Origin of the sequence: Micrococcus lylae NBRC 15355 (assembly GCF_001570885.1) — a bacterium.
Lineage (GTDB): Bacteria > Actinomycetota > Actinomycetes > Actinomycetales > Micrococcaceae > Micrococcus > Micrococcus lylae.
Genome location: NZ_BCSN01000013.1, coordinates 1 through 56,388 on the forward strand (window position 1 = coordinate 1; position 56,388 = coordinate 56,388).

Genomic DNA, 56,388 nt, shown 5'->3' on the forward strand with positions numbered 1-56,388 from the left:
CTCGTGGCGCTGGCACTGCTGGCCCAGTTCGCCCCGGAGCACTTGGACGCCGAGCGCCTGCCGGACGTGCTGCGCCGGGTGGCCCCGCCGGTCCTCGGCCGGGGCGAGCCCGTGGGCGCTGTGCAGCTGGCCACGCCGGTCCTGGACCTGCTCGACTGAGGCGGGCGGCCGGCGTCGGCAATCCCGTCCCGACGACGGCCTCTCGCCTTCCCCTGCCCGTCCGACTCGTCAGGAGCCCGCCATGAGCACCGGCTCGGTCCCCCGCCGCCGCATCCCCGTCCCCGAGGGGCATGCCGCCCTGCTCACCTGGGCGCGCACCGCCGCCGAGGATCCGGAGGCGGCCGCAGCCCTGCCGCGCTCCACCCGTGCCATGGCCGTGCGCTTCTCCCTCGAGGAGTTGGCCACCCGCGTGCCGGGCAACTCGGTGGAGGTGCGCGTGCCGCCCTTCGGGGTCTGCCAGTGCGTCCCCGGCCCCCGGCACACCCGCGGCACCCCACCGAATGTGCTGGAGACGGACGCCTCCACCTGGCTCGCCCTGGCCACCGGGCTGACGGACTGGGAGCAGGCGCGGGCCGCCGGGAAGGTGTCCGTCTCCGGCGTGCGGGCGGACGTCTCGGCCCACCTGCCGCTGGTACGGCCGTGAGCCGGAGCCTGCGTCTGCCCTCCGCTCCAGCGAACACTCGACCCCGTCCAGCCGAGACGCAATCGTGACCCGCAGGCCGTTGACCGCCTCCGCGGCGACACCTGATCATTCACCTATGGGTCTCACGTACCCGTCAGGCTGGGGGGGCCTGCGAGCACCAGCACCCCCGCTGGCGCGTCCTCGTAGGACGCCTCCGCAGAAAGCGCACCCATGAAGCGAGTGAGTTCCGCCGTCGCCGCCGGGTCCACGGCTGTCGTCCTGGCGGTCACTCTGTCGGGGTGCGGCGTGGGCACCGGTCAACCCGACCCGACCGCGACAGCACGACTCGACCGGGACAGCGGCCAGATCATCCTGCCGCTCGACGAGTACCTGAGCAGCGAGTCCACGGAAACCACCATGACACGTGCCCGTCTGGCGATCCTGCGGTCCTGCCTCGAGCCCAAGGGCCACAACGGCGTGAAGCCACCTTCCAGAGACGACCGCACAGAACTGGAGGACAGGCGCTACGGGCTGTGGCTTCCGGAGCGGGCCCGCACCCACGGCTTCGGTCTGCCCGGCACGCCGTCCCCCGCCGTGGAGATGCCGACCCCGCCCGGAGGCTGGAGCGATGAAGACGATCCGGCATTCAACGCCGCCTACGACGAGTGCGTCCCCGAGGTCATGGACCAGATGGAGGCCGTCTCCTCTCCGATGACGACAATGGGCAGCAGCTCGGCGGTTCCGCTCATGCTCCAGGCTTCTGTCAAGGCGAAGGAGTCCCCGGAGTGGGCAACGGCCCGAGACGACTGGTCGCGTTGCCTCACCGACGCGGGCCTCACCCCGGTCGGCGAGGACGACGGTTGGACCAGCCGGGAGGCCCTGGCCCTTCCTGCGCCGGAGTCCCCCAAGGGACGCACCGACACCGCCAAGCGCGAGGAGATCCGCATCGCCGTCATCGAGGCCGAATGCAATGAACAGACCAACCTCACCCAACGTCTCGGCGACATCGAGGCCGGCTACCAGGCTGCGCTGATCAAGGGCAATGAGGCCGCCCTCGCAGAGGAGAAACGCATCACCGCGGAACGCCTCGACGCTGCCCGGGCCTACCTCGCAGAGCATCAGTGAACGCAGCGTCCGCGGGCCACGCCCGCGGACGCTGGCGCTGGGGGGTGGCCGCGGGCATCGTCAGCGCCCTGTACCCGGCGTGGGTGGCCAGCCGTCAGCGCCCGGCCGACGCCCTGCGCAGCTGAGCCCCACCGCCCCTCCTCCCGGTCCCGACGGCGGCCGCTCACGTCGGCCTGGCGGCCGCCCGATCCTCGTTAGACTTGCCTGCATGACCTCCACTGACGGCCACACCCCCGCCCGGTCGACCTATGCCATGCGGCGCGCCCCGCGCCTGGGCGTCTTCCTGGCCCTCGGTGTGCTGGTGGGTGCGATCGTCGGCGGCGTGGTGGCTGCCGTCGTGCACAGCGGGGACACCCCGCCGACCGACCCGTTCACCGGGGTGCCGCTGGAGTTCGGCTCCACCATGGGCATCGGCGTGATCGTGTTCGGTCTGGTCGGAGCACTGCTCGCATCCCTCGTCTGGCTCCTGATGGACCGCCGTTCCCGCAAGACGACCGCCACGTACGTGCTCGAGTCCACCGACGACCCCGCTGCCGCCGACGTGCGCCTGCACCGCGGAGAGGTCCAGGAGTACAACGAGCGGTGGGGCATCTCCTCCGCCACCGCCGACACCGAGTCCACCGCCCCCGAGGACGGCCTGCAGGCCGCGGCCCCGGACACCCGAAAGGACACCGTGCAGTGAGCATGACCTCCCTGCCCATCCCCCGTCCCCGCCGCGGAGACGGCCTGCTGACCGCCGCCCTCGACCCCCAGGACCAAGGCCCCCAGGACCACTGCGGCGTCTTCGGCGTGTGGGCTCCGGGCGAAGAGGTGGCCAAGCTGGCCTACTACGGCCTGTACGCGTTGCAGCACCGGGGCCAGGAGTCCGCGGGCATCGCGGTCTCCAACGGCCAGCGCCTGGCCGTCTACAAGGACATCGGCCTGGTCTCCCAGGTGTTCGACGAGTCCACCCTGAACTCCCTGACCGGCCACATGGCCGTGGGTCACTGCCGCTACTCCACCACCGGCGCCAACAAGTGGGCCAACGCGCAGCCCACCCTCGGCTCCACCGCGGATGGCGCCACGGTGGCCCTGGCCCACAACGGCAACCTCGTGAACTCCGCCGAGCTCTACCGCCGCGTGCAGCAGATGCCCGAACGCCTGCGCTCCGGCGAGCTGAAGCAGGGCAACACCACGGACACCGCCCTGGTGACCTCCCTGCTGCACGGCGAGGAGGGCCGCAGCGTCGAGGACACCGCCCTGGACCTGCTGCCCACCATCCGCGGCGCCTTCTGCTTCGTGTTCATGGACGAGCACACCCTCTACGCCGCCCGCGATCCGCAGGGGGTGCGCCCGCTCGTGCTCGGCCGTCTGCAGCGCGGCTGGGTGGTCGCCTCCGAGCAGTCCGCACTGGCGACCGTGGGCGCCTCCTTCATCCGCGAGGTCGAGCCCGGCGAGTTCATCGCCATCGACGAGGACGGCGTCCGCTCCCGCCGCTTCGCCGAGGCCCGGCCGGCCGGCTGCGTGTTCGAATACGTCTACCTCGCCCGCCCGGACGCCGCCATCAACGGCCGGTCCGTCTACGAGTCCCGTGTGGAGATGGGCCGCCAGCTCGCCAAGGAGCAGCCGGTGGAGGCGGACATCGTCATCCCCGTCCCCGAGTCCGGCACGCCCGCGGCCGTCGGCTACGCCGAAGGCTCCGGCATCCCCTTCGGCCAGGGCTTCGTGAAGAACGCCTACGTGGGCCGCACCTTCATCCAGCCCTCGGACACCCTCCGCCAGCTGGGCCTGCGCCTGAAGCTCAACGTGCAGCAGCACGTGGTGGCCGGCAAGCGCGTGGTCGTGGTGGACGACTCGATCGTCCGCGGCAACACCCAGCGCGCCATCGTCCGCATGCTCAAGGAGGCCGGCGCCGCCGAGGTGCATGTGAAGATCTCCTCCCCGCCCGTGAAGTGGCCGTGCTTCTACGGCATCGACTTCGCCACCCGCGCCGAGCTCATCGCCAACGGTGCCGTGGAGGAGGAGATCGCCGCCTCCATCGGTGCGGACTCGCTGGCCTACATCAGCGAGGACGGCATGATCGCCGCCACCGGGCAGCAGCGTGAGCGACTCTGCACCGCGTGCTTCACCGGGCAGTACCCCATCGAGCTTCCGGACGAGTCCGAGCGCGGCAAGTCCCTGTTGGAGGGCGGGAGCACGACCCCGGCGAGCGAGCCGACCGACGCGAGTGCCGTCGTCGGGAAGACCGGGTGCGAGCCCGGGCCGGACGCCGAGATGGAAGCCATGACCACCGAGACGGACAGGACCGCGCTGTGACCGAGCAGAACACCCCGCACACCGACGCCCCCATCACCTACGCCACCGCCGGCGTGGACGTGGAGGCCGGGGACCGCGCCGTGGAGCTGATGAAGGACGCCGTGAAGGCCACCCACACCCCCGAGGTCCTCGGCGGCATCGGCGGGTTCGCCGGCATGTGGGACGCTTCCGCGCTGCTGCAGTACCGCAAGCCGCTGCTGACCACCTCCACGGACGGCGTGGGCACCAAGGTGGCGATCGCGCAGACCCTGGACAAGCACGACACCATCGGCCAGGACCTGGTCGGCATGGTCGTGGACGACATCGTGGTGGTCGGCGCCAAGCCCCTGTTCATGACCGACTACATCGCCTGCGGCAAGGTGGTCCCGGAGCGCATCGCGGACATCGTGCGCGGTGTGGCCGAGGGCTGCCGCATGGCCGGCACCGCCCTGATCGGCGGAGAGACCGCCGAGCACCCGGGCCTGCTGGGCGTGGACGAGTACGACGTGGCCGGGGCGGCGACGGGGGTGGTCGAGGCGGACATGGTCCTCGGCGCCGAACGCGTGCGGCCCGGGGACGTGGTGATCGGCATGTCCTCCTCCGGCATCCACTCCAACGGCTACTCCCTGGTCCGCCGCGTGGTGAACGCCGCCGGCTGGAACCTGGACCGCCACGTGGACGAGCTCGGCCGCACCCTCGGCGAGGAGCTGCTCGAGCCCACCCGCATCTACACCGGCGCCTGCCTGGAGCTGGTGGAGTCCCTGAACGGGAAGGCCGGCGGCGAGGACCTGCCGGTCCGCGGCTTCTCCCACGTGACCGGCGGCGGCCTGGCCGCGAACCTGGCCCGTGTGCTGCCGCAGGGCCTGATGGCCACCGTGGACCGCGACACCTGGTCCCTGCCCGCGATCTTCCGGCTGGTCGGGGACCTGGGCCGCGTGCCGCAGGCCGACCTGGAGCGCACCCTGAACCTCGGCGTCGGCATGGTGGCCGTGGTGGCCCCGGAGGCCGCGGAGACGGCGATCACCCAGCTCTCCGGTGCCGGCATGGACGCCTGGGCCATGGGCAGCGTCGGCGAGGTCACCGACGCCGCCGCCGGCGCCGGCGAGGACTTCGTCCAGGGCGCCAAGGGCGTGGACGGCGGGGCGGTGCTGCTGACCGGCGACTACGCCGACTGAGTCCCCGGATCACTTTCGTTCGGGAAACCGTCGAGTCCCGGGGCACTTTCGTTCGGGAAACCGTCGAGTCCCGGGACGCTTTCGTTCGGGAAACGGTCGGGTCCCGGGACTCGTCGTGTCTGCGGCCGGAGCTGGGCCCGGCCGCGGGCCCGGGCACGTGGGGCCCGGGCGCATGGACCCGGGCACGTGGGGCCCGGGCACGTGGGGCGGCCCCAGGCCGCCGACAGGCCGCCGTCCGCCCCCTGGAGGAGCCTCACTCCACGGCGAACTCACGCCCGCGCAAGCCGTCCCGATGCGCCCTGATCTCGGCGACGACCCGCTGGTAGTCGTCCCGGCCGTCGTCGAGACCCGCCCAGATCTGAGCCCAGCCCGCACGGGCCCACCCCTCATTGCGCCACTGGTCCCGCTGCCGCTGGGCGGGGTCATCATGGTGGCCGCCGTCGTAGTGCAGCACCAGCCGCCAGCGCCGGTATCCCATGTCCGCGTCCGGGCTGACAGGCAGGCGCGGATCCAGGACCAGCTGCAACTCCGGCTCCGGCAGACCTGCGTGGACGATCGCCAGCCGCATCTGCGTCTCCGGCGGCGAATCCGCACCGACGCGGATCAGCTCCAGTGCCTCACGCGCCGCCCGCACACCCTTGAACCGTCCCGCCCGACGAAGGGCGTCCCGCAGCCGCGCCACCGTGGTCCGCGGCTCCGTCCTCCCCCCGGGCGACCACGGCCGCCTCACCGCCGCGTCCCCTGCCACCACCAGAGGATCGACCATCCCGGTCGGCAACAGCGACGCCAAGTCCGCCCACGTCCGCTCCAGGGACGTCACGGGGACGCCGTGGACCAGCACGACGTCCTCGGGCGGCACCGTGCGTGCGTGGGAGACGACCCCGCGCCGCACCGCCGCACCCTTCCGATGGGGTCGGGACACGTGGAGCCGCCCGTCGTCCCGCAACCACGGCGGCACCGGCAGCCCGTGGAGTCGGAGTGCGCTCAGGTGCGAGGCCACCGCCCGCGCCCGCTTCACGACGACGGCCGCCTCCTCCGGCGGGTAGGGCACCGGCGGCTCTGGGTAGCCCAGGGCGGACCATGCGGTGACGGGATCATGACGGCTCCGGTGGGCGCCGTGGGTGACGCTGCGCAGGTCTGATCGGCGCAGGCGCTGGTCGGAGAGGCCGTGGTCGCGCAGGTCCTGGGGAGTCAGAATGCGCCCCTGCAGCAGCGGCGGCAGCGGAGCGGGGTTCGGTCCGGGGCGGAGCAGCGAGTCCATGCATCGAGCCTGGGGTGTCCGCGGTGTTCACGGGGCGGATCCTCGTGAATGTGGGGGAAGGGACAGGCTGTGAAGGAGAGGACGGCAGCGGTCGGAGACCTCGGACGGAGAGGGCGGACCGAGGACGCTGAGCGCGAGAAGAGACGGGATCGAGAGCCGGCCTGACTCGACCGTTTCCCGAACGAAAGCGTCCCGGGACCCGACGGTTTCCCGAACGAAAGCGTCAGGGGGTCAGAGGCGTTCGTCCAGCCACGTCAGCGCCTCGGCCACGGGAGCGCGCCAGCGCCACTGCGCCTTGGGGTCGGCGCGGGTGGGGCCGAGGTTCACCAGCCCCACGGGCAGACCGCGGCGCTCGGCCATCAGCACGAACTTGAAGCCGCTCATCACCGCCAGAGAGGAGCCGACCGCCAACACGGAGCCGGCGTCCTCGAGCAGCGCCTCTGCCGCTTCGCGGCGCTCACGCGGGATGTTCTCGCCGAAGTAGACGACGTCCGGCTTCAACTTGTCCGAGCCGCAGGACAGGCAGCCGACCATGCGGAACCGCTCCACCCAGTGGTCGTCCAGGGTGACGTCGCCGTCCGGGTTCACGGCGTCAGGGTCGATGGCCACGGCCTCGAGGTAGCCGGGGTTGGCGGCCTCGAGCCGTGCATCCATGGCGCGGCGGTCCTCCAGGGCGCCGCAGCGCAGGCACACCACGCGCGCCAGGTCTCCGTGCAGCGTGATCAGCCGCTCCGGCGGCAGGCCGACCTCGGCCCCGGCGGCGGCATGGAGCCCATCCACGTTCTGGGTGACGATCCCGGCGGTGAGCCCGCGGGCAGTCCACTCCCCCAGGATCCGATGCGCCGGGTTCGGCTTCGCGCCGTCCATCTCGCGCCACCCCACATAGGAACGCGCCCAGTAGCGGTGACGGGCCACAGGATCGCCGGAGAACTCCTGGAAGGTCATCGGCCGATGCCGGCGCAGGGAGCCTGCAGGACCGCGGTAGTCCGGGATGCCGGAGTCCGTGGAGACGCCGGCACCGGTGATGATCAGCGGCCGGCGCTCCCGCAGCAACGCCAGAAGACCCCGGGAGGCTTCCCCAGGGTCTTGCAGCGGTGCGGTCTCATCGACCACGCGGGCGATCGAGCGCAGTGCGGCCCGGTGCCCGTCGAGTCCGGGATGCGCGGAGGACATCAGCGAGCGTCGTCGCCGTCCTCGTCATCCTCGTCGTCGTACAGGTCCGCGTACGGATCCTCGTACTCCATCTCATCCGTGTCAGCGTGATGACGCTTGCCGGTAAGCTCTCGCTCCAGTGCGGAGAGGTCTGTCCCAGGCGAGAAGTACTTCATCTCTCGCGCCTGCTTCGTGGCCTTTGCCTTCTGACGGCCGCGCCCCATGAGCGTGACCCCCTTCGCATCTCTCTGCCCTCGGGACTGATGGCACAACAGGGGCCCGCCGAGGTTCTCACTGGTCAAAATGGTTCGTGCGGACCAGGGTACCAGGAACAGCCCTGGCCTGCGGCCTGTCAGCCACGGGCGGACGGGCCGGACCGCCCGCCACGACGGGATGTCGAACATCGTCCGACCGTCCGCCGCCTCCCGCCGCCTTCCACTCTCCGCGCCCGGCTCCGCGCCCCGCCTTCCACGCCCCGGCTCCGCGCCCGGGCGCCGCCTCCCGCCCTCACGCCCCGGCTCCGCGCACCGAGCGTGAGGCACCCGTCCGGCGGGCCCTCCCGACCCGGACGGCGAGCGGACCCGCATCTTCCCTCGGAAGATGCGGGGCCGTCGTCGTGGTCCAGTGGCGCCGAGCCAGAGATTTCGGCCCTTTCAGATCACCCTGAAGGGGCCGAAATCTCTGGCTCGGCGCAGCGTCGGCTGCCGCACTTCAGATCCAGCCCTCCTCCCAGGCGCGCTGCGAGGCCTCCTGGCGGGTGCGGACGCCGAGCTTGGCCATGGCGTTGGAGAGGTGGTTGCGCACCGTCCCGGGAGCCAGGTGCAACGCCTGTGCGATCTCCTCCACCCGGTGGGCGGTCCGGCCGACGCGCAGCACGTCCAGCTCCCGCTCGGTCAGGGGCGACTGCTCACCGGTCAGGGCCGACGCTGCGATCTCCGGATCCACGTAGCGCCTTCCGGAGGCCACCTGCCGCAGCACGTCCGCGAGCTCCTCGGCGGGCGTGGACTTCGGCACGAACCCGGAGACCTTCTCCGCCAGCGCTCGGCGCAGAACACCGGGGCGGGCGTGCCGGGTGAAGATCACGACCTTCGTGGGGACAGACCGCAGGATCTGCTGGGCCGCCTCCACACCGTCCAGGCCGGGCATCTCCAGGTCCAGCAGGCAGACGTCTGGACGGTGCTCCTGCGCAGCGGCCACGGCCGCGGTGCCGTCGGAGACGCCCGGGAGCACCTCCACGTCCTCCTCCAGGGCCAGCAGCGCCTCGACGGCACCGCGGATGAGCACCTCGTCGTCGGCGACGAGCACACGGATCGGAGCGGTCGGGCCGGTCATGCGGTCTCCTCTTCGGCAGAGCGGGGAACGGTGAGTGTGAGGGTGAACATCTCACCCTCGTGGACGGCGGACAGGGTGCCGCCGGCGGCCTCGGCACGCTCGGCCAGGCCCGCCAGCCCGGTGCCCCACCCGCGGCGTCCGTCGGCCGCGGCGGACGACGACGGCCGCTCACCCGGCCGGGGCGACGTCGCCGGATCGACGGGGTCGGCGGCCCCGACGGCAGGAGCGCCGTCGTTGGTCACGACCAGGCGGAGGCGGAAGGCGTCCGTGGGGACGGCCGTGAGCTCGAGGCGGGCGTGCTCGGCGTGGGCGTGACGCAGGATGTTCGTGGTGGCTTCACGGGCGGCCAGGCCGACCAGGCGCCCGGCGGCCGGACCGAGCGGCCCGAGGGACGGGTCCACGTGGACGTCGGCGTGGGTGCCGGCGGCGGTGAGCACGTCCCGGGCGTTGGCGAGCTCGCGTTCGGCGGAGACCTCGCGCAGGTCACGGACGAGGGCACGGGTCTCGGCCAGGGCTTCACGGGCCTGTTCGCGGACCTCGTGCAGCTGGGCGCCCGCGTCCTCCGTGCGCCCCTTGGCCAGCAGCCGCTCGGCGAGCTCGGCCTTGAGGGCGATGACCTGCAGGTGGTGGCCCTGCACGTCGTGGAGGTCGGAGGCGAAGCGCAGCCGCTCCCGGGTGACGGCGAGGTCCGCTGCCTGCAGGCGGGCATGCTCGAGGCGCTGCATGACGCGCCAGAACCAGACCGCGGGAACGATCATCACGCCGGTGAACACAGCCCAGAGCAGGAAGCCGCCGGCCGTGTCGATCGGTCCCGCGGGGTCCTGGAGGACCGCCGCAGCGCCGAGGATGAGGGACACCGTCAGTCCGGCGGCGGCGACAGGGCGACGCCGGCGCGGGTGCACCAGCAGGGACAGCAGCAGGCAGGACAGCCACAGAGGCAGCGCCCACCACGTGCCCAATTCCGTGAGCCCGAGCGCGGGCAGGACCGCGCCGGCGAGCGCGAGCGGGACGGTGGGGCCGAACAGCCAGGCAAGATCCCGCTGACCGACCACCGGCCCCTCCGCGTCCCCGGGCGGCGGGGCCTGGAAGAGCCGGGCCACATGCAGCTGGCCGACCACCCCGAGGACGTGGAGCAGCAACAGGACCGCCAGCACGACCGCCTGCCCTGTGCGCCCGGCATCCATGTGCCCCTGCAGGCGGGTCAGCGGTCCGAACGCGGAATAGCCCGCGATCACCAGGACTCCGAACAGCAGGCCCGTCCAGGTGTACCACCACGCACCGGCGAGGTCCCCCGTGAGGGGGCCGAAGCCCGAGGCCCCGGGGCCCGCGGCGGACGCCGTGGGCACGGCGCCGGTGGGGCGGCGCCCCGGTGCGGCGGCAGGCGGGGCCGAGCGGCCGTCGTCGTGGTTCCCCTCGATCCTCATGGACCTCACCCTACGGGCGTGACAACTGTCATGACCCGCCGTGCGGAAGTGCCCGGCAGGAGGTGACCGCACGGCACTTCTGGGTTCCGACGGGGGCCGGAAGGCTGGAGTAAGAGCTCGGGAACCCGACCGGATCCCGAACGAAGACGCCGGGGAACTCGACGGTTTCCCGAACGAAAGCACTGGAGAGGAACGTGGTCACGATGGATCTGATGGGCACCGCACGCGAGTTCGTGATGGGACTGCCGGAGGCGCTGCAGGGTGTGGGGGTCTTCCTCGTCTCCTTCATCCCGTTCGTGGAGGGCGAGGGCGCGGCGATCATCGGCGTGCTCGCCGGAATCAGCCCGTGGCTCGCCGTCCCGGTGGGCATCGTCGGGAACTTCTTGGTGGTGGCGCTGCTCGTCTATGCGGCCCACGGAGCCCGCGGCGCGCTGATGGGCCGCCGTGCCGCCCGACGCGGCGACCGGGCCCCCGCCACGGCCGACGGCGGCTGGACGCCGGAGTCGGCCGGCCGCGACCGGGCCCCCGAGTCGGCCAGCCGCGCCCTGCTGCGTGAGCGTTTCGAGCGCTGGGGCGTGCCGGGGCTGTCCCTGATCGGCCCGTGGGTGTTCGTCCCCGGTCACGTCGCGGCTCCGGCCATGGTGTCCTTCGGCGCCAGCCGCGACTACGTGATGGTCTGGCAGACCGTGGCGATCGTGCTCTACACCGCGGTCGGCGGCCTGCTCACCCACGGGATCCTGGCACGCATGGGCGTGGTGGGCTGACCCGGGCCATCACCGAGCCGGACCATCGACGAACCAGAAGAATCGGCCCCTTCAGACCACCCTGAAGGGGCCGAAGTCTCTGGTTCGGCGCACAGCACCGGCCCGGCGTCAGCCCTTCCGGGCCACCGTCAGGCCGTCCTCGCCGTCCACACGGTCCACGGACACGGTGTCTCCGTCCGCGATCTCACCGGCGAGGATGCCGCGGGCCAGGCGGTCGCCGATCTCACGATGCACCAGGCGGCGCAGCGGGCGGGCGCCGTAGGCCGGGTCGAACCCGGTCTCGGCGAGCCACGCCTTGGCGGCATCGGACACCTCGAGGGTGAGGCGGCGCTCGGCCAGCCGGGACTGCATCTCCGCCACCTGCAGGTCCACGATTCTCGTCAGCTCGTCCAGCGTCAGGGCCTCGAACTGGACCACCTCGTCCAGGCGGTTCAGGAACTCGGGCTTGAACGCCGCCCGCACCACGGACATCACGGACTCGTGCTTGGCGGCCTCGTCCAGGGTCGGGTCCACCAGGAACTGGCTGCCCAGGTTCGAGGTGAGGATGAGGATGACGTTGCGGAAGTCCACGGTGCGTCCCTGGCCGTCGGTGAGGCGGCCGTCGTCGAGCACCTGCAGCAGGATGTCGAAGACCTCCGGGTGGGCCTTCTCCACCTCGTCCAGCAGCACCACCGAGTACGGACGGCGTCGCACGGCCTCGGTCAGCTGGCCGCCCTCGTCGTAGCCGACATAGCCCGGAGGGGCGCCGACCAGACGGGAGACGGAGTGCTTCTCCGCGTACTCGGACATGTCGATGCGGACCATGGCGCGGTCGTCGTCGAACAGGAAGTCCGCCAAGGACTTCGCCAGCTCGGTCTTGCCCACGCCCGTGGGGCCGAGGAACAGGAAGGAGCCGGTGGGCCGGTTCGGGTCGGACACCCCGGCACGGGCGCGGCGCACCGCGTCCGAGACGGCGGTGACCGCCGCAGACTGTCCGATCAGCCGCTCGCCGAGGTGGTCCTCCATGGTGAGCAGCTTCTCGGACTCGGAGGCCATCATGCGCCCGGCGGGGATGCCGGTCCAGGCGGAGATGACCTCGGCGATGTCGTCCGCGGTGACGTTCTCGGAGACCATCAGGTGCTCCTCGTCCACGGCCTTCTCTGCCTCGTCCGCGGCGGCCAGCTCCTTCTCCAGGGCCGGGATCTCGCCGTAGAGCAGGCGGGAGGCCTCGGCGAGGTCGCCCTCGCGCTGGGCCTTCTCGGCCTGCGAGCGCAGCTCGTCGAGCTTCACGCGCAGGTCACCGGCCTCGTTCAGCGAGGCCTTCTCCTGCTCCCACCGCGCGGTGAGGGCGCGGAGCTCCTCCTCCTTGTCCGCCTTCTCGGCCCGCAGGCCGGCCAGGCGCTCCACCGAGGCGGGGTCCGTCTCGCCCTCGAGGGCCAGCTCCTCCATGGTGATGCGGTCCACCTGGCGGCGCAGCACGTCGATCTCCTCCGGGGCGGAGTCGATCTCCATGCGCAGCCGCGAGGCGGCCTCGTCCACGAGGTCGATGGCCTTGTCCGGCAGCTGACGGCCGGTGATGTACCGGTCGGACAGCGCGGCGGCCGCCACCAGCGCCGAGTCCGCGATCTCCACCTTGTGGTGCGCCTCGTAGCGCTCCTTCAGGCCGCGGAGGATCGCAATGGTGTCGTCCACGGAGGGCTCGCCCACGTAGACCTGCTGGAAGCGGCGCTCCAGGGCCGGGTCCTTCTCGATGTTCTCGCGGTACTCGTCCAGGGTGGTCGCACCGATCAGGCGCAGCTCGCCGCGGGCCAGCATGGGCTTGAGCATGTTGCCTGCGTCCATGGCGCCCTCGGAGGCGCCGGCGCCGACCACGGTGTGGATCTCGTCGATGAACGTGACGATCTGCCCGTCGGCCGCCTTGATCTCCTCGAGCACGGCCTTCAGGCGCTCCTCGAACTCCCCGCGGTACTTCGCGCCGGCGATCATCGCCCCCAAATCCAGGCTGATCAGGGTCTTGCCGCGCAGGGACTCCGGGACGTCCCCGGCCACCATGCGCTGGGCCAGGCCCTCCACCACGGCGGTCTTGCCGACGCCCGGCTCGCCGATGAGCACCGGGTTGTTCTTGGTGCGGCGGGACAGCACCTGGACCACGCGGCGGATCTCCGCATCGCGGCCGATGACCGGGTCCAGCTTGCCGGAGCGCGCCACGGCGGTCAGATCGGTGCCGAACTTCTCCAGGGACTGGAAGGTGGCCTCCGGGTCCGGGGTGGTCACCTTCGAGTCCCCGCGCACCTGGGTGAAGGCGGCGCGCAGGGCCTCCACGGTGGCGCCGGCGTTGCGCAGCGCGGCGCCGGCCTCGCCGGTGTCCGCAGCCAGGCCGAGGAGCAGGTGCTCGGTGGAGACGTAGGTGTCCCCGAAGCCGGAGGCCTGCTGCTGGGCGGCACGCACGACGTTGCCGGCGGCCGGGGACAGCTTCGCCTCGGCGACGGCCGCACCGGACACCTTGGGCAGCGCGTAGATGGCCGAGGACGCGGCGGAGGACACCACGTCCGGGTCCACGCCGGCAGCCTTCAGCACGCCGACCGCCACGGAGTCGCGCTGGTCCATCAGGGCCTTGAGCAGGTGGGCCGGCTCGATGGTCGGGTTGTTCGCGGTGGACGCGTTCATGGCCGCGGCCGAGAGCGCCTCCTGGCTCTTGGTGGTGAACTGCGGGGTCTGGTTCATGGGTGGCCTCCTCTGCCGACCGGGAAACTTGAGTCTGTTCAGCTCAACTCTGCGGGGTGCGGTTCTATTCCGGGTCCAGGGCTTGACGACGACGGCCGCTCGCCTCCGCCTCTCGGCGTCCCTGGCGCCGTGCTCGTGGGGGCTCGGCGGTCCCGAGCGAGGTCCGGCCGGGGCGGCCTCAGGCGGCGAGGGCACCGTGGCAGGCGGCGCTCATCGGCGCCTGCATGCGACCAGCCTGCCACCGCAGGGCCGTGGTGGCACTACCGTGGAGACCGTGACCGGATCCCAGCGCCGCAGCCGTCGTGTGCGCCCGCGCCGCACCTACCAGCGGCCGCGGGTGAGCCTGCTGTACGTGCTGCGCCGGACCGGCTACAAGCTGCTGGAGATCCAGGTGTGGGACGTGGCCGCCGCGATGACGTTCTTCGCGGCGCTCGCCCTGCTCCCCACCATGGTGGCCCTGGTGTCCACCGTGTCCCTGCTCGGCCTGCAGGACGAGACCATCGCCACCGCCGCCGGGCTCATCACCGAGATCTGGCCCGCCCTGTCCGTCGGCGCCGTGGAGTCCACGATCCTCGCCCTCGGGGGCCAGGCCACGGGCACCACCGCCGTCGTGCTCGGCACGCTCGGCGCCCTGTTCTCCGCCTCGGGTGCGGTGGGCGCGTTCCACCGGGCGATGCACCGTATCCACGACACCCGCGAGGGACGCAGGTTCCCCGCCTTCCGCCTGGCCGTCTTCGTGGAGACCCTCGCGCTCACGGCCGGGACCGTCGTCGTGCTCCTGCTGGTGGTGCTGGGCGGCGACCTGTCCGCACGGATCGGGCGCAAGGTCGGCCTGACGCAGGAGGCCGTGGACCTGTGGAACCTGGCCAAGTGGCCGGTGATCCTGGCGATCATCATGGTCGTGGTGTCCGCGGCCTACCAGCTCGGCCCCAACGTGCGGCAGCCGCGCTACCGGGCCTTCTCGCACGGTGCCGTGGCCTCCGTGCTGCTGCTGTTCGGAGCCACGGCGCTGCTCGGCTGGGTGACGGCCAACCTGTCCCAGACGCAGCTGGTCGGATGGATCACCTCTGCCATCGGCATCCTCATGCTCGCCTGGGTCACGGTGATCGTCCTGCTCGCCGGCGCCGCCTTCGACGCGGAGATGCTGCGCGCCCGCCAACTCGCCGTGGGGTTGGATGCGGCGGACGAGATCCAGCTGGCCAGCCGCCACACCGCGGTCCTGAAGGACCTCGAGCAGATGGAGCAGCGTCAGCAGCGCGTCGGCCGGATCGTCTCCAAGTCCGCCCGCACCGGGGAGCCCGCCGTGGTGCCCCGCACCCGGCTGCTCACCGAGTCCGGTTCCCTCTTCGCCGTGGAGCCGCGGGCCGGCAGGACGGCCGCCGACCTGTCCACCGGCCGCCCCTTCCACGCTCAGCTCGATCCGGACGACGTCCCGGATCCGGAGACCCCGTCCTCCGACCCGGCCGGCACCCCGTCCTCCGACTCGGCCGGCGGCCCACGCCGGCCCTGACCCGGTGCACGAGGGCCCCGACACCGTCGTGGTGTCGGGGCCCTCGTTCTGAGACGGCACCGGGGATCAGTCGTCCAGGAGGTCCTTCGGCTTGACCTCGGCGTGACGCAGGGCGGCCTCGAGGGCGGGCAGGGCCTGTGCCTCGGCCTCGGCCTGGACCTGCCCGAGGCGACCGGCCAGCCAGCCGTAGGTGTACGAGGACTCCCCCGCCGCGACGGCGGCGTCACGGACGTGACGGAGGGCGGGCAGCACGACCTCGAGGTCCTGGACCGCCCCCAGGGCCTCGGTGACCTGCTCCCAGTCGGCGGCACGGGCGGCTGCGGTCTCACCGAACGCCGGAGCCGTCGCCTCGAACGCGTAGCGGACCGCCTTGGCCCGCTTGCGGGTCTCATGGAGCAGCGTCAGGCGCTCCTGCGCGGTCTCCGCGTCCCGCGCCTGCTGCGCGGTCTCGGCCGTCAGCGCGACGGCGTCGGCCACCATCTGCGGCAGGACCTTCTTGCCCTTGCGTCCGTGCTCGCCGACCAGCGGCGGGGCGGCCACGAACTCGGTGAGGGTGTCCATCAGGCGGGCGTAGCGCGGCGAGGCCTGCGCCTTCACCAGCTGGGCGTGCGCCTGAGCGTGGCGGCGGCCGAGCTCCTCGGCGGCCCGGGTCTTCACCGGGCCGTCGTAGTCGGCGCGGGGGACGGTGTCCAAGTCGGCCAGGATGCGGGCCGAGACCACCTCCGCGTCGCGCGGATCGCCCAGGCGGCGGGCGTACCAGCCGAGCTCCTTGCGCAGGGCCTCGGCCTGCTCGCCGTCGAAGAGGGCACCGAAGGTGCGCAGGGTGCTGCGCAGGCGGCGGATGGCCACACGGGACTTGTGCACGGCCTCCGGGGCGTCGGCGGCCACGCCGGCCTCGCGGGCGCGGATCACGGCGGCCTGCTCGGCCACATAGGCCATCACCAGGGTGCCTGCCGGGTCCTTCTTCTTCGGGCCCTTGCCCTTGGCCTGTCGCTTGAGCGACTTCTCCAGGGCACGGCCGAGCTTGGACGGCGAGCCCGCCGGCTCCACGCCCTGCGCGGCCAGGTGCATGACGGTCAGGTCCAGCAGCTCCGGGGCGGCGCCCGGCATCAGCTCCACCTCGAGCTCCCGCCAGGCACGGCCGGACGGGGACGCCTCCACGCGGTCGTCGCAGAGGGTCGCGACGACGGCGCCCGAGGCGTCCAGCAGGTCCACCTCAGTGCGCTGCGTGGACAGCACGGCCACCGGCATGAGACCCCGCTCGGCCTCCGGCACGGACTCCCAGTCGGCACCGAGATGTTCGGCGAGCGCCTGCAGGTGCGTCTCCGGGACGGCCCAGCGGCCAGCGCCGGAACCGAGGCCGGTGCGGACCTCGAGACGGTCGGCGTCAGCCGGCAGTTTCAGGTGCCAGCCGTCGTCCGTGCCGCCCTCGCGGCGGCGCAGGGTGACCTGGTTGCGCAGCAGCAGCAGGTCGGCGGTGTCCAGGTAGACGGCGCGCAGGGCCTGCTCGCGGACCTCGCCCTGGTCGAACACGGCGGACAGGTCCGGCAGCTGCGCATCCGCATCGAGCACGAAGGTCACCTCGGCCTCGAGCGCCACGGCGGCGTCCTCACCGCCGTCCTGACCGGCGGCGATCACGTCGCCGTCGTGGAACGAGGTCGCGGCCTCGTCCACCGGGCCGGTCGCGGCCGGGTCGGCCGGCCGGGTGCCCACATCCTCGACGACCTCGCCCTCGGGCTTCTTCTCGACGGCCTCGCCCTCGGGCTTCTTCACGTGCTTCCGGGGCTTCTTCGCGTCCGACGTCGTGGAGGTCTTCTTCTTCGTCATACCGGCTCGTCTCCGCCTTCCTCAACGGGGTCGGTGGTCGTGGATCCAGCCTAGTTCCGCCCCACGGCGGCCGGACAGTGCGCAGGAGCGAACCCACGGCACCCCGCTCGGCTCACTCGGCCGCGCGGAACGCCTCCACCTGGGCTCGCAGCATCTGCGCGGCGGCCTCGGGCTCCACCTGCACGAACGTCGCGGACAGGTGCCGGTGGCCGGCCGAGGCACCGCCCAGGGTGACGACCGATTCGCCGCGGGGCCCGGAGGACCGGACGAGCACGGCGCCGGGTACGCCGTCCACGGCGGAGAACTCCACCTCAGTGCCATCGGAGCCGGTGAGGGTGCCGCAGGTCTGGGGCAGGGCTCCGTACGTTCCCACCAGATCCGTGGTGGAGGGCGTGTAGACGAGGAACGACGCCACGGAGGCCTCGGGCCCGAGCACCCCGGCCGCTCCCGGGTCCACCTCGTAGCCGGTGTGCAGCAGGACCGTGTGCGGCACGGTGGCCTCGTCGATGCGTCGGACGAGGTCCCGGCACTCGCCGGTCGGCTCCACACCCTCCAGCGGCAGCGGCTGGCTGAAGGGCACGTCCGGCATCTCCTGGATGCGCTCGGCGGTCACCAGCCCGCCCGGCAGGTCGGCGGCGGGCACCACGGCGGCACGCATGCCCGGCAGCACGCGCTCGGCCTCGCCAGGTGCCAGCGTGGTGGAGTCCGTGCCGCGGTAGTTGCCCGGCACCGTGGCCACGATGTCGTCCGGGGCCTGAGGCGTCTGCTGCTCCTCCGCAGTGCTGGCGTCTGCGCTGGCCTCCTTCTGCACCGGCGAGGGGCCCGCCCCCTCGGTGGCGTCCTCGGCGCCGCAGGCCGTCACCCCGAGCAGCACGGCGACCGCCAGGGCCGTCAGGGAGGACCGGGCGCGGAGACCTGCCGTGGCAGGTCCAGCGCTGCGGCCAGCTGCGGTGCGCGGTCCGGCGGTGATCATGGCAGGTCCTCCTCAGCGATACGGATGCGAGGCCAGACGGGACGGCGGCCTGCGGGGCGTCGTCACCGCTTCCGCTCCTCGAAGGCGGCGACCTGCTCGCGCAGCATCTGCTCGGCGAGCTCCGTCTCGATGTTCACATATCCGGTGTAGACGTGCTCGTCCCCGTCCGAGGCCCCGCCCATGAGCAGCTCGATGCGCTCACCACCGGACTCCATGACCAGCCGGCTGGCCCCGGGCAGGCCCTCGATCGGCTCGAACACCGCCGTGGCGTTCGGCCCGGTCAGCTCGCCGCAGACCTCCGGCAGCTGCCCGAACATGCCCATGACGTCCTCCTCGTCCGGGGTGATCACGGCCGCGGCGAACGCCTCCGGCTCCCCGATCGCCCCTTCGGCGTCCGGGTTCACCTCGTACTGGGAGAACCCGACCGCAGAGCCCGGCCGGGAGAACGTGTCGATCCGGGTGATCAGCCGCCGGCACTCACCCTGGGCCTCCACGCCGCGCACGGTCATGTTCAACTCGAACTGCGAGTCCACGGAGGCCCGGCGCTGCTCGCCCACGAGCACGTCCCCGGGAAGGTCCTCGGCCAGCAGGACGCTCGGGGCCATCTCCTCCAGGCGGGACTGCTGTTCGCGCCCCGCGGCGCTCAGCGTCGACGAGGACGACGGGGAGGAGGGCGTCCCGTCGAGGCCGGGACCGGCTTCCAGTGAGGGCCCGTCGTGACCGCCCGAAGGACTCGGCTCGTCCTCCTCGTCCGACGGCGAGGTCGCCGAAGCGTCCGTCCCTTCCGGCGAACGATCCGCGGAGGTTTCCCCGCCCGACCCGGCCGACGTCGACGTCTCGGGCGACTCCGCTGCAGACTCGGACGTCGTCGTCCCCTCGGGGTCCCCCGTGCCTCCGCCGGCCTTCTCGTCCGGGTCGGGCATCCCTGAGGAGCAGGCGGCCAGGGTCACGGCGGCGGCCGCCAGGAGGCCGGCCAGGTGCACTGAGGTCTTCATGGTTCCTCTCCAGGACGTCTTCCCGTGTCCTGGCCCACTATCCTCGGCTCAAGGGCGCGAGTCCAGGGCATCGGGGCTCTGCCTCGAGGGCGAGACCTGCGCCGGCCGAGCCTGCCCGCGACCTCTACGTCCCCCTACGCGACATGTGACATGCGCAACATCTATGATGTGGCGATCAAGGGGCGTCGCCCTCCCTGCGGGGAGCCCGCGGCGCCCGGCACACCACGACCCGACGGACTCCGGTCCCGTCGCAATGAAGGCAGTCCCATGTCACGCACGCACCACCGTGTCGTCGCCGCCGCCTCCCTGTGCACCGGCGCGCTCGCTCTCTCGGGCTGCGCCGTCATCGGAGGCACGTCCTCCTCCAAGGCGGTCGGCTCCGATGAGCACCTGTCCTCCTCCTACCAGCTGGTGGAGCCCGGCACCCTCACCGTGTGCTCGGACATCCCCTACCCGCCGTTCGAGTTCGAACAGGACGGCAAGATCACCGGCTACGACATCGAGCTCGTGCACGCCGTCGCCGAGAAACTCGAGCTGGACGTCGACGTCATCGACTCGTCCTTCGAGGCGATCGAGTCCGGCGCCTCGCTCACCGGCTGCGACCTCAACGCCTCCTCGATCTCCATCACCGAGGCCCGTCAGCGCGTCATGGCCTTCACCAGCCCCTACCTCGACGACGACCTCGTGCTCATCGCCCGCAAGGACAGGGGCTTCACGTCCGTCGAGGGCCTGGAGGACGCACGCGTCGGCGTGCAGACCGCCACCACCGGCGCCGAGTACGCCACGGAGCAGGGGCTGAACGTCGTGCAGTACGAGGACGGCGGCATGCAGGTGCAGGCCCTGAAGGCCGGCAACGTGGACGCCACCCTCGGGAACCAGACCGTGCTCCTGTACGAGCTGAAGGACGACGACCGCTTCGAGATCGTCGAGGAGTTGCCCACCGGCGAACAGCTCGGGATGGCGGTCGGCGCCGAGAAGGCCCAGCTGCTCTCCGCCGTGGACCGCGCACTGCAGGAGCTGCGCACCGAGGGCAAGGTCGCTGAGCTGCAGGACAAGTGGTTCGGACACGTGCAGGAGGCCTACAGGTGAGCACCGCAGAGCAGACCCCCACGCCCCAACGCGCCCAGGAGCCGACGCCGAAGCCGGGCGCGGCCCGCCGTCGCAAGACCATCTCGCTGGCGGTCCAGGCCGGCGTGTTCGTCCTGGCGATCGTGCTCCTTGCCGTCCTGGTCGACTGGACGGCCCTCGGGGAGAACGTCTTCAACTTCGGCGCCGTGGGCGCGATGTTCCCGGACATCATCCTCGTCGGCCTCGGCAACACGCTCTTCTACACGGTCACGTCGTTCGTCCTGGGTCTTCTCGGCGGCATGGTCCTCGCGCTGATGCGCATGAGCGCCTTCCCCCCGTACCGCTGGATCGCCACCGCCTACGTGGAGTTCTTCCGCGGCGTCCCGGCGCTGCTCGTGTTCCTGGCCCTCGGCTATGGCGTGCCCTTCGCCTTCGGCGTGAGCTGGCCCATCCCGCTGGTCGTCTGCCTCGCCCTGGGCCTGGTGGCGTCGGCCTACATCGCCGAGACCCTCCGTGCGGGCCTGCAGGCGGTGCCGAAGGGCCAGACGGAAGCCGCCCGCTCCCTCGGCATGCCTGCCTGGCGCGCCATGGTGACCATCGTGATCCCACAGGCGTTCCGCATCGTGCTGCCGCCACTGACCAACGAGGTCATCCTGCTGACCAAGGACTCGTCTCTGGTCTACGTGCTCGGCCTCGCGGTCTTCCAGTACGACCTCACGAAGTTCGGCCGCGACGGCATCTCCTCGCTCGGCGCAGGCATGACCCCGATCGTGGTCGCCGGTGTGCTGTACCTGGTGATCACCGTGCCGCTGTCCCTGCTGGCCCGCCGCTTCGAGTCCACGTCCGCCCGGAAGAAGGTCTGAGATGTCCGAGAACACCGCACACACCCCGGGCACGGACCCGCACCCGCCCACCACCGGCTCCCTGCGTCAGGTCCAGGCCGCCCGCGTGACCATCAAGGACCTGAACAAGTCCTACGGATCGAACCACGTGCTCAAGGGCATCGACCTGGACGTCGCCCCCGGCGAGGTCGTCTGCCTCATCGGCCCTTCCGGCTCGGGCAAGTCCACGCTGCTGCGCTGCGTGAACCTGCTGGAGACCCCGAACAGCGGCACGGTGGAGGTCGGCGAGTTCACCGTGACCGACCCGGACGTGGACATCGACACCATGCGCCGCCACGTCGGCATGGTGTTCCAGCAGTTCAACCTGTTCCCTCATCTGACCGTGATGGAGAACTGCACGGTCGCCCAGATCAAGGTCCTCAAACGGGGGAAGGCCGAAGCACAGAAGGTGGCCCGGCGTCAGCTGCGGCGTGTGGGCCTCGGCGAGCTCGCGGACCGCTATCCGGACCAGCTCTCCGGCGGACAGCAGCAGCGTGTGGCGATCGCCCGCGCCCTGTCCATGGCCCCGCAGCTCATGCTCTTCGATGAGCCCACCTCCGCCCTCGACCCGGAGACGGTCGGCGAAGTGCTCGCCATCATGCGCCAGCTGGCCAGGGACGGCATGACCATGCTCGTGGTGACCCATGAAATGGGCTTCGCCCGCGAGGTGGCGGACCGCGTGGTCTTCATGGACGGCGGCATCGTGGTGGAGGAAGGCCGTGCCGCGGACGTCATCACCGACCCGCAGCAGCCGCGTACACAGGACTTCCTGCGCCGCGTCCTCAACCCCACCGAGGTGGACATCTGACCGGCCGGGACGGCATGACGGCTGACGCAACGGGGCCCGCACCGGATGATCCGGTGCGGGCCCCGTCGGGCAGTGGCGTCAGGCTCAGGCGGCCTTGCGCAGCTTCTTCAGCTCCTCGCGGGCCTCGCGCAGGGCAGCGGTCTGCTCGTCGCGGGCGGCGTGGATGGCGTCCACCTTGTCGGCCTTGGCGGCGGCGATGGCCTCCACCTTGGCGTCACGGGCAGCGTCGATGCGGGCGGCGCGCTTCTTGGCGGCCTTGCGGCGCTTGCCCGGGCGGTTGGCCACGGAGTCGGCCATGATGCCCACGCCCGCGCCGACGAGGAACAGGTCCTTGGCCACCGCGGTGCCCTCCTGGGACGGGCGCACGCCGTCGGCCTGGGTCATCTCCGGGGTGTTCAGGTACATGGACATCAGGCCGCCGGAGAAGGCGGTCAGAGCGGCGCCGGCGAGCCATCCCGGGACCACCGGGAGCAGCAGGGCCGCGCCGGTGCCGACCTCAGAGGCGACGAGGAAGTTCTTGAACTGGGCCGGGGTCAGCTTCGACAGCTGCGGCACGCCCTTGACGGCCATCTGCTGGAGGCCGGCGGCCTGCTCGTCGGACAGCTTCCGCTTGTTGAGGCCCGAGTTGAGGATGAACGCGCCGGAGGTGAGGCGCAGGGGAATCTGGACGATGCTCATGGATCGCTTCCTTCCAGTCATTCCCGCGGCACACTCTGGTGCGCGAGAGGACGTCTGTAGTCGTCAGGGTCTACAGCAGGCCACACTACCGAAGTCCGCGCCCCGATGCGTCCTGGGCACCCCGGAAGTCGTCCCCTGACCGGCGTGGCCCCGACCCCGCCCGGGCCGAGGTGAGCAATCCCTCACGTCATGCCCTCTCTCCTCGCGTGCGCGCGTGCGCAAGAATGTCAGGCATGCACCTCACCCCTGGCGCCCTCTCCACGCTCGCGGCCGCCGAGTCCGCTGACTACGGCTGGCTCGGCAATGCGGTCGTCGCGATCATGGAGGCCGTCGGCCCCGTCGGCGTCGCCCTCGCCGTCTTCGCCGAGAACCTCTTCCCGCCGATCCCCTCCGAGCTGATCCTGCCGCTGGCCGGCTTCACCGCCGCGAACGGCGCCTTCTCCCCTCTCGCTGCCACCGCGTGGGCCACGGTCGGCTCCGTGGTCGGCGCACTCGCCCTGTACGGGGTCGGTGCAGCCCTCGGCCGTCGCCGCATGTACCGGATCGCGGACCGGCTCCCCCTGGTGGACATCGACGACGTCGAGGCCACCGAGCGCTGGTTCGCTCGCTACGGCACGTGGAGCGTGCTGCTGGGCCGCCTGATCCCGGTGTTCCGGTCCCTCATCTCCATCCCGGCAGGCATCGAGCGCATGCACCTGGGCCTGTTCGTCCTCTACTCCACGATCGGCTCGGCCGTGTGGAACACCGTCCTCGTCTACGGCGGCTACCTGCTGGGCGCGAACTTCCATCTCGTGTCGGACTATGCTGACCTGTTCTCCAACGTGGTCGTGGTCCTCGTCATCACGGTCCTGGCCGTCTGGGTGGTCCTGCGCGTGCTGCGGAACCGCCGACGCCGCCGAGACCCCGACTTCCGCCCCCGCACCGCGGACGAGGCGGCCGCCAAGATCGACGCCCTGCTCACCTCCCACGACCCGCGAAAGTGAACCCATGCCCTCCCCCGCTTCCCGACGTCGCTCCCGCGCTCTCCTCTCCGTCGTCGCCGTCGCGGTGTTCGCACTGACGGCCTGTGGTCCGAAGGACGACGCGGCCGATGATTCCTCCCCGTCGCCGTCGTCCTCCGCCACCGAGGCGACGACGCTGCCCCCGATGGACCTGGCCCCGTTCACCATGGACGTGCCGACGCACGACCTGGACATGCTGCCGGGAGCGACCCTGCGCGCGATCAAGGGCACCGACCCGGACTACGACGGCGCCTGGTTCGCCGTCCCGCACGCGGACACCTGGACGAAGGCCATGGAGGAGGCCGTACTGGCCCGCGTGGACGCCTTCTCCCGTGACGCGACGGACCAGGATGTGCACCTGGACGTGCAGCCGCTGCTCGCCGTGGTGGGTCCGACGGTCGCCGCGGCCCGCATCGTCTCCACCCAGAAGCGCGAGGACACCGCCGTCGCCGCATCGCGCGTGCTCTGGTACGACGCACAGCAGGGCAGGGTCCTCGACCCCGAGGACCTGTTCAGCGAGAGCGGCTGGAGCGCCCTGCGCCGCGAGATCGCCTCCCGCCTGCAGGAGGACCCGGACGTGAACGAAGACCGCCTCGACGCCGCCGTCCGCGAGCCGGACGCCGCGGAGAACCGACGGGTCTGGGACGGCATCGTGTTCCTGGAGGACGGCAGCCTGCTGCTCGAGGTGGACCAGGGCTCCCTGGCCCCGGAGGGCGCCGGCGTGCTCACCGCCCGGGTCTCCGCGGACATGCTCGGCCCCTGGCTCTCGGATGCCGGCCGTCGTGGACAGCAGGCGGCGCGCAACCCGCAGCCGTTGGTGCTGCAGCCGCCGCAGACCGCGGCACCGCGGACCTCCCAGGCCCCCACCTCCGCTCCGCAGACGTCCCAGGCCCCCACCTCCGCTCCGCAGACGTCCCAGGCGCCGACCTCGAGCGGCGCCCCGTCCTCGTCCTCCCGTCCCACCGGCTCGGAGTCGGCGGAGCCGAGTGCGTCGGAGTCGTCCGCGACGCCGTCGCGCTCGACGTCCCCGACGACCGGCCCCTCGCCGACCGAGTCCGCATCGCCGGAGTCCCCGAGCCCGTCGCGGACAGAGACCGAGTCGCCGACGCCATCCCCGAGCCCCTCGCCGACCGAATCCGAGTCGCCGACCGAGTCCGAGTCGCCGACCCCGTCCGCGAGCGCATCGACGTCCCCGAACCCCTCGCCGACCGAATCCGAATCGCCAGAGTCCCCGAGCCCGTCGCGGACCGAGACCGAGTCGCCGACGCCGTCCCCGAGCCCCTCGCGGACCGAGTCCGAATCACCGAAGTCCCCGAGCCCCTCGCCGACCGAGACCGAATCACCGAAGTCCCCGAGCCCCTCGCCGACCGAGACCGAGTCTCCGACCCCGTCCGCGAGCGCATCGACGTCTCCGGCTTCCTCGAGGTCCCCGAGCCCTTCCTCCACTGAGGGGACGCAGTCCGCGGAGCCCTCGCCCAGCGGGACCGTCGAGGCCTCCGCCACGGACGCCGAGGCCACTGCGCCGCGGCTCGGGTGAGCCCCCCCGGGTGACCGCTGTCGGATGACCGGGCCAGGCGGGTCGGCATTCGGTCACGATGTGGCATCTTTCCGGCATCGATCCGGCCGGAGCCACGTCATCCGGCCGGTGAGGATCTCCGGCGAACGTACGCTGTGGTCCTTGGATGCCGCGCCTGTCCCCTGTCTATGGATCCATTCCGGACCCAGGACTGAGCGTGGCTCCCTCCCGTCCTGCGTGCCCCGTCAGGGGCCTGTCGTCGCGTGCTCCTGGAAGAGGTCCTCGTGTCCGCCCGTCCCCGCCCGCTCCGCCGTCTCACCGTCTCCGCCCTCCTGGCCGGCCTCGTGCTGACCGGCTGCAGGGCAGACCCCTCGGAGTCGGCGGTGCCCACCGGCGCCCGGGAGGCCTCCCGGACCTCCTCCCCTTCGGAGTCGTCCTCCTCTCCCTCCTCCACCGAAAGCGCGACGACGGCCCCCTCCTCCACTGCCTCGTCGTCCTCCTCCGCCCCGGCCACGGCGGCACCGAGCACGTCCGCGTCCGCCCCGGCGTCGCCGACGCGTTCCCCCTCGAGCACGTCCGCGTCCACCACTGACGCCCCGACTCCGACGCCCACGTGGTCCCCGTCGGCCCCACCGGTGCCTTCGACCACCGCCGCGCCGACCCCCACGGCCACGCCGACGACCACCGCCGCGCCGACCCCCACTCCCACGCCGACCACCTCCTCTCCGGCTCCGACACCGTCGCCGACCTCCTCCGCACCGACGACCCCGCGCCCCACGCCGACCTCCGCCGCGCCGACCCCCACCCCCACACCCACGCCCACACCCACTCCGACGCCGACCCCGACCTCGGGCCCGGTGGACTGCTCGGCCGTGCCCTGCGTGGCCCTGACCTTCGACGACGGCCCGGGCGCCCACACCTCGCGTCTGCTGGACATCCTGGCCGACCACGACGTGAAGGCGACCTTCTACACGGTCGGCCGTCAGATCGAGCAGCGTCCCGGCGTCATCCGGAAGATGGCGGCCGCCGGCCACCAGATCGGCAACCACAGCTATGACCACCCGCAGCTGACTGCCGTCTCCGCGGACGCGGCGCGCCGGCAGATCGCCACCACAGACGCGCTGCTGCGCGCCCAGGGCGTCACCCCGTCCACGGTGCGGCCGCCGTACGGCTCCTACAACACCTCCGTCCTGCAGGTGCTGGGCTCGCTGGGCCACGGCGCCGTGAACTGGAACGTGGACCCCCGCGACTGGCAGGACAAGGACACCCCGACCGTCGTCCAGCGCGTGACCTCCGCGGCCCGGCCGGGCGCGATCCTGCTGATGCACGACGTGCACTCCACCTCCGTGGACGCCGTGCCGCAGATCATCACGACTCTGAAGGCGCGCGGCTACCACTTCGTCACGGTGGACCAGATCACCGGGGGCGTCGCCCCGGGCTCCGCGGTGCACAGCGGCATGCACCCCTGAGGGGACTCCGGTTGGCGGCACCGTGCCCGCACCGGGGAGAATCGGCCCATGACCGAGCAGAACCCCGTGCCCGCCGAGGACCGCGCCCACGTCCATGACCACAACCGGGACAAGGACCCGGAGCTGTTCCGCCGCGAGCCGGTGTCCTTCGTGCGCCGTGGCTCCCGCCTGAACCGCTCTCGGCAGGCGGTGTGGGAGCGCATGGCGGACGAGGTCCTCGTGGAGGTCCCCCGATTCCGCGCGGTCACCTCCGTGGCGCGGGACGCTCAGGTGGACTGGGATGCACAGTTCGGCCGCAGCGCCCCGCTGCTCGTGGACATCGGCTCCGGCCAGGGCGAGTCCACCGCGCAGGGGGCGAAGGACCGACCGGACTGGAACGTGCTGGCCGTGGAGGTGTACATTCCGGGCCTCGCCGGGCTGATGGGGCTCGTGGAGCGCGAGGGCCTGACCAATGTGCGCGCGGTGGAGGCCAACGCCCCGGAGCTGCTGGACCACACCATGGAGCCCGGTTCCGTGGACGAGGTCTGGATCTTCTTCCCGGACCCGTGGCACAAGGCCCGCCACCACAAGCGACGACTGGTCTCCACCGCCCTGGCCGAGCGTCTGGCGCGGGTGCTGCGCCCGGGCGGGGTGCTGCGCCTGGCCACGGACTGGTCCGGCTACGCCGTGCACATGCGGGCGGTCATGGACGCCGCCGCCGACTTCGAGAACCCCCATGCCGGCGAGCGCGCGGGCGAGGACTCGCCGCTCACACGCGTCCGGCGCGAGGGCCGTGAGCTCGAGGTGGGAGCGCAGCCCCTGCCCGCCGGCTGGGACGACGCCGAGGCCGGGCAGCGTCCGGCCCGCGCGGGCCTGGGCGAGGCCGTGGTCGCCTCCGAGGCGCAGGACCCGGTGGACCACGTCGGCGGCTGGGCGCCGCGCTTCGAGGGCCGCCCCCTCACGCAGTTCGAGAACAAGGCCCTCAAGGCCGGCCGCCTCGTCTTCGACCTCACCTACGTGCGCCGCTGAGCCCTTCCCTACGCCGGCCGCCCGCCTCAGGCGCGCGGCAGCGGCAGGCCGGTGGTGACGCGGGCCGTGGCCGCAAGGGTGATGGTTCCCGGGTCGCGGTAGCCGCGCGGGGCGTCCTCCCCGGCCTGCGGGCTCCATCGGGAGGTGTCGTGCCCTCGCACGGCGACTCCGTCCAGGGTGCTGCCGTCGGCGGTCCGCTCCACGGCACCGCGGGCTCGGCCCTGCGCACCGGCCGCCGGAGGCTCCACGGGCAGGGTGTGCACGCCGGACCAGGGAAGGCGTCGGCCGCTGAACCGGCCGATCTGCGCCAGCCGGTCCTGCGGTGCCGACGCCTCGTAGACACGGAGCGGGTCCATCCCCATGAGCGCCGGTTCCCGGGCGAGCCGACGCGGCAGGCCGATGGCCCCGGCGAGCACCAGCACGTCCACCGAGGGCACGGCGTCCCCGGCCTGGCGGCGCTGCTGTAGCAGCTCGAGCGCATACGCGGCCACGACCGTGCCGTAGGAGTGTGCCTCCAGCCCGAGGTGCACCTGCGGCACAGCTCCGGGCTGGGCACGGCGCAGCTGGCCCTGGCAGCGCATCAGGTGATCGGCCAGCGCGCGGGCTCCCGTGCGGGCCGGCGAGTCGAACAGGGTGGCCAGGGCGTTCGGGGACCGGTAGCCCAACCAGGCGATCGTCGCCGGACGCGGCGCCCCGGCGGCCCGCTGGGCGGCCCAGAGGTTCCCGGCCTCGTTGACGGCACCCCACATGGCGGTCTCGGGGCGGATGCCCATGCCGGAGACCATCCAGGTCACGTGCGTGGCGGTGAAGGGGTCGCCCACGGCCACCACCGCCACGGGGCCGGTCTTCGGGTCCAGGCTGTACTCGAGCAGCACCCGGTCCGGCAGACAGCGGTCCAGCCCGTCCGGCTTCAGGGCGTGCACCACGCCGTCCAGGGCTCGCCGGGCACGGCGGCCCAGCTCGGGCCGGCGGCGCATGTCGGCGCGCAGCCGTTCGCGGAGGGCCGCGAGCCGCTCCGGGGAGAACGGGCCCTGCTCCGGCGAGGCCGAGGCGGAGACGACGGCCGCGCCGGTGGTGCCGGCGCCGTCGTCGGGAAGGGACAGGGGCCCGGCCACGGTCAGTCCTGCGGCGGGGTCCAGGTGAGCACCCGGCGGGTGCGGGAGTAGCCGGTGGGCAGGGCGCGGACCACCGCACCGCGCTGGCGCGGGGTGCCCGTGGTGGGCGCGGGGACGGCGGTGCGGCCGGTGCGGCGCTCTCGGGTGCGCGTCTCGGAGTCGCCGTAGCGGGTGGAGACGTCGCCGCCGGCGCCCACGGTGAAGACGCGGGCCAGACGGGAGGCCTGGTGCAGGCGGTCCACCTGCCCGGCCAGGTCTGCGACGGTGTCCTGGAGCTGCTCCACCTCCCGCTGCAGGTCCACGATCCGGCGGATCCCCTCGAGGGACACGCCTTCGCGGGACAGCGCCTGCACGGTGCGCAGCCGGTCCACATCGGCACGGGAGTAGCGGCGCTGGCGGCCGCCCTGGCGCTGCGGGACCACCAGGCCGAGGCGGTCGTACTGGCGCAGGGTCTGCGGGTGCATGTCCGTCATCTCCGCGGCGGCGGAGATCACGAACACCGGTGCGGTCCAGTCCGCGCCGCGGTGCGCCGCCGCCCGGGCCGCACTCGCGGTGCGGTCCCGGGCGTCGTCACGGTCGGCTGCGCTCACCAGGAGGCCCTCGTCGCCAGGTCGGCGCGCACGTCGGTGCCCTCGGTGGCCCGGGCGAAGGCCTCCACGGCCTCACGCGCCTCGTCCGAGAGGTCGGTGGGCACCGCCACCTGCAGCTCCACGAACAGGTCGCCGGTCTTCTTCTTCGCCGGCACGCCGCGGCCCTTCAGACGCAGCACCTTGCCGGAGCCGGAACCGGCGGGGACCTTCACACGGACCTCGCCGTCCAGGGTGGGCACGGCCACGGTCGCCCCCAGGGCCGCCTCCGCGAAGGTGACGGGCACGGTGATGCGCAGGTCGTCGCCGTCGCGGTGGAAGAACGGGTGCTCGCGCACCTGCACGGTGACCATCAGGTCGCCGCGGCCGGCGGCGCCGGGTGAGCCCTTGCCGCGGACACGGACCTTCTGGCCGTCCCGGATGCCGGCCGGGATGCGCACGTCCACGACCTCCCCGTCCGCGGCGCGCAGGGACACGGTGGTGCCCTTCATGGCGCCGCGGAAGGAGATGGTGGTGGTGGCGGTGCGGTCCGCGCCCTTGGACGGGGACGGCTGGCCGAAGCCGCCGAACCCGCCGCCCGGGGAGCCGCCGAAGCCGCCCGCGCCGCCGCCGGTGAAGGCGCCGAACAGGTCGGACAGGTCCGGGCCGCCCCCGCCTCCGGTGGAGAAGCGGGTGCCGCCGCGGCCGCCGTTGAACAGGTCCCCGAACACGTCCTCGAAGCCGCCGGTCCCGCCGCCGCCCGGGGCGGTGAAGCGGGCGCCGCCGCCCATGGCGCGCAGGGCGTCGTACTCCTGGCGCTGCTGGGGGTCGGAGAGCACCGTGTTCGCCTCGGTGATCTCCTTGAACTTGCGCTCGGCCTCCGCATCTCCGGGGTTCTGGTCCGGGTGGTGCTTGCGGGCGAGCTTGCGGTAGGCCTTCTTGATGTCCGACTCGGAGGCGTCCTTGGACACCCCGAGGATCGCGTAGAAGTCCTTGTCGATCCAGTCCTGCGAGGCCATCGCCGCCTCCTCTCTGTCAGGTGTGGTGGTTCATCTGCGCCACGCCCGCCGCCGGGCGTCGCCGGTGCCGTGGGCGTCACGGCCGGTGCTGCCGGCCGCGACGCCCACGGCGCAGGTCACTCCGCGCCGGCGGAGACCATGACCTGGGCGGCGCGCAGCACGCGGCCGTTGCGCACATAGCCGTTGCGGAAGACCTGGACGATGTGCTCGGCCGGGACCTCGTCGTTCGGCTGGCGCAGCACGGCCTCGTGCACGGCCGGGTCGAACTCGGTGCCGGCCAGGGACTCCTGGTCGTGACGCTCGAGGCCGAGGCCGTTCAGCACGGTGTCCAGCTTCGCGGCGATCGCGGCCATCGGGCCGTCGGTGAGCTCGCCGGCGGCACGGGCGGCGTCCAGATCGTCCAGGACCGGAAGGAGGGACGTCACGGCCTTCAGGACGCCCTGGTCCTTGGCGACGTCGCGGTCGCGGTCCACGCGGCGCTTGTAGTTCACGTATTCGGCCTGCACGCGGCGCAGGTCCTCCTCCAGCTCGGCCTCGCGGTCCGAGCCGGCGGGCGCGGCCCCGGCACCGTCGGCGTCCGCGCCGGCTTCCCGGAGGATCTGCTCGGCCTGGGACAGGGCGTCGCCGTCGGTCTGCTCGCCGTCCACCTCCTGCGCTGCGGCGGCCTCCTGCTCGGCGGTCTGCTCTGCGGCGCGGTCGGCGGCCTCGGCGGCCTGTCCGTCCTGCCGGACGTCCTCGGGCTGGGTGTTCTCGTCGGGCTGCTTGTCCTGGCTCATGCCGGGCTCCTCTCATGCGGCCGCGTCCGGTGCGGCCGGAAGTCTGCGTGCCCCTGGTGGGGCGGGGACGACGACGGCGGGTCGGCTCCGCAGCGTCGGGCTGCGGTCTGCCGGCCCGCCGTCGTCGGATGAAGGTCACCGGTCCCGGCCGGCCGTCGGCATCAGGTGCCGCCGGCCGGCCCGCGCCGGATCAGTCCTTCTTCTCGTCGTCCTCGTCGACCACCTCGGCGTCGACGACGTCCTCGTCGGCGCCGTCGGCCTGGTCCGCGCCCGGCTGCTCGCCGGCGGCGGCGCCGTCGGCCTGCTGCTGGGCGTAGAGGGCCTCGCCGATCTTGACCTGGGACGCCTGGAGCTTCTCGAACGCGGCCTTGACCTCGTCGTCGTTGTCCTGCTTCTCCAGAGCGGCCTTGAGGGCGTCGACGTCGGCCTGGACCTCGGTCTTCACCTCATCCGAGAGCTTCTCGCCGTTCTCCTTGAGGAGCTTGTCCACGGCGTAGGCCGACTGCTCGGCCTGGTTGCGCTGCTCGGCGGCCTCGCGGCGCTTCTTGTCCTCCTCCGCGTGGGCCTCGGCGTCCTTGACCATGCGGTCGATGTCCTCCTGGGAGAGCGAGGAGCCGCCGGTGATGGTCATGGACTGCTCGGTGCCGGTGCCCTTGTCCTTGGCGGACACGTGGACGATGCCGTTGGCGTCGATGTCGAAGGTGACCTCGATCTGCGGCATGCCGCGCGGGGCCGGCGCGATGCCGGTCAGCTCGAACGTGCCGAGGTTCTTGTTGTCCCGGGTGAACTCGCGCTCGCCCTGGAACACCTGGATGGACACGGACGGCTGGTTGTCCTCGGCGGTGGTGAAGGTCTCCGAGCGCTTGGTCGGGATGGCGGTGTTGCGCTCGATGAGCTTGGCCATCACGCCGCCCTTGGTCTCGATGCCCAGCGACAGCGGGGTCACGTCGATCAGCAGGACGTCCTTGCGCTCACCGGCAAGCACGCCGGCCTGCAGGGAGGCGCCGATGGCGACGACCTCGTCCGGGTTCACGCCCTTGTTCGGCTCCTTGCCGCCGGTGAGCTCCTTGACGAGCTCGGTCACGGCCGGCATGCGGGTGGAGCCGCCCACCAGGACCACGTGGTCGATGTCGCCGACCTTCACGCCGGCCTCGGCGATCACGTCGTCGAACGGCTTGCGGGTGCGCTCCAGCAGGTCCGCGGTGAGGTCCTGGAACTTCGCACGGGAGAGGTGCTCGTCCAGGTGCACCGGGCCCTCCGGGGTCACGGAGAGGTACTGCAGGGAGATGTTGGTGCTGGTCGCGGAGGACAGCTCCTTCTTCGCCTGCTCGGCGGCCTCCTTGAGGCGCTGAAGGGCGATCTTGTCCTTGGACAGGTCGGCGCCCTTGGCCTTGGCCTGCTGCAGCAGCCAGTCCACCACCCGCTGGTCCCAGTCGTCGCCGCCGAGGCGGTTGTCGCCGGAGGTCGCGCGGACCTGGATGGTGGAGAAGTCGTCCTCGTCCTTGCCCACCTCGAGGAGGGACACGTCGAAGGTGCCGCCGCCGAGGTCGAAGACGAGGATGAGCTCGTCCTCCTTGCCCTTCTCGAGGCCGTAGGCCAGGGCGGCCGCGGTCGGCTCGTTGATGATGCGGGACACGTTCAGGCCCGCGATCTCGCCGGCCTCCTTGGTGGCCTGGCGCTCGGCGTCGTTGAAGTAGGCCGGGACGGTGATCACCGCGTCGGTGACCTTCTCGCCCAGGTACTCCTCGGCGTCGTGCTTCAGCTTCATCAGGGTGCGCGCGGAGATCTCCTGCGCCGTGTACTTCTTGCCGTCCACCTCGGTGGTCCAGTCGGTGCCCATGTGGCGCTTGACCGAGGCCAGGGTGCGGTCCGGGTTGTTGACGGCCTGGCGCTTGGCGACCTCGCCGACCAGCACCTCGCCGGACTTGGAGAAGGCGACCACCGACGGGGTGGTGCGTGCGCCCTCGGCGTTCGCGATGACGACCGGGTCGCCACCCTCGAGGACGGCGACCACGGAGTTGGTGGTGCCCAGGTCGATACCCACTGCTCGCGACATCATGTGTCCTTTCGTCGACTGCTGCTCGAGGTGACCGCGGCCGACCGGTGCCGGCCGCCCTTGAGCGTTCTGGACTCAACCTGCCACCGGAGCGGAAGGCCTGTCAAGAAACCTGAGTCACCTCGACTCATGTTCTGGTGTCGTGCAGTACAACCCCACCCCCGGGGACTTCATTCCCGGCGCCTGGTGATCCTCGTCACATCCCTGCCGGACCCGCTCTCGGGCATCTCGCGGGCGCCCTCCCGGGCTTCCCTCGGAAGCGCTCGCGGCGCCCGCGCGGAGCCCTGCCGAGCCCATCGCAGTGTCGGCGCACAGGTGCTGACTAGACTTCTGAAGATCGGACCCGCAACCCAGGAGTGACACGTGTTCATCCTCTCGAGTCGCATGCGACCCACAGAGCAGTTCGAGGGATACGCCTTCGTCGGCACGGACTACGTGCACGGGCCCGCGGGCATGGCCGCGTATCGCGCGCGCACCGGCCGCACCGTCGGCCCCGGCGAGGACGGCTGCTACGTGGTCGCACGCCGGGCGGGCAGGCTCTTCGGCCGCCGCTTCGAGGTGGGCACGGACGCCAGCGGTCTGGGCCGTCTCTTCCTCTACCGCAGCGGCGACGAATGGGCGCTCGGCTCCTCCTACAGCGGGCTGGTGGAGCACCTGCGCGCCGAGGGCATGACGCTCACGCCCCGGCTCGGCAGGCTCCGTCCGTTCGCCCTCCGCCAGACGCTGACCATGCAGCTGTCCACCTTCCAGACGCCGTTCGACGAGATCCGACTCCTGCCGGTCGGCACCGTCGCGGTGATCCGCGGGGGCGTCCTCGTGCTCGAGCGCGCCCCCGAGCTCGAGCCGCTCGAGTACGAGGCGGCGCTCCAGCAGTACCTCGACGTCTGGCGCGGGCGCACCCGCACCCTGCTCGCGGACCCGCGGGTCACCTTCACCGCGGACCTCAGCGGCGGCGTGGACTCCCGCACGGTGTTCGCGTTCCTCCTCGAGTCCGGCCTGTTCCGCACGGACTCGGACCGGTTCTGGCTGCACTCGGGCGTCAACCAGAAGGAGGACCTGGCCGTCGCGAAGGGGATCGCCGAGGCCCACGGCCTGACGGTGAACGGCCCCAAGCCGCCCTCCCGCACCCTGATCTCCGGGTCCCGCGCCTACCGCCACTGGCGGGAGAACAGCCTCGGCGTGTACACCCCGGTCTACATGTCCTCGACGTTCCAGAACCCGTTCGAGGTGCATGCACACGGCGGCGGTGGCGGCACCATCAAGCAGTACTACCGGCATGCCGAGCCGCTGCGCCTGCTGGAGCCGCTCGAGGGGAAGATGCCCGCCGCCGACTTCGCCCTCTGGCAGGAGGAGATGGCCACCACGCAGGAGCAGCTGAAGCAGATCGCCCCGGGCGTCGTGCCGAGCATCCAGCACTACCTCGAGTTCCGGAACCGCTTCCACTTCGGCCACATCCCGAAGGCCCGCCCGCTGTTCATGCCGCTCAACTCGAAGTACGCCATCCGGGCGCTGACCGCCCTCCCCCAGGACGTGCGCCGCCGCTTCTACTTCGACGTCATGGAGTCCCTCGTCCCCGGACTCAAGGACGTGGACTACGACAGCGCCCGCAAGGCACCCACCGCGCAGGAGCTCGAGAGCCTGCTCGTCCTGCCCGCCTCGGACCGGCTCGCCGCCGGCACGGCCTACGGCGACGACACGGTCGAGGCAGCCGACCCGGACGATCCCCTGTCCGCCGGCTTCCAGCGCTGGCTGCAGGACATCGACCGGGCCGCCGCCCGCCCGGAGGTGCGTCGCTTCATCATGGGCCGTGCCATGGCGCGCACGGACCGCACCGTGGGGGCCCTGCGCGCGCTGGGCAAGCCCTTCCATTCCCACTCCGGTCACTCCGTGGCGCTGTCCCACCTGCTGATGGTGGACTTCACCCTCGGCGACTGACCGACGCCCCACGCCCGCCGTGGCGGGACGACGACGGCCCGCACCCTCTCCGCGGTGGGCGCGGGCCGTCGTCGGGAAGGGCCCGGCAGGACCCGGGTCAGGCGGCCTCGGCGGGCCACCAGACCTTCGGGCCGATGTCACGCACGAGCGCGGGGATCAGCAGGGTGCGGACCACGAGGGTGTCCAGCAGCACGCCGAAGGCCACGATGAACCCGAGCTGCACCATGAACATCAGCGGGATCACGGCCAGCGCCGCGAACGTCGCGGCGAGCACCACGCCGGCGGAGGTGATGACGCCACCGGTGACCGTGAGCGCCTTGAGGACTCCGGCCCGGGTGCCGACCACGCCCGCCTCCTCGCGCGTGCGAGTCATGAGGAAGATCGTGTAGTCCACGCCGAGCGCCACGAGGAACACGAAGCCGTACAGCGGCACGGTCGGGTCCGCCCCCGGATACTCGAAGACGTGGTTGAACACGAGCGCCGAGACTCCCATCGCGGTGCCGAAGCTGATGACGGTGGCCGCCACCAGCAGGACGGCTGCCAGCACGGAGCGGAGCAGCACCATCAGGATGAGCAGCACCACCACCAGTACCAGCGGGATGATGACCACGAGGTCGCGCTGGGCGGTGTCGTTGGTGTCCAGCGCCTCGGCCGCGGTGCCGCCCACGAGGGTGTCGCCCGGGATGCCCTGCAGCTCGGTGCGGATCGTCTCGATGGTCTGCTGCGCTTCGAGGGACTCGGCCGGGTCGGCCAGGGTCACGGAGAACAGCACGTGGCCGTCCACCTCGAGCGGCGGCAGGTCCCTCGGCGGGGTCTCCGCCGGGGCGCCGCCCTCAGCCTCGAGCTGGACCTCGGCGACGCCGTCGGTGCCCTCGAGGATCTCCTGTGCGCGGTAGCGCTCGTCCACCGGCACCACGATGTTCGCCGGGGAGCCGGAGCCGGCGGCGAAGTGCTCCGAGAGCACGGCCTGGCCGGCCTTCGCGTCGGACTCGCCCAGGATCACGTCGGTCTGGGAGACGCCCGAGGCGTTGAGCTGGGTGATGCCGGCGGCCACGGCGAGCAGCACGGCGGCGGTGACGATCCAGACCGCGCGGGCGTGGCGGGCCACGAAGGCGGCCGAGCGCGTCCAGATCCCATGGTCGTTCTCGAGGCCGGCGATCGGATGGCCCTCGGCGTCCTCCGGCTGGCGGTAGGACCTGCCCTCGGCGGCCAGCCTCTCCCTGCGGGCGCGGGCGTTCGCCGGTGACGGGATGTTCGGCCAGAAGGCGACACGGCCGAGCAGCTGGAGGATCCCCGGAAGCATGGTGAGCGCGGCGAGCCAGGCGAAGAGGATGCCGGAGGCGGCGATCGGGCCGAGCGAGCGGTTCGAGTTCAGGTCGGAGAACAGCAGGCAGAGCAGGGCGATCGCCACGGTGGACGCCGAGGCGGTGATGGCGCCGAAGCTGCCGCGGACCGCCGCCACGAGGGCGTCGAACACGTGCTCGCGGACCAGCAGCTCCTCGCGGTGGCGGGCCACCAGGAGCAGGCAGTAGTCCGTGGAGGCGCCGATCACGAGGATCGAGAGGATGCCCTGGGACTGGCCGTTGAGCTGGATCCAGTCCCAGCGGGCCATCCAGTACACGGCCACGATCGCGGCGCACAACGCACCCATGGCGGTCAGCAGCACGACGATAGGCAGCAGCACCGAGCGGTACACGACCACGAGGATCACGAACACCACCGTCAGTGCGACGGCGAGCAGGATGCCGTCGATGCCGGCGAACGCGCCGCCCAGGTCCGAGGCCAGGCCGGCCGGGCCGGTCACGTGCCACTGCGTGTCCGCCAGCGAGGAGTCCTGCACGGCGGGGTCGTCCGCGGTGGTCTGGGCCAGCACGGTGCGCAGCTGATCCACCACGGAGTCGAGCTCGGGGGCCCCGTCCGAGGTGTCCACGAGGGCGATGAGCTGGAGCGCCCCGCCGTCCTCGCTCGGGAACGGGCCCACGACCTCCTGCACACCCTCGACGTCCTTCAGGGCGCCGGTGAGCGCTTCGACGGCGGGGGCGTCCACTTGGGGATCGACGTCCGCCTCGCCCGCGACGACTGCCGGCACGGCTTCGCCCTGACGGAACTTCGCAGCCTCCTCGGAGGCGAGCGTGGACTCGGCTCCCGCCGGCAGGAAGGTCGCCTGGTCGTTGGAGGAGACCTCGGAGATCGCGCCGAACGTCGGGCCGCCGAAGCCCATCGCCGCGAACCACAGGACGGACAGGATCACGGCCAGGCCGGTGCGCAGGCCTGCTGACGGGCGCTTCGCACCTGCCAGCGGGGCGGGCGCGCCGGACTCGGCGCCCGCGCGCCGGCCGTCCGCGGCCGGGTCGTCTGCGGGGGCGGTCCCCCGGCGTCCGGCACGGGCCGGCGGAGAACGGTACTCGTCGAGAGGTGAGACAGCGGAGGCGTCCGCACCGGGCGCGCGTGAAGGCATGGGACAACCCTACGGTGGTTCGACCGTCAAACCAACTGGATGTGGGCGAGTAGACTCCAGGACTGTGAACTCCGCGCCCGACCCTCACGACTCCCTGCATGCGGTGACGACCGCCCTGCGGGACTTCGGGGAGAGCGCGGACCGGATGGTGGACCTGGCCGGACGCGCCGTCGGCCTCTACCGCACAGACCTGCGCGCCCTGAGCATCCTCATGCGCCGCGCCTCTGCCGGTCTGGAGACCAGCGCCTCGGACCTCGGCGGCCACCTGCGCCTCACCAAGCCCGCGACGACCGCTGTGGTGGACCGGCTCGTCGAGTCCGGCCACGCCACCCGCGCACGTTCCCAGCAGGACCGCCGCCGCGTGCTGGTCCACCACACCGACTCCGCCGTCCGCGACGGCATGGCGGCCTTCGCCCCCATGGGCGGCGCGCTGCGCGCCGCCCTCGCGGACTTCACCGACGAGGAGCTGCGGACGGCCCTGCAGGTCATCCGCACCGCGACCGCCTCGCTCACCGAGCTCGAGTCGACCCTCCCCGCACAGGACTCCGCCGCGGAGCCCCGGGAAGACGCCCGAGAGGCTTCGTGAACGTGAGCAGGTCGCCTGCCTCGGACGGCCGCGCCGCCCCGTCCCACGGCCCCGTCCTGGTCGGCGTGGACGGCCGCTCCGGCTCCGGGAAGACCACCCTCGCGGCCGCACTCGTCGACCGGCTCTCGCCGTTCGCCGAGGTCCGCCTGCTCGCCCTCGAGCAGATGTACCCCGGCTGGGACGGCCTGGCGGCCGTCACCGACGACGACGGGCCCTACGTGGCTGCGCTGCGTCGCCTGGCGGCGGGGGCGCCTGCCGACGTGCCCACCTGGGACTGGCACGAGGGCCGACCCGGCCCACGGCGGACCGTGGCGCCCGCCGACGTGGTGGTCTGCGAGGGGGTCGGCGCGCTCTGCCGCGGCGCCCGCAGCCTGCTGACCCTCGGCGTCTGGGTGGATGCCGACGACGCCGACCGGCGCACCCTCGCCCTCGCCCGCGACGGCGAGGTCTATGCCCCGCACTGGAACCGCTGGGCGGCGCAGGAGGAGCGTTACCTGACGGACCACTCCCCCGCGCACGCCGCCGGCCTGCGGGTGCGCCTGCACTGAGCCGAGACCAGCCCTGGACGGGATCTGATCTGGGACGATGTGGGCGAAGTCACCTGATGCGCCACCTCATTAGCGGAGCACAGCGCTCCGCTTACGAATATAGTGGGAGCGGCGACCTGTCCGCCGCCTCGCGCCTGACACACGTCTCGTCACGGAAGGCCTCCCCTCCTCATGGCAAAGCTCCTGTACCGCCTCGGCATCGCCTCGGCGCGGCGCCCGTTCGTCGCGATCGTCGCCTGGCTCGTGGCCCTCGCCCTCGCCGTCGGCTCCTTCCTCGCCTTCGGCGGCACCCTGTCCTCCGCCGTGGACATCCCGAACACGCGCACAGCGCAGCTGACGGACCGCCTCGAGCGCGAGTTCCCGGACGCGGCGAAGGGCTCGGGCAGCGTCGTCTTCGCCACCGAGGACGGCTCTGCGTTCACCCGGTCCCAGCGCCAGGAGATCGCCAAGCTGATGAAGGAGGTCGAGGGCGTCGACGTCGTGGACGAGACGCAGAACCCGTTCGCCCTCCAGAAGGAGCTGGACGACGCGAAGACCCAGGTCACCGACGGCAGGCAGGAGCTGGAGAAGGGCGAGAAGCGGGTCTCCGACGGCAAGGAGCAGATCGCCGACGGCAAGACCCAGCTGGCCGAGGGCGAGAAGCAGATCGAGGACAACCAGGCCCAGCTCGACGACGCGAAGACCCAGCTCGACGAGGCCGAGCCGCAGATCACCTCCGGCAAGGCCGAGCTGGACGCCGCCAAGGATCAGCTGGACGCCGGCAAGGCCGAGCTCGACGCCGCCAAGGAGCAGCTGGACGCCGGCCGTGCCGAGCTCGACTCCTCCAAGCAGCAGCTCGACGCCGGCCAGGCCGAGCTGGACTCCAAGGCGCAGGAGCTCGAGCAGGGCGAACAGCAGCTGGAGGCCGGGCAGGCCGAGCTCGATGCCGGGCAGGCCGAGCTCGAGAAGTCCACGCCGCAGCTGGACGCTGCGAAGGCCGAGCTCGACTCCTCGAAGCAGCAGCTCGACGCCGGCCAGGCCCAGCTGGACGCCGCCAAGGAACAGGCGATCGCCCAGGGCATGACCGAGAAGCAGGCCGAGCAGCAGTTCGCTGACCAGCAGGCCGAGCTGGACGCCGGCCGGCAGCAGTACGAGCAGGGCCTCGCCCGGTGGGAGGCCGGCCAGGCCGAGTACGAGCAGGGTGCCCGGCGCATCGAGGCCGGCCGCGCCGAGCTCGAGCAGTCCCGCACCCAGCTCGAGCAGGGCAGCGCCCAGCTGGAGCAGGGCCGTGCCGAGCTCGAGGCCGGCCGCCAGCAGTACGAGCAGGGCGAGGCCGAGTGGCAGGCCGGCAAGGCCGAGTACGACCGTGGTCTGGCCGAGTGGCAGGCCGGCAAGGCCGAGTACGACCGCGGTCTGGCCGAGTGGCAGGCCGGCAAGGCCGAGTACGACTCCGGCCGCGCCCAGTGGCAGCAGGGGCAGGAGCAGCTCGACGCCGGCAAGGCCGAGCTCAAGTCCAAGAAGGAGCAGCTCGCCCAGGCCGAGCAGGACCTCGCCGAGGGCGAGCGCCGGATCGAACAGAACCGCCCGCAGCTCGAGCGCGGCGAACGCACCCTCGCCCTCACCGAGGACTTCCGTGCGGTCTCCGAGAAGGGCGACGTGGCCATGGGCCGCGTGGTCTTCGGCATGCCGACCATGGACCTGGAGACCGAGCAGAAGGAGGAGGTCACCTCCCTGCTGACCGACGCGGACATCGAGGGCGTGGACATCTACCCGGACCAGCAGCTCAACGCGTCCGTTCCGCAGGTGATGGGCCCGGCCGAGGTGGTCGGCCTGATCGTCGCCGCCATCGTGCTGGTGATCATGCTCGGCACGCTGGCCGCGGCCGGCCTGCCCCTGCTCAACGCCCTGATCGGCGTGGGTGTGGGCGTCGCCGGCGCCCTGGCCTTCTCCGGCGTCGTGGAGATGATGTCCGTGACCCCGGTGCTGGGCATCATGCTCGGTCTTGCCGTGGGCATCGACTACGCGCTGTTCATCGTCAACCGCCACCGGCAGCAGCTGAAGGCCGGCATGCCCGTGCACGAGTCCATCGGCCTGGCCAACGGCACCTCCGGCAACGCGGTGGTGTTCGCGGGCCTGACCGTGATCATCGCCCTGGCCGCGCTGAACGTCACCGGCATCCCGTTCCTGGGCCTGATGGGCACGGTGGCTGCGGCCTGCGTGGCGATCGCCGTGCTGGTCGCCGTGACCCTGACCCCGGCTCTGCTGGCCCTGATCGGGCCGAAGGCGCTGAACAAGAAGGAGCGCGCCCGTGTGGAGGCCGGGGAGCTGCAGCCGCTGCACGGTGACAAGCCGACCCGCGGCGGGGCCGAGCGCACCCGGATGTCCACCGGATCCGCGGTCGTGACCTCGCTCGCGGCGATCGTGGCCCTGGTGGTGATCGCCCTTCCGTTCGGCTCCATGCGCCTGGGCCTGCCCGACGGCGGCTCCGAGCCGCTCGGTTCCAGCTCCGAGCGCGCCTACACGCTCACCGGCGAGGCCTTCGGCGACGGCTACAACGGCCCGCTCGTGGTGACCGCGGACCTGCCGAAGGGGCTGTCCGGGGACGAGGCAACAGACCTGCAGCTCACGGTCGCCGAGCAGGTGGCGCAGATGGACCACGTGAAGGCGGCGGTGCCCGCGGCCCTGAACGGGGACCGCTCGCTGGCCATGATCCAGGTCATCCCGGAGGAGGGTCCGAACGCGATCTCCACCGAGGAGCTCGTGCAGACCCTGCGCTCCACCGAGGCGGCGGGCGAGGCCACCGGCCTCGACGTGGCCGGCGTGACCAGCGGATTCATCGACGTCTCTGCGAAGCTCTCCGAGGCCCTGCCGCTGTACCTCACCCTGGTGGTGGGCCTGTCCCTGGTCATCATGGTGCTGGTGTTCCGGTCCCTGCTGGTCCCGCTGATCGCCACCGGCGGCTTCATCCTCTCGGTGTTCGCCGCGATGGGCGCGGTCGTGGCCATCTACCAGTGGGGCTGGCTCAGCTCGATCTTCGGCGTGCACTCCCCGGGCCCGGTGCTCAGCTTCCTGCCGACCATCATGATCGGCGTGCTGTTCGGCCTGGCCATGGACTACCAGCTGTTCATCGCCTCCGGCATGCGCGAGGCCTACGCCCACGGCAAGCCCGCCCGCGAGGCCGTGCTCTCCGGTCTGCGCGCCGGCCGCTCCGTGGTGATCGCCGCCGCGATCATCATGGTCTCGGTGTTCGGCGGCTTCATCTTCGCCCACGACGCGATGATCCGCCCGATCGGCTTCGGCCTCACCGTGGGCGTGCTCTTCGACGCCTTCGTGGTGCGCCTGCTGCTGATGCCGGCGGTCATGCACCTGCTGGGACCGGCGGCCTGGTGGCTGCCGGGCTGGCTGGACCGCATCCTGCCGGACGTGGACGTCGAGGGCGCCAAGCTCGAGGGCGACCACGAGGCCCCGGCCGGGGACCGCACGGTCACCGGTGAGATCCCGCAGGTCCAGACCCCGCCCACGCACTGATCCTCCCGCCGCCGCCCGGCCCCGCAACAGGCCGCCGGGCACGCGGCACCGACCGACGCCGTCGGACACGTCGCCGCCTGGCCCGGGCACTACCCTGGGGGCCATGAGCACCGTGTCCGGCGGCGTCGCCGCCTCCCGTGAAGTCCTCGTCCTGCTGCGTCCCTCCGGGGTCGCCGGGCTCGTCCCCGAGCTCGCGGACCCCTCGGCCCCGCACCTCACCGTGAAGGACCAGGGCGTGTCCCGCGGCGACGGCCTGTTCGAGACCGCCCTCGCGGTCCCGGGCGATCACGGTGCGCTGACTGTCCGCAAGCTCGGCGCGCACCTGGGCCGCCTGGGAGGCTCCGCGGAGATCCTCGACCTGCCGGTGCCCTCCCCCGCCCAGTGGCGCCAGGCGATCGACATGGGCCTCGCGGAGTTCGCCCGCTCCTGCCCCGGCACCGCCGCCACCGTGAAGCTCACCGTGACCCGCGGCCCGGAGACGGCCGCAGGCCTCGCCCCGCAGCCCACCGCCTGGGTGCTGCTCACCGCCACGGCCCTGCCGGACCCGTCAGTGCGTCCGGCCGGCCTGCGCGTGCTCCTGCTGAACCGCGGCCTGGACTCCCGGGTGGCCGACAAGGCCCCGTGGCTGCTTGCCGGCGCCAAGACGCTGTCCTACGCGGTGAACATGGCCGCCCTGCGTCACGCCAAGGCCAACGGCGCGGACGACGTCCTGTTCGTGTCCTCGGACGGCCAGCTCCTCGAGGGGCCGACGTCCACAGCGCTGCTCGTCCGCCGCAACGCCGAGGGCCGCCGCGAGCTCGTCACCCCGCTGCGTCAGCAGGGCATCCTCGCCGGCACCTCCCAGGCCGTGGTGTTCGCCGCCGCCGAGAGGGAGGGCTGGCCGCTGGGCTACGGACCGCTGACTCCGGCCGACCTGGAGGGCATCGAGGGCCTGTGGCTGGCCTCCTCCGTGCGCGGGGTGGCCCCGGTGCTCAGCGTGGACGGTGAGCCGCTCCCTGTGGACGACGAGCTGACCGACCGGCTGAACGCGTGGCTCCGCGAGGACCGGGACCCGGGCGCGCACGCCGTCACCGTGGACTGAGCGGCGTCCGCCGGAGCCCTGCGGCCCGCCGCCGCCGACGGGGCGCGTCGCGTGCCGTGCCTGCGCGTGGGCCCCGCCGGTAGGCTGGGGCGCAGACATCCGCCGAACCGACCGTTCCGGCCCCTCGCCCCGAAGGAGAACCCCCTCCATGAACACCGTCCTGCAGAAGCTCCTCGCCACCGGCATCACCATCGCCGGAGGCATGGTCGGCTCGCAGCTGGTCACGACCGGCTGGCGCCTCGCCACCGGCCACGAAGCCCCGCGCGACGCCACCGACGACGAGCTGCCCCTGGTGGAGGCCCTGTCCTTCGCCTTCATCTCGGCCGGCATCTCGGCCCTGATCAAGGTCGCCGGCCAGCGCGGCGCCGGCACCGCCATGCGCCGCTTCGAGGCGAAGACCGCCAAGAGCATCGACAACGAGGTCTGACCCTCACCGAGCCGCTCCTCGGCTCCCGCAGGGAGCCGGAGTGCTCCCACCCGCTGCACGATGACGGCGCGGCACCCGGTCAGGGTGCCGCGCCGTCGTCGTGGTGTCAGGAGGCGGCGGAGGACGTCAGCGGGTCCCGCCGTCCTTCCGGCTCACCGGGGTGTCGACAGGCTTCGGGGCGGAGCCGTCCGGGGAGACCACCGGCTGGGGCGCGGTGTCCGCGGGATGCTCGCTGTGCCGTCCCCGACGGACGACGTCGGCGAGCTCGTCCCGGTCCAGCAGGTCGCGCTTGACGTGACGGGTGCGGTAGCCGGCACGTGCCACCAGATGGGCGGCCACGGGCGCGGTGATCATCTGCAGCAGCCACGCGAAGAACAGGATGGGCAGCCAGACCCACGACCGCCACACGACGGCCAGGCCGGCGAGCATGAGCAGCAGGCCGAGGACCTGGGGCTTGGCGGCGGCGTGGATGCGGGTGAGCAGGTCCGGGAGCACCGTCAGGCCCACGCCGGCCACGAGCGAGAGGGACGCACCGAGGATCAGCAGCACGGCGGCGACCGTGTCCCAGAGCAGTGCAGTGTCAGCCACGGGACTCCTCCTTCACAGCCGAGGGCGTGCGCGGCGCGTGGTCCGCGGTGGAGGGGTCCGGGCGCATCTGCGCGCCGGCCTCCTGGGTGTGGTCCGGACGGTTGTCCTCCACGAAGCGGGCCAGGGTCACCGAGCCCACGAATCCGACCATCGAGGCGAGCACGACCAGCACGATGGTGTTGGTGTGCCGGTTGACGGCCATCTCCAGGACCAGGGCGCCGGAGAGGACCACGAGCAGCACGTCGGACCCGATGGCCCGGTCCAGCAGGGAGGGGCCACGGACGATGCGGAAGATCGCGCCGACCGCGCCGACCGCCAGCAGCAGGCCGGCCACGACGGCGGCGACGAACAGGGGCGTGCTCATCGGCGCTCTGCCTCCTCGGCGTCGGCGAAGGGACGGTGGATGTGCGGCGGATGACGGCGGTACTCGTCCATGTCCTCGTACGGCGGGGCACTGTCCGGGTACCGGCGCACCAGCTCGAGGTCCGCGGCGGAGCCGACGGCCCGGATGATGCGGGCCTCCACGCGCAGGGCGTTGCGCCGGATGCGGTCGACACGTTCCTCGCCGGCGGCGTCCAGGCAGTGCAGGTACAGGGTGGCGGTGGCGCGGTCCACGTCCGGGACGATCGAGCCGGGCACGAGGGCCAGAGCGTGGCTGGTCAGGGTGACGATCAGGTCGTCGTGGCTGCGCAGGCGGACCTCCACGACGGAGTGCCGGGAGCTGCGGGGCCGGAGGAGGACCACCATGGAGACGGCGATGGACGCCGCCACCACGTCCTTGAGGAAGGTCAGCGTGAACACCAGGATCCCCCAGGGATGGAAGCGCCCGGGGAACTGCACCGGCGGCAGCGGCAGCAGCCGCTTCAGCAGCAGGGCGAACAGCAGGCCCACGAGCATGACCCCCGGGGTGAAGTCCTGCCACAGGGCGCACCAGAGCAGGACCATGACGACCACCACCGGCCACTGCGTGAGCTGGGCGCGCAGACCGGTGGGGCGGGTCCGTGCGGTCGTGTCAGCGTCCGTCATGGCCCTCCTCCGTCGGGTCGTCCGCCAGGTCCTCCGCGGCCTCCTCGGCGGCGGCCTCCCCCAGCACGGCGGTGATGTACGGGGTGCGGTCCATCATGTCCTGGGCCGCCTGGTCCGAAAGGTCGTAGAGCGGGCCGGCGAAGACGGTGAACGCCACGCTCAGCGCGACCAGGCCGGCGGTCGGCAGGACCAGGCCCATGCTCAGCGGCTTGGGTCGGCGGCCAGAGGCCTTGGCCCGTTGGTAGGCGGAGACCAGCTGCGCCGGCGGGTGCTCGACGTCGTCGATGCGGCGCCAGAAGGCACGCGCCCAGGCGCGGACCACCACGAGCAGCGTCAAGAGGGACACGATCACGGAGACCGCGACGAGCACCCAGGCCAGCGGGGTGGCCTGCTCGACGCCGCCCGCCAGCAGGCCGATCTTGCCGAAGAAGCCGGAGAACGGCGGGATGCCGGCGAGGTTCATGGCGGGGATGAAGAACAGGACCGCCACCAGGGGCGAGACGAAGGCCAGCGAGCCGAGCCGGTCGATGTTCGCCGTGCCCGCCCGGTTCTCGATGAGGCCGGTGACCAGGAACATGCCGGTCTGCACGGTGATGTGGTGGGCCACGTAGAACACCGTGGCCGCCAGGCCGAGCTCGGAGGCCAGGCCCAGGCCGAAGATCATGTAGCCGATGTGCGAGACGAGCGTGAAGGACAGGATTCGCTTCAGGTCCGACTGGGCGAGGGCGCCCAGGATGCCCACCACCATGGTCAGCGCCGCCACGACCATCAGGAGTGTGTTGACGTGCTCTCCCGGGAACAGCAGCGTCTCGGTCCGGATCAGCGCGTAGACGCCGACCTTCGTCAGCAGGCCCGCGAAGACCGCGGTGACGGGGGCGGGGGCGGTCGGGTAGGAGTCAGGCAGCCAGAAGGACAGCGGGAACACCGCCGCCTTGATCGCGAAGCCCACGAGCAGCATCACGTGCAGGACCATCTGGACGTCCGTGGGCAGGTCGCCGAGCTTGCCTGCCAGGTCCGCCATGTTCACGGTGCCGGTGGCCGCGTAGATCATGGCGATCGCCACGAGGAACACCATGGAGGAGATCACGGACACCACCACATAGGTGATGCCGGCGCGGATGCGCTGGCCGGTGCCGCCCAGGGTGAGCAGCACATAGGAGGCGGTCAGCAGGATCTCGAAGCCCACGTAGAGGTTGAAGAGGTCACCGGCGAGGAAGGCGTTGGACACGCCCGCCACGAGGATCAGGTAGGTGGGGTGGAAGATCGAGACGGGCCCGCCCTCGTCTTCGTCCACCACGCCCTGCGCAGTGGCGTAGAGCAGCACCGCAAGGGTGATGAACGAGGAGATCACGAGCATCAGCGCGGACAGGCGGTCCACGACAAGGGAGATGCCGATCGGGGGGAGCCAGCCGCCGATGTTCACCGCGGCGGCACCCGTCTCCCAGACGACGGCCAGCAGGCCGACGTTGAGCACGAGCGTCAGAGCGAGGGTCAGGATCGTGAGGGTGATCTGCGCGCGCGGACGGCGCACGAGCGTGAAGGTCAGAGCCGCGCCGAGCACGGGCAGCAGGACGGCCAGCGGGGCCAGGTCCGTCAGCGGAGTCGAGCCGAGCATGATCACGGGCGCTCACGCTCCTCACGGGCGGTGCCGGCCGGGCGGGACCCGCCGGTGACTGTGTGGTCCGCGGACGTGTCCCGGGACCTGCCTGCGGGGTGGCCGCGGCGGGCGGACACCTCGCGGACGGCCTTGCGCTCCTCGGAGGTGTGCTCGTAGTCCGCGTTGGGATCGCAGGAGTCGTCCAGGAACTCTGAGGTCTCCTCCTCGAGCTCGGAGTCCTCCTCCGCGTCGAAGGCCTCCTGGGAGGCCACCTTGACGTCCTCGGGGTCCACGGCCACGACGTCCTCGCGGCTGAGCAGCCAGGAGCGGTAGATCATGGCGACCAGGAACGCGGTGACGGCGAAGCCGATGACGATGGCGGTCAGCATGAGCGCCTGCGGCAGCGGGTCGGAGTAGGTCGTGGGGTCCTTGCCCTCGATGCGGATCGGGGCGTCGCCGGACCGGCCCCCGGTGATCAGCAGCAGCATGATCGTGGCGTTGGTGATCAGCATGATCCCGAACAGGATGCGGGTCAGGGTGCGCTCGAGCAGCATGTAGATGCCACCGGCGTACATCACGCCCATGGCGACCAGCAGGGCGAGGTCGATGCTCATCATCGTCCGGCCTCCTCGGCGGTCGTCGGGGCGGTGGTCGGGGTGCCGTTGCCGGCGGGGCCCTGCACAGGGGGGCGGCTGCGACCGGCCACGGCACCGGAGGCGCCGGCGCGGTGGTGGCGGCGCCGCCGGTGCATCCGGGCCTTCTCGCGAGCCATGCGGGCCTCGTCGCCGCGACGGTCGATCTCGGAGCCCAGGGAGCGGAGCACGTCCAGGACGAGGCCGATCACCACGAGGTACACGCCGATGTCGAACACGGTGGCGGTGACGAGCTTGACGTCCCCGAGCAGGAACAGGTCGTGGAACTCGACGTGCGCGGACTGCAGGACCTGCCCGCCGAAGAACAGCGGGAACAGGCCGGTCAGGGAGGCCAGGGCCAGGCCCGCGCCGAGGAGTACACCCGAGGGGACCCGGATCGCGTTCTGCAGCTCGTAGCGGCCACCGGCAAGGTAGCGCAGGGTGAGCGCCAGGCCGGCCAGCAGGCCGCCGGCGAAGCCGCCGCCGGGGGTGTTGTGCCCGGCCAGGAGCAGGTACAGGGAGAACAGCACCATCGGGTGGAACATCAGTCGGGTGATGACCTCGAACACGATGGACCGGCGCTCCGGAGCCAGGGTGCGGCCTCCCTCGAGCCAGAAGGAGGAGTCGTTCACCGCGAAGCGGCGCACGGTGGAGAGCACGGCGGTGCCCATGGCGGACTCGGAGGTGATGCGGCCGACCGAGCCGGTCTTCACGTCGGCGAGGGCACGGCCACGACGGTCGCGGTGCTGGAGGAACACCAGGGAGACCACGCCGGTGGCGGCCGCCGCCAGCACCGTGATCTCGCCCCAGGTGTCCCAGGCACGGATGTCCACGAGGGTCACGTTGACCACGTTGCTTCCGTAGCCGTCCGCGTAGGCCAGCTCCGGCATGTCCACGGAGATCGGGGCGGCGGTGCGGGCGGCCAGCGCGGTCGCGGCCACCCACATCATCACCAGGGCGAAGGACACGGCGATCAACACCGGGGGCCAGCGGCGGCCGTGGCCCGAGGCGCGCCGGTCCCAGCTGGCCGGCAGGGAGCGCAGGCCGAGCACGAGGGTGACGAGGACGATCGTCTCCACGAGCACCTGGGTGATGGCGAGGTCCGGGGCGCCGCGGAAGGCGAAGATGGCGGCGGCGCCGTAGCCGGTGATGGCCACCAGCAGCGCGGCCATGAAGCGCCGGTGCGCCTTCACGGCGGCCACGGTGCCGACCACGATGGCCAGGACGACGAAGGCCTGCGCCGCGTCCTCGGCCACGACGATCTCCGCCTGCCTCCAGAGGGTCGCCAGAGGCCTCTCATGGCCGCCCGCGGGGAAGACCATGAAGTACAGCGGCAGCCCCAGGGCCACGGTGAGGATGATGCCCAGGTAGGTGCTCAGCGAGCCGGTCTGCGTGCGGCCGGTGACCCACACGGCGAGCGCGTCCAGCTGGTAGATGATCCGCTGGTAGACCTTGGACGCGTCCCAGGGGAACTGGACATGCTCCTGGGCCTGCTCCACGCGGGTGCGCTGCCACGCCAGCAGCAGGCCGAGCCCGATGATCGCGGCGGACAGCGCGAGGATCGGCGTCAGTCCGTGCCAGAGGGCGAGGTGGGCCGGCTCCTCGGCGCCGTCGAGCGGGTCCAGGGCACCGGTGTGGGCGGTGATGACCTTCTCGATCGGCCCCGGCACGAACGCCATCGCCACGCAGAGTGCGGTGAGCACCATGGACGGGCCGATCTCCAGGGCGGTGACCGAGGTGCGGAACGCGGTGGCAGGCACGGGGCGGAGCGTGCCGGCGTCGTCCTTCTCGTGCTTGGTGGCGAAGGCACCCCAGAGGAAGCGGCAGGTGTAGGCCACGGTGAGCACGGAGCCGAGCGAGAGGACCACGAGGGGCATCCAGGCCCACACGGTCCCGTGGTGCTCGGCGGTGTGCTGGGCCGCTTCCAGCACGGACTCCTTGGCCACGAAGCCGAACAGCGGGGGCAGACCGGCCATGGAGGCGGCGGCCACGGCGCTCATGCCGGCCAGCACCGGGTGGCCGCGGCCGATCCCGGAGAGCGTCCGGACGTCACGGGTGCCGGTCTCATGGTCGATGATGCCGACCACCATGAACAGCGGCGCCTTGAACAGGGTGTGGGCGATCAGCATCGCCAGGCCGGCCATGGCGGCGTCCCTGGTGCCGAAGCCGTTGGCGACCATCAGGAAGCCGAGCTGGGAGACGGTGCCGTAGGCCAGGACGAGCTTGATGTCCGTCTGACGCAGGGCCCGGTAGCCGCCGACCAGCAGGGTGGCCAGGCCGACGCCGGTCACGAGCACCTGCCAGCTCATCAGACCGGCGTATGCCGGCGCGAGGCGCGCGACGAGGAAGACGCCGGCCTTCACCATCGCCGCGGCGTGCAGGTAGGCGGAGACCGGGGTGGGCGCGGCCATCGCCGCCGGCAGCCAGAAGTGGAACGGGATCTGCGCGGACTTGGTCAGCGCGCCGATGAGCACGAGCGCCACCGCCCATTCGGCGTAGCCGCGCAGGGCCGGGTCCGCCAGAAGCTCCGGGGCCGCGGCGAGCACACCGGAGACCTTCCAGGAGCCGGCCTGGACGCCGAGCATCAGCAGGCCGACGAGCATGGCCAGGCCGCCGAAGGTGGTGACGATCAGCGCCTGGATGGCGGAGCGACGGGCGAAGATGCGCTGCCCTGCGTAGCCGATGAGCAGGAAGGACAGGACCGAGGTGATCTCCCAGAAGGTGTAGAGCACCATCAGGTCGTCCGTGGTGACCAGGCCGAACATCGCTCCGGCGAAGGCCAGCAGCTGGCCGCCGAACACGGCGTCCTTCGCCTCGTGCTCCCGGAAGTAGCGGGCGCAGTAGGCCAGTACGAGCGCGCCGACGCCCAGCACGATCAGGGACATGAAGGCGGAGAGCGCGTCCATGCGGAAGCTGAGGGAGATGTCCAGGAACGGAACCCAGGGAATCTCCCGGACGAGGCCGTCCGCCTGCGCCGGGGCGTCCGCTCCCGCGTCGATCGCCGACTGGAGCGCGAAGACGTCCGGCATGCGCGTCAGCAGCCAGACGAAACCGGCGGCCGGGACGGCGGCGAGGACATAGAACCCCTCACGTCCGGTGAAGCGGAAGATCCAGGGCGCCACCATGGCGACCGCAAACAGGGCGATCAGGGTGACGAGCATGGGGTCCCTTCGGCATCAGCGGGCGAGGGTACCGTCCATACTACCGGCGCGGTTCCACCTCTTTGACCGGACGGCGGGGGGTGTTCACACTGAGCAACAAGACTCCGCCGGCCAGGATGACCAGCACGATGGTCGGGATGATCCAGCGCTGGTCGCCGGTGATCGCCAGGGCCACAGAGGACAGAGCCGGGGTGATGAAGCCGACCGCACGGCCGGTGGTGGCGTAGAGGCCGAACAGCTCGCCCGCGGTCTGCGGGGTGGTGAGCCGGCCGAGGAACGCGCGGGAGGCCGACTGCACCGGCCCCACGAACAGGCAGAGGATCAGACCTCCGATCCAGAACGCGCGCGGCCCCTCGGAGAAGAACAGGCCCACGGCGGTGGCGCACATGGCCGCGATCGAGCCGAGGATCACTGCGCGCGGACCGAACCGGTCATCCAGCCAGCCGCCGGCGAAGGCGCCCGCGGCGGCCACCACGTTCGCCACGATCGCGAAGACGATCACGTCGCCGTCGGCGATCCCGAAGACCGTGGTGCCGAGGGCCCCGCCGTAGAGGAAGACCGCGCCGACGCCGTCGCGGAAGACGGCGGAGGCGATGAGGAACTTCAGGGTGTTGCGGTCCTCCCGCCACAGGCGGCACAGACGCTCCCAGAGCGCCCGGTAGGAGCCCAGCACGGTCTCGGCCGGCGCGCCGGTGCCCTCCTGTTGGGCCGCCGTCGGGCTGGGCACGGCGAACAGGACCGGGAGGGAGAAGACCAGGAACCAGACGGCGGCCACCACGGCCACGGCGCGGATGTTGAGGGACTGCTCGTGCGGGATGCCGAACCAGGCGGCGTCGCCGGAGACGAAGCCGACGTAGACGATGAGCAGCAGCACGATGCCGCCGAGGTAGCCGGCGCCCCAGCCGATGCCGGAGATCCGTCCGACGGTCTGCGGGGTGGAGATCTGTACGAGGATCGCGTTGATCTGCACCTCGGCGAATTCGAAGAAGACAGTGCCGATGCTCAGCAGCACCACGCCGAGCAGCAGGTGCTGCTCGTGCGGGGCCACGAAGAAGCTCAGGCCCGTCACCGCGATCACCACCGCCGTGTTCAGTGCCAGCCACAGCTTGCGGCGCCCGCCCTGGTCCGCGCGGCGGCCCAGCACCGGCGCGGTGAGCGCCACGACGATCCCGGCCACCGCCATGCCGGCGGAGAGCCACTCGGTGCCGCGGGCGTCCACCCCGAAGGCCTCGGAGGACAGGTAGGTGCCGAAGACGAAGGTGACCATCACCGCGTTGAACGAGGCCGAGCCCCAGTCCCACGCGGCCCAGGCGGCCACCTGGCGCTTGCTCACCGCGGCCACGGTCTCAGCCCTCGATGACGGTGCGGTGGAAGTTCAGGTGCGCGCGCGAGGCCGTCGGGCCGCGCTGGCCCTGGTAGCGGTTGAGGTACGGGCCGGAGCCGTACGGGTGCTCGGCCGCCGAGGAGAGCCGGAAGAAGCAGAGCTGGCCGACCTTCATGCCCGGCCACAGCTTGATCGGCAGCGTCGCGGTGTTGGACAGCTCCAGGGTCACGTGGCCGGAGAAGCCCGGGTCGATGAAGCCGGCGGTCGAATGCGTCAGCAGGCCGAGCCGGCCGAGGGAGGACTTGCCCTCCAGGCGTGCGGCGATGTCGTCCGGGAGGGTGACCTTCTCGTAGGTGGCGCCGAGGACGAACTCGCCCGGGTGCAGCACGAAGGCCTCCTCCGGGTCCACCTCCACGAGGCGGGTCAGCTCCGGCTGCTCCACCGAGGGGTCGATGTGTGCGTACCGGTGGTTGTCGAAGAGCCGGAAGAAGCGGTCCAGGCGCACGTCGATGGACGCAGGCTGGACGAACGCCGGGTCGTAGGGCTCGAGGGCCACGCGGCCGGCGTCGATCTCGGCACGGAAGTCACGGTCGGAGAGCAGCACGGGTTCACCGTAGCGCAGGAACAGCGCGGATGTGATCCCCATCATGGGACGTGCCCGGGCAGAGGCGCACCGGCCGACCGGCCGCGCGGTGTACAGTGGGGTGGCGTCTGCGGGCGTAGCTCAATGGTAGAGCGCTTGCTTCCCAAGCAAGATACGCGGGTTCGATTCCCGTCGCCCGCTCTCCGAACCGTTCGGCCCCGGAACCCCACGTGGGTCCGGGGCCGAACGCATGTCCGCCCCTGACGTCGAGGAGGTCCCCGTGGCCGAGGTGCTCTCCGGATTCACCGTCATCTGGGTGATCATCGGCGTCGGATTCCTCACCGGCCGCACCGGCGTGCTGGGCGCCGAGGGGCGGACGGTGCTGTCCCGCACCTCGTTCTTCATCGGCTCCCCCGCGCTGCTGTTCACGACCCTGTCCCAGGCGGACGTGACCGCGGTGCTGGGGCCGCAGCTGTGGGTGGCCGCCGCCTCGGCGCTGGTGTGTGCCGCGGTGTTCATGCTCGTGGCGCGGTTCGTGCTGCCGTCCCGGACGGGCTCGGAGCGGGTGATCGCGGCCTTGGGCTCGTCCATGGTGAACTCGGCGAACCTGGGCCTGCCGATCGCCGCCTACGTCCTGGGGGACGCCGCCCTGGCCGCCCCGGTGATCCTCTTCCAGCTGGCGATCTACACGCCGCTGTACATCACCGTCCTGGAGGCCGCGCTGGCCGCGGAGTCCCGCCGTTCCGCGCTTGCCGACGACGGCCGCTCACCGTCCGCACGCCGCTCCCCCTCCGCCTACGGGCGGTTCCGCCGGGTGGTGAGCCAGCTGGGGCAGACCGCGCGCAACCCGATGATCATCGGCTCGGCCCTCGGCCTGCTCTTCTCCGCCACCGGCTGGTCCCTGCCGGCACCGCTGTGGGACTCGGTGGAACTGATCGGCGGGTTGTCCATCCCCGCGATGCTCATCGCGTTCGGCATGTCCCTGGCCGACTCCCGGCCGCTGCGGAAGACGGACGGCCGCATCGGGGACGCCGTGCTGGCCTCGGCCATGAAGCTGGTGGCGCATCCGGTGATCGCGTGGCTGATCGGCGCGTTCGCGGTGGGCCTGGGCAGCCGGGAGCTGATGATCGCGGTGGTGCTGGCGTCCCTGCCCACCGCCCAGAACGTGTTCGTGGCGGCCGTGCGCTACGAGACCGGCGTGGTGGTCGCGAAGGACACCGTCCTGGTGACCACGGTGCTGGCGATCCCGGCCATGATGGTCGTCGCCCTGCTCTTCGCCTGAGGCCGGCCCCGGTGGGCATGCTGCACCGCGCCCCACACCGCGTGCTGAACCGCGTCCTGAACCGCGGCTTGGGGGCAGGACACGGGGTTCAGATGCGATCTCAACACCGTGTCTGCCCCTCACTTTCCTGGGACGGCCGCGGAGAACGCCCTCGGCGCCTCACGCGAGCCGGCTCCGGTCAGCGGGCCCCGTGCTGGACCAGTGCGGAGGCGTGGGCCTCGATGGCCTTCCAGTCGCGGAAGTCGCCGTACTCACCCTTGGCCAGCTTGATCTTCAGCTTGTCCAGGAAGCCGAGGCGCTCCTCGGTGACCGCGCCGCGGAAGTACTCCACCGACCGCGGGCGGTAGGCCTCCAGCTGGATGCGCAGCGCGTCGTCCAGCTGGGGAGATCCGCCGGAGACGACGATGTTCAACGGCTTGTCGGCCAACTCCGCGCGGCGCGAGTCCAGGAAGCGCTTGGCGTCGGCGGCCAGCTTGCCGGCATACACCGGGGCGCAGACCACGACGGCATATGCGGTGTCCAGCCACGCCGCGGCGCCGGCGACGTCCTCGACGACGGTCTCCACGGCCTGCTTGGTGCGCAGGACCTGAGCCATGCGCTCGGCGATCTCCCGGGTGGACCCGTGCGAGGACGAGGTGACGAAGAGAGTGGTCATGGGTTCAGGAAGCCTTCGGTGTCAGGGGGCGTTTCTCCGGCGGCCCTGCGCGCAGGACTCGGCCTTCCCGCTCAGTGTATCCCGCGCAGGTCCAGGTCCAGGCGGGTTTCCGCCCCCTCCGGCGCGGCCTCGGCCGCATGGACGGTCACCGGGATGCCCCAGTCCTGCTGATACAGGTGGCAGGCGGCATGGTCCGGGATCGGCTGCCCCTTCTCCCCGTCGCAGGCGGCGGCGCGGGCCGTGATGTGCAGGACGCCTTCGGCCACGTCCGGGTTCAGACGCAGCGTGCGGGTCAGACCGGTGGAGGTGCCGGCGCCGTCCAGCAGCAGCTCCTCCGGGGAGGAGGACACCTTCAGCTGAGTGGGATCGCCCCAGCGATCGTCGAGCTTCTGCCCGGACGGGGCCTCGAAGCCGACGGCCAGGCCGAACTCGCCGGCCACCACGGGGGTGCGCGGGCGCTGGGTCTGGCGGGCGCCCTCGTCCACGGTGAGGTACTCGTCCGGCACGGCGATCCGCTCCAGGCGGTGGGCGTTGGTCTCCACCACCACGATCGACGCCGCCTTGCCCTCGGCGTCCACCTCCACGAGCACATCGGAGGGCTCGGCCAGGCCGCGGGCCACGGTGGACAGCGCCGCCTCGGTCTCGCGCCCGGCGGCATCGGTCCCAGCCGGGGCGAACCGTCGGACGGCGCCGTTGTAGGTGTCCGCGACCAGCACGGAGCCGTCCGGCAGCGCGGTCACGCCGAGCGGGTGCTGCAGGCGCGCCTGCTCCGCCGGGCCGTCCACGTAGCCGAAGTCGAACAGGCCGGTGCCCACCGCCGTGGACACGGTCCGCTCCCCCGTCCCGCCGGTGACCGTGCGCAGCGCGGAGGTCTCGGAGTCGGCCGCCCAGAGGGTGCCGGCGGCGTCCACGGCCAGGCCGGAGGTCTGGGCGAACCAGGAGCGCTCGGCCGGGCCGTCGGTCAGTCCCTCCAGGCCGGTGCCGGCGAACAGGGACAGCTCGTCGGCCACCGGGTCGTAGGCGTGCAGCTGATGGGTGCCCGCCATCGCGATCACCACGTGGCCGGCCGCCTCGTCCCACACCACGTCCCACGGGGAGGAGAGGGACACCCCGGTCGGCTTGCCCTCCAGCGGGCCCAGCACGACGACGGCGCCCTCCTCGTCCGCGGGCACCGCGCCCTGCTCCTGGGCCGGGTCGGCCGACTCGGCGGCCTTCGCCGCCGCCGCGACGCGCTCGCCGTCGATGAGGGCCTGCACGCCGTTGCCGGCGAGCGTCCGGACCTCGCCGGTGGCCAGGCTGAGGCCGCGGAGGCGGTGGTTCACGGTGTCGGCCACGACCACGTCGTAGCCGACCTGCGCGGCCACCTCGGCCGGCAGCAGGGCCAGGCCGTTGGGCTCGTTGAACAGTGCCTGCTCCGGGCCGCCGTCGGCGTGGCCGCGGGTGGCGGGGGTCGGGAAGGCCAGGTGCGCGGCCTCGTCAGGGGCGTCGGCGGGGTCGCCGCCGCCGATGGCGCGGATCGGGGTGCTGAGGTCCGCGTCCAGCTCGACGAGGCGGTGGTGGCCGGTGTCCGCCACGAGGAAGGTGCCGGGGCGGGAGCCGCGGTCGGCCAGGGAGATCGCCTTGCCCGGGAAGCGCAGGTCGCGGGCGACCGGCTCCGGGGCGACATAGGGGCCGTCCCCGCGGTGCAGGGTGCCCTTGGCCTCGTGCTCGGCGACGAGCTCGGCCACCAGGGAGCGCAGGCCGGCCACGTGGCCCTCGCCGGAGAGGTGGGCGGCGATGTACCCCTCCGGGTCGACCACCACGAGGGTCGGCCAGGCGCGGGCCGAGTACGCCTGCCAGGTGGTCAGCTCCGGGTCGTCCAGCACCGGGTGGGCGATCTCGTAGCGCTCCACGGCGGCGG

General features: G+C 72.2%; 49 protein-coding genes and 1 tRNA gene (1 of these 50 only partly in view). 23 read left to right on the plus strand and 27 right to left on the minus strand.

Annotation, left to right across the window (positions count from 1 at the left end; translation table 11 throughout):
- Positions 1-241: 241 nt before the first annotated feature.
- The 6 genes from MLY01S_RS04145 (at position 242) to purM (ending at position 5,196) form a co-directional block, all read left to right on the plus strand.
- Positions 242-643 carry a sterol carrier family protein gene (locus MLY01S_RS04145; protein ID WP_067189592.1) on the plus strand — a complete coding sequence of 134 codons (402 nt, stop codon included), beginning with the start codon at positions 242-244 and terminating at the stop codon, positions 641-643.
- Positions 644-853: 210 nt separating this feature from the next.
- Positions 854-1,747, plus strand: a complete 894-nt coding sequence (locus tag MLY01S_RS04150) for a hypothetical protein (RefSeq protein WP_102957530.1) — start codon at positions 854-856, stop codon at positions 1,745-1,747.
- On the plus strand, positions 1,744-1,872 hold the full coding sequence (locus MLY01S_RS12935; RefSeq protein WP_255218004.1) for a hypothetical protein: 129 nt from the start codon (positions 1,744-1,746) through the stop codon (positions 1,870-1,872). The genes MLY01S_RS04150 and MLY01S_RS12935 overlap by 4 nt, the downstream gene beginning before the upstream one ends.
- An 83-nt stretch (positions 1,873-1,955) precedes the next feature.
- The gene (locus MLY01S_RS04155) at positions 1,956-2,429 is read left to right on the plus strand and encodes a hypothetical protein (RefSeq protein WP_070640192.1); all 474 of its coding nucleotides are present in this window, start codon (positions 1,956-1,958) and stop codon (positions 2,427-2,429) included.
- Positions 2,430-2,431: 2 nt separating this feature from the next.
- Positions 2,432-4,042, plus strand: a complete 1,611-nt coding sequence (purF, locus tag MLY01S_RS04160; protein WP_067189596.1) for an amidophosphoribosyltransferase — start codon at positions 2,432-2,434, stop codon at positions 4,040-4,042.
- Positions 4,039-5,196: a phosphoribosylformylglycinamidine cyclo-ligase gene (gene purM / locus MLY01S_RS04165; RefSeq protein WP_067189598.1), complete on the plus strand. Its 1,158-nt coding sequence runs from the start codon at positions 4,039-4,041 to the stop codon at positions 5,194-5,196. The genes purF and purM overlap by 4 nt, the downstream gene beginning before the upstream one ends.
- 253 nt (positions 5,197-5,449) lie before the next feature.
- Here the strand turns inward: purM and MLY01S_RS04170 are convergent, their stop codons facing one another.
- The 5 genes from MLY01S_RS04170 to MLY01S_RS04190 all read right to left on the minus strand — a co-directional run bounded on the left by MLY01S_RS04170 (position 5,450) and on the right by MLY01S_RS04190 (position 10,365).
- Complete coding sequence (locus MLY01S_RS04170; RefSeq protein ID WP_067189600.1) at positions 5,450-6,457, minus strand: hypothetical protein; 1,008 nt, start codon at positions 6,455-6,457, stop codon at positions 5,450-5,452.
- 231 nt (positions 6,458-6,688) lie between these two features.
- Positions 6,689-7,630 carry a Sir2 family NAD-dependent protein deacetylase gene (locus tag MLY01S_RS04175; RefSeq protein WP_067189602.1) on the minus strand — a complete coding sequence of 314 codons (942 nt, stop codon included), beginning with the start codon at positions 7,628-7,630 and terminating at the stop codon, positions 6,689-6,691.
- Positions 7,630-7,833: a DUF3073 domain-containing protein gene (locus tag MLY01S_RS04180; RefSeq protein ID WP_067189655.1), complete on the minus strand. Its 204-nt coding sequence runs from the start codon at positions 7,831-7,833 to the stop codon at positions 7,630-7,632. Before MLY01S_RS04180 ends, MLY01S_RS04175 begins: the two co-directional genes overlap by 1 nt.
- A gap of 487 nt (positions 7,834-8,320) precedes the next feature.
- A complete protein-coding gene (locus tag MLY01S_RS04185; RefSeq protein ID WP_067189604.1) occupies positions 8,321-8,941 on the minus strand; it encodes a response regulator transcription factor in 621 nt (206 codons plus the stop codon).
- Positions 8,938-10,365: a sensor histidine kinase gene (locus MLY01S_RS04190; protein ID WP_067189606.1), complete on the minus strand. Its 1,428-nt coding sequence runs from the start codon at positions 10,363-10,365 to the stop codon at positions 8,938-8,940. The genes MLY01S_RS04185 and MLY01S_RS04190 overlap by 4 nt, the downstream gene beginning before the upstream one ends.
- Positions 10,366-10,577: 212 nt before the next feature.
- Here MLY01S_RS04190 and MLY01S_RS04195 point away from each other — a divergent pair, with 212 nt between their 5' ends.
- Entirely contained in the window at positions 10,578-11,129 is a 552-nt protein-coding gene (locus MLY01S_RS04195; protein ID WP_135103316.1) for a hypothetical protein, read from the plus strand.
- A gap of 108 nt (positions 11,130-11,237) precedes the next feature.
- On the opposite strand, the gene clpB is transcribed toward MLY01S_RS04195, so the two are convergent.
- Positions 11,238-13,832, minus strand: coding sequence for an ATP-dependent chaperone ClpB (gene clpB, locus MLY01S_RS04200; RefSeq protein WP_067189610.1), 2,595 nt, complete (start codon positions 13,830-13,832; stop codon positions 11,238-11,240).
- Positions 13,833-14,106: 274 nt separating this feature from the next.
- Here clpB and MLY01S_RS04205 point away from each other — a divergent pair, with 274 nt between their 5' ends.
- Complete coding sequence (locus MLY01S_RS04205; protein ID WP_067189657.1) at positions 14,107-15,342, plus strand: YihY/virulence factor BrkB family protein; 1,236 nt, start codon at positions 14,107-14,109, stop codon at positions 15,340-15,342.
- 66 nt (positions 15,343-15,408) lie between these two features.
- Here the strand turns inward: MLY01S_RS04205 and MLY01S_RS04210 are convergent, their stop codons facing one another.
- The 3 genes from MLY01S_RS04210 to MLY01S_RS04220 form a co-directional block, all read right to left on the minus strand.
- Positions 15,409-17,169, minus strand: coding sequence for a CYTH and CHAD domain-containing protein (locus tag MLY01S_RS04210; RefSeq protein WP_067189612.1), 1,761 nt, complete (start codon positions 17,167-17,169; stop codon positions 15,409-15,411).
- A 112-nt stretch (positions 17,170-17,281) separates the two neighbouring features.
- The gene (locus MLY01S_RS04215; RefSeq protein WP_067189614.1) at positions 17,282-18,142 is read right to left on the minus strand and encodes a hypothetical protein; all 861 of its coding nucleotides are present in this window, start codon (positions 18,140-18,142) and stop codon (positions 17,282-17,284) included.
- A gap of 62 nt (positions 18,143-18,204) precedes the next feature.
- Positions 18,205-19,137: a hypothetical protein gene (locus tag MLY01S_RS04220; protein WP_067189616.1), complete on the minus strand. Its 933-nt coding sequence runs from the start codon at positions 19,135-19,137 to the stop codon at positions 18,205-18,207.
- A 267-nt stretch (positions 19,138-19,404) separates the two neighbouring features.
- Here MLY01S_RS04220 and MLY01S_RS04225 point away from each other — a divergent pair, with 267 nt between their 5' ends.
- The 3 genes from MLY01S_RS04225 (at position 19,405) to MLY01S_RS04235 (ending at position 21,894) form a co-directional block, all read left to right on the plus strand.
- The gene (locus MLY01S_RS04225) at positions 19,405-20,226 is read left to right on the plus strand and encodes an ABC transporter substrate-binding protein (protein ID WP_067189618.1); all 822 of its coding nucleotides are present in this window, start codon (positions 19,405-19,407) and stop codon (positions 20,224-20,226) included.
- An 80-nt stretch (positions 20,227-20,306) separates the two neighbouring features.
- On the plus strand, positions 20,307-21,068 hold the full coding sequence (locus tag MLY01S_RS04230; protein ID WP_067189659.1) for an amino acid ABC transporter permease: 762 nt from the start codon (positions 20,307-20,309) through the stop codon (positions 21,066-21,068).
- A 1-nt stretch (position 21,069) separates the two neighbouring features.
- A complete protein-coding gene (locus MLY01S_RS04235) occupies positions 21,070-21,894 on the plus strand; it encodes an amino acid ABC transporter ATP-binding protein (RefSeq protein WP_067189620.1) in 825 nt (274 codons plus the stop codon).
- Positions 21,895-21,978: 84 nt separating this feature from the next.
- Here MLY01S_RS04235 and MLY01S_RS04240 read toward each other — a convergent pair whose 3' ends face one another.
- Positions 21,979-22,572, minus strand: coding sequence for a hypothetical protein (locus MLY01S_RS04240; RefSeq protein ID WP_067189621.1), 594 nt, complete (start codon positions 22,570-22,572; stop codon positions 21,979-21,981).
- A 233-nt stretch (positions 22,573-22,805) separates the two neighbouring features.
- Between MLY01S_RS04240 and MLY01S_RS04245 the strand changes: the two genes are divergently transcribed.
- Positions 22,806-23,555: a DedA family protein gene (locus MLY01S_RS04245; RefSeq protein ID WP_227718860.1), complete on the plus strand. Its 750-nt coding sequence runs from the start codon at positions 22,806-22,808 to the stop codon at positions 23,553-23,555.
- 4 nt (positions 23,556-23,559) lie between these two features.
- Positions 23,560-25,110, plus strand: coding sequence for a hypothetical protein (locus tag MLY01S_RS12365; RefSeq protein WP_067189625.1), 1,551 nt, complete (start codon positions 23,560-23,562; stop codon positions 25,108-25,110).
- Between the two features lie 97 nt (positions 25,111-25,207).
- Here MLY01S_RS12365 and MLY01S_RS12600 read toward each other — a convergent pair whose 3' ends face one another.
- The gene (locus MLY01S_RS12600; RefSeq protein ID WP_169795137.1) at positions 25,208-25,906 is read right to left on the minus strand and encodes a hypothetical protein; all 699 of its coding nucleotides are present in this window, start codon (positions 25,904-25,906) and stop codon (positions 25,208-25,210) included.
- Between the two features lie 55 nt (positions 25,907-25,961).
- Between MLY01S_RS12600 and MLY01S_RS12605 the strand changes: the two genes are divergently transcribed.
- A complete protein-coding gene (locus MLY01S_RS12605; RefSeq protein WP_067189627.1) occupies positions 25,962-26,558 on the plus strand; it encodes a polysaccharide deacetylase family protein in 597 nt (198 codons plus the stop codon).
- Positions 26,559-26,606: 48 nt separating this feature from the next.
- The gene (gene trmB, locus MLY01S_RS04265; protein ID WP_067189629.1) at positions 26,607-27,566 is read left to right on the plus strand and encodes a tRNA (guanosine(46)-N7)-methyltransferase TrmB; all 960 of its coding nucleotides are present in this window, start codon (positions 26,607-26,609) and stop codon (positions 27,564-27,566) included.
- Positions 27,567-27,592: 26 nt separating this feature from the next.
- Here trmB and MLY01S_RS04270 read toward each other — a convergent pair whose 3' ends face one another.
- The 5 genes from MLY01S_RS04270 to dnaK form a co-directional block, all read right to left on the minus strand.
- Complete coding sequence (locus MLY01S_RS04270) at positions 27,593-28,681, minus strand: alpha/beta hydrolase (RefSeq protein ID WP_245232209.1); 1,089 nt, start codon at positions 28,679-28,681, stop codon at positions 27,593-27,595.
- A 2-nt stretch (positions 28,682-28,683) separates the two neighbouring features.
- Positions 28,684-29,271: a heat shock protein transcriptional repressor HspR gene (locus MLY01S_RS04275; protein ID WP_067189631.1), complete on the minus strand. Its 588-nt coding sequence runs from the start codon at positions 29,269-29,271 to the stop codon at positions 28,684-28,686.
- Complete coding sequence (locus MLY01S_RS04280; RefSeq protein WP_067189633.1) at positions 29,268-30,266, minus strand: DnaJ C-terminal domain-containing protein; 999 nt, start codon at positions 30,264-30,266, stop codon at positions 29,268-29,270. Before MLY01S_RS04280 ends, MLY01S_RS04275 begins: the two co-directional genes overlap by 4 nt.
- Before the next feature lie 116 nt (positions 30,267-30,382).
- A complete protein-coding gene (locus tag MLY01S_RS04285) occupies positions 30,383-31,042 on the minus strand; it encodes a nucleotide exchange factor GrpE (RefSeq protein ID WP_082739672.1) in 660 nt (219 codons plus the stop codon).
- Positions 31,043-31,232: 190 nt separating this feature from the next.
- On the minus strand, positions 31,233-33,098 hold the full coding sequence (gene dnaK / locus MLY01S_RS04290; RefSeq protein WP_067189665.1) for a molecular chaperone DnaK: 1,866 nt from the start codon (positions 33,096-33,098) through the stop codon (positions 31,233-31,235).
- A 384-nt stretch (positions 33,099-33,482) separates the two neighbouring features.
- On the opposite strand from dnaK, the gene MLY01S_RS04295 reads away from it, so the two are divergent.
- Positions 33,483-35,033, plus strand: coding sequence for an asparagine synthetase B family protein (locus tag MLY01S_RS04295; RefSeq protein WP_135103304.1), 1,551 nt, complete (start codon positions 33,483-33,485; stop codon positions 35,031-35,033).
- Positions 35,034-35,130: 97 nt separating this feature from the next.
- On the opposite strand, the gene MLY01S_RS04300 is transcribed toward MLY01S_RS04295, so the two are convergent.
- The gene (locus tag MLY01S_RS04300; RefSeq protein WP_082739674.1) at positions 35,131-37,491 is read right to left on the minus strand and encodes an MMPL family transporter; all 2,361 of its coding nucleotides are present in this window, start codon (positions 37,489-37,491) and stop codon (positions 35,131-35,133) included.
- A 64-nt stretch (positions 37,492-37,555) separates the two neighbouring features.
- On the opposite strand from MLY01S_RS04300, the gene MLY01S_RS04305 reads away from it, so the two are divergent.
- From MLY01S_RS04305 to MLY01S_RS04325, 5 genes are all read left to right on the plus strand, one after another.
- Positions 37,556-38,077 carry a MarR family winged helix-turn-helix transcriptional regulator gene (locus MLY01S_RS04305; RefSeq protein ID WP_245232135.1) on the plus strand — a complete coding sequence of 174 codons (522 nt, stop codon included), beginning with the start codon at positions 37,556-37,558 and terminating at the stop codon, positions 38,075-38,077.
- A gap of 2 nt (positions 38,078-38,079) precedes the next feature.
- Positions 38,080-38,625: a nucleoside/nucleotide kinase family protein gene (locus MLY01S_RS04310; protein WP_067189669.1), complete on the plus strand. Its 546-nt coding sequence runs from the start codon at positions 38,080-38,082 to the stop codon at positions 38,623-38,625.
- A gap of 171 nt (positions 38,626-38,796) precedes the next feature.
- Positions 38,797-42,132, plus strand: coding sequence for an MMPL family transporter (locus tag MLY01S_RS04315; RefSeq protein WP_067189637.1), 3,336 nt, complete (start codon positions 38,797-38,799; stop codon positions 42,130-42,132).
- Positions 42,133-42,235: 103 nt separating this feature from the next.
- Positions 42,236-43,213, plus strand: coding sequence for an aminotransferase class IV (locus MLY01S_RS04320; RefSeq protein WP_082739680.1), 978 nt, complete (start codon positions 42,236-42,238; stop codon positions 43,211-43,213).
- A gap of 148 nt (positions 43,214-43,361) precedes the next feature.
- Positions 43,362-43,640: a DUF4235 domain-containing protein gene (locus MLY01S_RS04325; RefSeq protein ID WP_067189639.1), complete on the plus strand. Its 279-nt coding sequence runs from the start codon at positions 43,362-43,364 to the stop codon at positions 43,638-43,640.
- Between the two features lie 126 nt (positions 43,641-43,766).
- Here the strand turns inward: MLY01S_RS04325 and mnhG are convergent, their stop codons facing one another.
- Genes mnhG through dcd form a run of 8 tightly spaced genes read right to left on the minus strand, consistent with a single transcriptional unit; the run spans position 43,767 to position 52,572 of the window.
- Positions 43,767-44,228: a monovalent cation/H(+) antiporter subunit G gene (gene mnhG, locus MLY01S_RS04330; RefSeq protein ID WP_082739682.1), complete on the minus strand. Its 462-nt coding sequence runs from the start codon at positions 44,226-44,228 to the stop codon at positions 43,767-43,769.
- Entirely contained in the window at positions 44,221-44,592 is a 372-nt protein-coding gene (locus MLY01S_RS04335) for an MrpF/PhaF family protein (protein ID WP_067189641.1), read from the minus strand. Before MLY01S_RS04335 ends, mnhG begins: the two co-directional genes overlap by 8 nt.
- Complete coding sequence (locus MLY01S_RS04340) at positions 44,589-45,254, minus strand: Na+/H+ antiporter subunit E (protein ID WP_067189643.1); 666 nt, start codon at positions 45,252-45,254, stop codon at positions 44,589-44,591. The genes MLY01S_RS04335 and MLY01S_RS04340 overlap by 4 nt, the downstream gene beginning before the upstream one ends.
- Positions 45,241-46,869, minus strand: coding sequence for a Na+/H+ antiporter subunit D (locus MLY01S_RS04345; protein ID WP_174520635.1), 1,629 nt, complete (start codon positions 46,867-46,869; stop codon positions 45,241-45,243). The genes MLY01S_RS04340 and MLY01S_RS04345 overlap by 14 nt, the downstream gene beginning before the upstream one ends.
- A gap of 2 nt (positions 46,870-46,871) precedes the next feature.
- Complete coding sequence (locus MLY01S_RS04350; protein WP_067189645.1) at positions 46,872-47,468, minus strand: Na(+)/H(+) antiporter subunit C; 597 nt, start codon at positions 47,466-47,468, stop codon at positions 46,872-46,874.
- Complete coding sequence (locus MLY01S_RS04355; protein ID WP_067189647.1) at positions 47,465-50,644, minus strand: Na+/H+ antiporter subunit A; 3,180 nt, start codon at positions 50,642-50,644, stop codon at positions 47,465-47,467. The genes MLY01S_RS04350 and MLY01S_RS04355 overlap by 4 nt, the downstream gene beginning before the upstream one ends.
- 40 nt (positions 50,645-50,684) lie before the next feature.
- Positions 50,685-51,986, minus strand: coding sequence for an MFS transporter (locus tag MLY01S_RS04360; RefSeq protein WP_067189649.1), 1,302 nt, complete (start codon positions 51,984-51,986; stop codon positions 50,685-50,687).
- A gap of 4 nt (positions 51,987-51,990) precedes the next feature.
- Positions 51,991-52,572 carry a dCTP deaminase gene (gene dcd, locus MLY01S_RS04365; RefSeq protein WP_067189675.1) on the minus strand — a complete coding sequence of 194 codons (582 nt, stop codon included), beginning with the start codon at positions 52,570-52,572 and terminating at the stop codon, positions 51,991-51,993.
- 109 nt (positions 52,573-52,681) lie between these two features.
- On the opposite strand from dcd, the gene MLY01S_RS04370 reads away from it, so the two are divergent.
- Together MLY01S_RS04370 and MLY01S_RS04375 are read left to right on the plus strand one after the other, a co-directional pair.
- Positions 52,682-52,752, plus strand: a tRNA-Gly gene (locus MLY01S_RS04370).
- A gap of 79 nt (positions 52,753-52,831) precedes the next feature.
- The gene (locus MLY01S_RS04375) at positions 52,832-53,833 is read left to right on the plus strand and encodes an AEC family transporter (protein ID WP_067189677.1); all 1,002 of its coding nucleotides are present in this window, start codon (positions 52,832-52,834) and stop codon (positions 53,831-53,833) included.
- Between the two features lie 178 nt (positions 53,834-54,011).
- Here the strand turns inward: MLY01S_RS04375 and MLY01S_RS04380 are convergent, their stop codons facing one another.
- Complete coding sequence (locus tag MLY01S_RS04380) at positions 54,012-54,488, minus strand: flavodoxin domain-containing protein (protein WP_067189651.1); 477 nt, start codon at positions 54,486-54,488, stop codon at positions 54,012-54,014.
- Between the two features lie 71 nt (positions 54,489-54,559).
- Positions 54,560-56,388, minus strand: the 3' portion of a protein-coding gene (locus MLY01S_RS04385) for an NHL domain-containing thioredoxin family protein (RefSeq protein WP_067189653.1). Its footprint extends 265 nt past the window's final position; the window shows 1,829 of its 2,094 coding nt (coding positions 266-2,094); its start codon lies beyond the right edge, outside the window; its stop codon occupies positions 54,560-54,562.

What these genes read in the sequence shown, in the direction of transcription:
- MLY01S_RS04180 (WP_067189655.1), bottom strand. Translation starts at nt 7,833, where the DNA reads ATGGGGCGCGGCCGTCAGAAGGCAAAGGCCACGAAGCAGGCGCGAGAG.
- MLY01S_RS04150 (WP_102957530.1), top strand. Translation starts at nt 854, where the DNA reads ATGAAGCGAGTGAGTTCCGCCGTCGCCGCCGGGTCCACGGCTGTCGTC.
- MLY01S_RS04280 (WP_067189633.1), bottom strand. Translation starts at nt 30,266, where the DNA reads ATGGCCTCGCAGGACTGGATCGACAAGGACTTCTACGCGATCCTCGGG.
- MLY01S_RS04315 (WP_067189637.1), top strand. Translation starts at nt 38,797, where the DNA reads ATGGCAAAGCTCCTGTACCGCCTCGGCATCGCCTCGGCGCGGCGCCCG.
- MLY01S_RS04245 (WP_227718860.1), top strand. Translation starts at nt 22,806, where the DNA reads ATGCACCTCACCCCTGGCGCCCTCTCCACGCTCGCGGCCGCCGAGTCC.
- MLY01S_RS04210 (WP_067189612.1), bottom strand. Translation starts at nt 17,169, where the DNA reads ATGACGAAGAAGAAGACCTCCACGACGTCGGACGCGAAGAAGCCCCGG.
- MLY01S_RS04145 (WP_067189592.1), top strand. Translation starts at nt 242, where the DNA reads ATGAGCACCGGCTCGGTCCCCCGCCGCCGCATCCCCGTCCCCGAGGGG.
- MLY01S_RS04235 (WP_067189620.1), top strand. Translation starts at nt 21,070, where the DNA reads ATGTCCGAGAACACCGCACACACCCCGGGCACGGACCCGCACCCGCCC.
- MLY01S_RS04335 (WP_067189641.1), bottom strand. Translation starts at nt 44,592, where the DNA reads ATGAGCACGCCCCTGTTCGTCGCCGCCGTCGTGGCCGGCCTGCTGCTG.
- MLY01S_RS04355 (WP_067189647.1), bottom strand. Translation starts at nt 50,644, where the DNA reads ATGCTCGTCACCCTGATCGCCCTGTTTGCGGTCGCCATGGTGGCGCCC.
- MLY01S_RS04155 (WP_070640192.1), top strand. Translation starts at nt 1,956, where the DNA reads ATGACCTCCACTGACGGCCACACCCCCGCCCGGTCGACCTATGCCATG.
- clpB (WP_067189610.1), bottom strand. Translation starts at nt 13,832, where the DNA reads ATGAACCAGACCCCGCAGTTCACCACCAAGAGCCAGGAGGCGCTCTCG.
- MLY01S_RS04170 (WP_067189600.1), bottom strand. Translation starts at nt 6,457, where the DNA reads ATGGACTCGCTGCTCCGCCCCGGACCGAACCCCGCTCCGCTGCCGCCG.
- MLY01S_RS04340 (WP_067189643.1), bottom strand. Translation starts at nt 45,254, where the DNA reads ATGACGGACGCTGACACGACCGCACGGACCCGCCCCACCGGTCTGCGC.
- MLY01S_RS12365 (WP_067189625.1), top strand. Translation starts at nt 23,560, where the DNA reads ATGCCCTCCCCCGCTTCCCGACGTCGCTCCCGCGCTCTCCTCTCCGTC.
- MLY01S_RS04320 (WP_082739680.1), top strand. Translation starts at nt 42,236, where the DNA reads ATGAGCACCGTGTCCGGCGGCGTCGCCGCCTCCCGTGAAGTCCTCGTC.
- MLY01S_RS04185 (WP_067189604.1), bottom strand. Translation starts at nt 8,941, where the DNA reads ATGACCGGCCCGACCGCTCCGATCCGTGTGCTCGTCGCCGACGACGAG.
- MLY01S_RS04195 (WP_135103316.1), top strand. Translation starts at nt 10,578, where the DNA reads ATGGGCACCGCACGCGAGTTCGTGATGGGACTGCCGGAGGCGCTGCAG.
- MLY01S_RS04190 (WP_067189606.1), bottom strand. Translation starts at nt 10,365, where the DNA reads ATGAGGATCGAGGGGAACCACGACGACGGCCGCTCGGCCCCGCCTGCC.
- dnaK (WP_067189665.1), bottom strand. Translation starts at nt 33,098, where the DNA reads ATGTCGCGAGCAGTGGGTATCGACCTGGGCACCACCAACTCCGTGGTC.
- trmB (WP_067189629.1), top strand. Translation starts at nt 26,607, where the DNA reads ATGACCGAGCAGAACCCCGTGCCCGCCGAGGACCGCGCCCACGTCCAT.
- MLY01S_RS04345 (WP_174520635.1), bottom strand. Translation starts at nt 46,869, where the DNA reads ATGCTCGGCTCGACTCCGCTGACGGACCTGGCCCCGCTGGCCGTCCTG.
- MLY01S_RS04175 (WP_067189602.1), bottom strand. Translation starts at nt 7,630, where the DNA reads ATGTCCTCCGCGCATCCCGGACTCGACGGGCACCGGGCCGCACTGCGC.
- purF (WP_067189596.1), top strand. Translation starts at nt 2,432, where the DNA reads ATGACCTCCCTGCCCATCCCCCGTCCCCGCCGCGGAGACGGCCTGCTG.
- MLY01S_RS04215 (WP_067189614.1), bottom strand. Translation starts at nt 18,142, where the DNA reads ATGATCACCGCCGGACCGCGCACCGCAGCTGGCCGCAGCGCTGGACCT.
- MLY01S_RS04240 (WP_067189621.1), bottom strand. Translation starts at nt 22,572, where the DNA reads ATGAGCATCGTCCAGATTCCCCTGCGCCTCACCTCCGGCGCGTTCATC.
- MLY01S_RS04380 (WP_067189651.1), bottom strand. Translation starts at nt 54,488, where the DNA reads ATGACCACTCTCTTCGTCACCTCGTCCTCGCACGGGTCCACCCGGGAG.
- MLY01S_RS04225 (WP_067189618.1), top strand. Translation starts at nt 19,405, where the DNA reads ATGTCACGCACGCACCACCGTGTCGTCGCCGCCGCCTCCCTGTGCACC.
- MLY01S_RS04325 (WP_067189639.1), top strand. Translation starts at nt 43,362, where the DNA reads ATGAACACCGTCCTGCAGAAGCTCCTCGCCACCGGCATCACCATCGCC.
- MLY01S_RS04350 (WP_067189645.1), bottom strand. Translation starts at nt 47,468, where the DNA reads ATGATGAGCATCGACCTCGCCCTGCTGGTCGCCATGGGCGTGATGTAC.
- MLY01S_RS04285 (WP_082739672.1), bottom strand. Translation starts at nt 31,042, where the DNA reads ATGAGCCAGGACAAGCAGCCCGACGAGAACACCCAGCCCGAGGACGTC.
- MLY01S_RS04295 (WP_135103304.1), top strand. Translation starts at nt 33,483, where the DNA reads ATGCGACCCACAGAGCAGTTCGAGGGATACGCCTTCGTCGGCACGGAC.
- MLY01S_RS04220 (WP_067189616.1), bottom strand. Translation starts at nt 19,137, where the DNA reads ATGAAGACCTCAGTGCACCTGGCCGGCCTCCTGGCGGCCGCCGCCGTG.
- MLY01S_RS04300 (WP_082739674.1), bottom strand. Translation starts at nt 37,491, where the DNA reads ATGCCTTCACGCGCGCCCGGTGCGGACGCCTCCGCTGTCTCACCTCTC.